49 protein-coding genes and 5 pseudogenes (2 of these 54 running past the window's edge) are annotated in these 57671 nt (G+C 39.6%); 46 read left to right on the forward strand and 8 right to left on the reverse strand.

The genetic code is table 11. The annotated features are described in order from the left end of the window. The 7 genes and pseudogenes from CYK18_RS01780 to deoD form a co-directional block, all read left to right on the forward strand. Positions 1 to 151, forward strand: partial view of a phosphopentomutase gene (locus tag CYK18_RS01780; protein ID WP_101784684.1) — the 3' end only. The gene continues 1061 nt to the left of window position 1, outside the view; only the last 151 of its 1212 coding nucleotides appear in the window; its start codon lies off the left edge, out of view; its stop codon occupies positions 149 to 151. A 1-nt stretch (position 152) separates the two neighbouring features. Beyond that, positions 153 to 714, forward strand: a pseudogene (locus tag CYK18_RS01785) (DUF1697 domain-containing protein). Continuing rightward, positions 711 to 1520, forward strand: a complete 810-nt coding sequence (locus tag CYK18_RS01790; RefSeq protein ID WP_101784687.1) for a purine-nucleoside phosphorylase — start codon at positions 711 to 713, stop codon at positions 1518 to 1520. Before CYK18_RS01785 ends, CYK18_RS01790 begins: the two are co-directional and overlap by 4 nt. A gap of 188 nt (positions 1521 to 1708) precedes the next feature. Further along, positions 1709 to 4441 carry a galactose-binding domain-containing protein gene (locus CYK18_RS11185; RefSeq protein ID WP_101784689.1) on the forward strand — a complete coding sequence of 911 codons (2733 nt, stop codon included), beginning with the start codon at positions 1709 to 1711 and terminating at the stop codon, positions 4439 to 4441. 290 nt (positions 4442 to 4731) lie between these two features. Next, positions 4732 to 4968, forward strand: a pseudogene (locus CYK18_RS01800) (phosphorylase family protein); the annotation flags it as partial. After that, positions 4962 to 6245 (forward strand): chloride channel protein, encoded by a 1284-nt coding sequence (locus CYK18_RS01805; RefSeq protein ID WP_101784691.1) that lies wholly within the window; start codon positions 4962 to 4964, stop codon positions 6243 to 6245. The pseudogene CYK18_RS01800 and the gene CYK18_RS01805, both read left to right, overlap by 7 nt. Before the next feature lie 660 nt (positions 6246 to 6905). Beyond that, a complete protein-coding gene (deoD, locus tag CYK18_RS01810; RefSeq protein ID WP_101784693.1) occupies positions 6906 to 7616 on the forward strand; it encodes a purine-nucleoside phosphorylase in 711 nt (236 codons plus the stop codon). Between the two features lie 25 nt (positions 7617 to 7641). Here the strand turns inward: deoD and CYK18_RS01815 are convergent, their stop codons facing one another. The 3 genes from CYK18_RS01815 to coaA all read right to left on the reverse strand — a co-directional run bounded on the left by CYK18_RS01815 (position 7642) and on the right by coaA (position 9443). Next, positions 7642 to 8166 carry a DNA topology modulation protein gene (locus CYK18_RS01815; RefSeq protein ID WP_101784695.1) on the reverse strand — a complete coding sequence of 175 codons (525 nt, stop codon included), beginning with the start codon at positions 8164 to 8166 and terminating at the stop codon, positions 7642 to 7644. A 52-nt stretch (positions 8167 to 8218) separates the two neighbouring features. Continuing rightward, the gene (rpsT, locus tag CYK18_RS01820; protein WP_001274000.1) at positions 8219 to 8455 is read right to left on the reverse strand and encodes a 30S ribosomal protein S20; all 237 of its coding nucleotides are present in this window, start codon (positions 8453 to 8455) and stop codon (positions 8219 to 8221) included. Positions 8456 to 8522: 67 nt separating this feature from the next. After that, positions 8523 to 9443: a type I pantothenate kinase gene (gene coaA / locus CYK18_RS01825; RefSeq protein WP_101784697.1), complete on the reverse strand. Its 921-nt coding sequence runs from the start codon at positions 9441 to 9443 to the stop codon at positions 8523 to 8525. Between the two features lie 210 nt (positions 9444 to 9653). Here coaA and CYK18_RS01830 point away from each other — a divergent pair, with 210 nt between their 5' ends. The 9 genes from CYK18_RS01830 to CYK18_RS01870 all read left to right on the forward strand — a co-directional run bounded on the left by CYK18_RS01830 (position 9654) and on the right by CYK18_RS01870 (position 18021). Beyond that, complete coding sequence (locus CYK18_RS01830; RefSeq protein WP_101784699.1) at positions 9654 to 10061, forward strand: hypothetical protein; 408 nt, start codon at positions 9654 to 9656, stop codon at positions 10059 to 10061. A gap of 207 nt (positions 10062 to 10268) precedes the next feature. Further along, the gene (locus tag CYK18_RS01835; RefSeq protein WP_101784701.1) at positions 10269 to 10859 is read left to right on the forward strand and encodes a class I SAM-dependent methyltransferase; all 591 of its coding nucleotides are present in this window, start codon (positions 10269 to 10271) and stop codon (positions 10857 to 10859) included. Further along, positions 10856 to 12133, forward strand: a complete 1278-nt coding sequence (locus CYK18_RS01840) for a pyrimidine-nucleoside phosphorylase (protein ID WP_101784703.1) — start codon at positions 10856 to 10858, stop codon at positions 12131 to 12133. Before CYK18_RS01835 ends, CYK18_RS01840 begins: the two co-directional genes overlap by 4 nt. 19 nt (positions 12134 to 12152) lie before the next feature. After that, positions 12153 to 12815, forward strand: coding sequence for a deoxyribose-phosphate aldolase (gene deoC / locus CYK18_RS01845; protein ID WP_101784705.1), 663 nt, complete (start codon positions 12153 to 12155; stop codon positions 12813 to 12815). Next, entirely contained in the window at positions 12802 to 13191 is a 390-nt protein-coding gene (locus tag CYK18_RS01850; protein WP_101784717.1) for a cytidine deaminase, read from the forward strand. The genes deoC and CYK18_RS01850 overlap by 14 nt, the downstream gene beginning before the upstream one ends. A gap of 89 nt (positions 13192 to 13280) precedes the next feature. After that, the gene (locus CYK18_RS01855; protein ID WP_101784719.1) at positions 13281 to 14333 is read left to right on the forward strand and encodes a BMP family lipoprotein; all 1053 of its coding nucleotides are present in this window, start codon (positions 13281 to 13283) and stop codon (positions 14331 to 14333) included. Positions 14334 to 14475: 142 nt separating this feature from the next. Next, positions 14476 to 16011, forward strand: coding sequence for an ABC transporter ATP-binding protein (locus tag CYK18_RS01860; protein ID WP_101784721.1), 1536 nt, complete (start codon positions 14476 to 14478; stop codon positions 16009 to 16011). Continuing rightward, a complete protein-coding gene (locus CYK18_RS01865; RefSeq protein WP_023942990.1) occupies positions 16004 to 17062 on the forward strand; it encodes an ABC transporter permease in 1059 nt (352 codons plus the stop codon). The genes CYK18_RS01860 and CYK18_RS01865 overlap by 8 nt, the downstream gene beginning before the upstream one ends. A 2-nt stretch (positions 17063 to 17064) precedes the next feature. Then, positions 17065 to 18021: an ABC transporter permease gene (locus CYK18_RS01870; RefSeq protein WP_101784723.1), complete on the forward strand. Its 957-nt coding sequence runs from the start codon at positions 17065 to 17067 to the stop codon at positions 18019 to 18021. Between the two features lie 37 nt (positions 18022 to 18058). On the opposite strand, the gene plsY is transcribed toward CYK18_RS01870, so the two are convergent. Further along, positions 18059 to 18700, reverse strand: a complete 642-nt coding sequence (gene plsY / locus CYK18_RS01875) for a glycerol-3-phosphate 1-O-acyltransferase PlsY (RefSeq protein WP_101784725.1) — start codon at positions 18698 to 18700, stop codon at positions 18059 to 18061. 135 nt (positions 18701 to 18835) lie between these two features. On the opposite strand from plsY, the gene parE reads away from it, so the two are divergent. The 8 genes from parE (at position 18836) to CYK18_RS01915 (ending at position 30414) form a co-directional block, all read left to right on the forward strand. Next, on the forward strand, positions 18836 to 20779 hold the full coding sequence (parE, locus tag CYK18_RS01880; RefSeq protein ID WP_101784726.1) for a DNA topoisomerase IV subunit B: 1944 nt from the start codon (positions 18836 to 18838) through the stop codon (positions 20777 to 20779). A gap of 27 nt (positions 20780 to 20806) precedes the next feature. Then, the gene (locus CYK18_RS01885) at positions 20807 to 21634 is read left to right on the forward strand and encodes an aminoglycoside 6-adenylyltransferase (RefSeq protein WP_101785297.1); all 828 of its coding nucleotides are present in this window, start codon (positions 20807 to 20809) and stop codon (positions 21632 to 21634) included. 29 nt (positions 21635 to 21663) lie between these two features. Next, positions 21664 to 22224 (forward strand): nucleotidyltransferase family protein, encoded by a 561-nt coding sequence (locus CYK18_RS01890; protein ID WP_050222938.1) that lies wholly within the window; start codon positions 21664 to 21666, stop codon positions 22222 to 22224. A gap of 479 nt (positions 22225 to 22703) precedes the next feature. After that, a complete protein-coding gene (gene parC, locus CYK18_RS01895) occupies positions 22704 to 25184 on the forward strand; it encodes a DNA topoisomerase IV subunit A (RefSeq protein WP_101784728.1) in 2481 nt (826 codons plus the stop codon). Between the two features lie 328 nt (positions 25185 to 25512). Next, positions 25513 to 27564, forward strand: a complete 2052-nt coding sequence (locus CYK18_RS01900; RefSeq protein WP_101784730.1) for a thiol-activated cytolysin family protein — start codon at positions 25513 to 25515, stop codon at positions 27562 to 27564. A 287-nt stretch (positions 27565 to 27851) separates the two neighbouring features. Then, the gene (locus CYK18_RS01905) at positions 27852 to 28577 is read left to right on the forward strand and encodes a CppA N-terminal domain-containing protein (protein ID WP_101784732.1); all 726 of its coding nucleotides are present in this window, start codon (positions 27852 to 27854) and stop codon (positions 28575 to 28577) included. Continuing rightward, complete coding sequence (locus tag CYK18_RS01910; RefSeq protein WP_101784734.1) at positions 28574 to 29509, forward strand: serine hydrolase domain-containing protein; 936 nt, start codon at positions 28574 to 28576, stop codon at positions 29507 to 29509. Before CYK18_RS01905 ends, CYK18_RS01910 begins: the two co-directional genes overlap by 4 nt. A gap of 8 nt (positions 29510 to 29517) precedes the next feature. Further along, positions 29518 to 30414, forward strand: a complete 897-nt coding sequence (locus tag CYK18_RS01915; RefSeq protein WP_101784736.1) for a DMT family transporter — start codon at positions 29518 to 29520, stop codon at positions 30412 to 30414. Positions 30415 to 30562: 148 nt separating this feature from the next. Here CYK18_RS01915 and CYK18_RS01920 read toward each other — a convergent pair whose 3' ends face one another. Continuing rightward, positions 30563 to 31261 carry a GntR family transcriptional regulator gene (locus tag CYK18_RS01920; RefSeq protein WP_101784738.1) on the reverse strand — a complete coding sequence of 233 codons (699 nt, stop codon included), beginning with the start codon at positions 31259 to 31261 and terminating at the stop codon, positions 30563 to 30565. A 141-nt stretch (positions 31262 to 31402) separates the two neighbouring features. Here CYK18_RS01920 and guaA point away from each other — a divergent pair, with 141 nt between their 5' ends. From guaA to CYK18_RS01975, 10 genes are all read left to right on the forward strand, one after another. After that, on the forward strand, positions 31403 to 32965 hold the full coding sequence (gene guaA, locus CYK18_RS01925) for a glutamine-hydrolyzing GMP synthase (protein WP_000065714.1): 1563 nt from the start codon (positions 31403 to 31405) through the stop codon (positions 32963 to 32965). Positions 32966 to 33206: 241 nt separating this feature from the next. Next, on the forward strand, positions 33207 to 34493 hold the full coding sequence (locus tag CYK18_RS01930) for a peptidase U32 family protein (protein ID WP_101784740.1): 1287 nt from the start codon (positions 33207 to 33209) through the stop codon (positions 34491 to 34493). A gap of 315 nt (positions 34494 to 34808) precedes the next feature. Next, positions 34809 to 35009, forward strand: a complete 201-nt coding sequence (locus CYK18_RS01935; protein WP_001054560.1) for a F0F1 ATP synthase subunit C — start codon at positions 34809 to 34811, stop codon at positions 35007 to 35009. A gap of 33 nt (positions 35010 to 35042) precedes the next feature. Continuing rightward, complete coding sequence (gene atpB / locus CYK18_RS01940) at positions 35043 to 35753, forward strand: F0F1 ATP synthase subunit A (protein WP_000392870.1); 711 nt, start codon at positions 35043 to 35045, stop codon at positions 35751 to 35753. A 13-nt stretch (positions 35754 to 35766) separates the two neighbouring features. Further along, complete coding sequence (atpF, locus tag CYK18_RS01945; protein WP_101784742.1) at positions 35767 to 36261, forward strand: F0F1 ATP synthase subunit B; 495 nt, start codon at positions 35767 to 35769, stop codon at positions 36259 to 36261. After that, positions 36261 to 36797: a F0F1 ATP synthase subunit delta gene (locus CYK18_RS01950; RefSeq protein ID WP_101784744.1), complete on the forward strand. Its 537-nt coding sequence runs from the start codon at positions 36261 to 36263 to the stop codon at positions 36795 to 36797. The genes atpF and CYK18_RS01950 overlap by 1 nt, the downstream gene beginning before the upstream one ends. Positions 36798 to 36811: 14 nt before the next feature. After that, positions 36812 to 38317, forward strand: coding sequence for a F0F1 ATP synthase subunit alpha (gene atpA, locus CYK18_RS01955; protein ID WP_000996629.1), 1506 nt, complete (start codon positions 36812 to 36814; stop codon positions 38315 to 38317). Between the two features lie 15 nt (positions 38318 to 38332). After that, entirely contained in the window at positions 38333 to 39211 is an 879-nt protein-coding gene (locus tag CYK18_RS01960) for a F0F1 ATP synthase subunit gamma (RefSeq protein ID WP_023942961.1), read from the forward strand. Between the two features lie 199 nt (positions 39212 to 39410). Further along, positions 39411 to 40817, forward strand: coding sequence for a F0F1 ATP synthase subunit beta (gene atpD / locus CYK18_RS01970; RefSeq protein ID WP_000094357.1), 1407 nt, complete (start codon positions 39411 to 39413; stop codon positions 40815 to 40817). Positions 40818 to 40827: 10 nt separating this feature from the next. Further along, positions 40828 to 41247: a F0F1 ATP synthase subunit epsilon gene (locus CYK18_RS01975; RefSeq protein ID WP_101784746.1), complete on the forward strand. Its 420-nt coding sequence runs from the start codon at positions 40828 to 40830 to the stop codon at positions 41245 to 41247. 42 nt (positions 41248 to 41289) lie between these two features. On the opposite strand, the gene CYK18_RS01980 is transcribed toward CYK18_RS01975, so the two are convergent. Continuing rightward, the gene (locus tag CYK18_RS01980) at positions 41290 to 42303 is read right to left on the reverse strand and encodes a lactonase family protein (protein ID WP_101784748.1); all 1014 of its coding nucleotides are present in this window, start codon (positions 42301 to 42303) and stop codon (positions 41290 to 41292) included. Between the two features lie 196 nt (positions 42304 to 42499). Between CYK18_RS01980 and CYK18_RS01985 the strand changes: the two genes are divergently transcribed. The 5 genes from CYK18_RS01985 (at position 42500) to gla (ending at position 48929) form a co-directional block, all read left to right on the forward strand. Continuing rightward, positions 42500 to 44482, forward strand: coding sequence for a peptide ABC transporter substrate-binding protein (locus CYK18_RS01985; RefSeq protein ID WP_101784750.1), 1983 nt, complete (start codon positions 42500 to 42502; stop codon positions 44480 to 44482). 117 nt (positions 44483 to 44599) lie between these two features. Beyond that, positions 44600 to 45766 carry an AI-2E family transporter gene (locus CYK18_RS01990; RefSeq protein WP_101784752.1) on the forward strand — a complete coding sequence of 389 codons (1167 nt, stop codon included), beginning with the start codon at positions 44600 to 44602 and terminating at the stop codon, positions 45764 to 45766. After that, on the forward strand, positions 45756 to 46985 hold the full coding sequence (locus CYK18_RS01995) for a tetratricopeptide repeat protein (protein ID WP_180947996.1): 1230 nt from the start codon (positions 45756 to 45758) through the stop codon (positions 46983 to 46985). The genes CYK18_RS01990 and CYK18_RS01995 overlap by 11 nt, the downstream gene beginning before the upstream one ends. Before the next feature lie 153 nt (positions 46986 to 47138). Then, entirely contained in the window at positions 47139 to 47765 is a 627-nt protein-coding gene (locus tag CYK18_RS02000; protein ID WP_101784754.1) for an MgtC/SapB family protein, read from the forward strand. 294 nt (positions 47766 to 48059) lie between these two features. Continuing rightward, entirely contained in the window at positions 48060 to 48929 is an 870-nt protein-coding gene (gene gla, locus CYK18_RS02005) for an aquaglyceroporin Gla (RefSeq protein ID WP_000348100.1), read from the forward strand. Between the two features lie 88 nt (positions 48930 to 49017). Here the strand turns inward: gla and CYK18_RS02010 are convergent. Continuing rightward, positions 49018 to 50379, reverse strand: a pseudogene (locus CYK18_RS02010) (IS3 family transposase). A gap of 55 nt (positions 50380 to 50434) precedes the next feature. Then, positions 50435 to 50674 (reverse strand): annotated as a pseudogene (locus CYK18_RS02015) (lipopolysaccharide biosynthesis protein); the annotation flags it as partial. A 334-nt stretch (positions 50675 to 51008) separates the two neighbouring features. On the opposite strand from CYK18_RS02015, the gene CYK18_RS02020 reads away from it, so the two are divergent. From CYK18_RS02020 to topA, 7 genes and pseudogenes are all read left to right on the forward strand, one after another. Then, positions 51009 to 51716: an IspD/TarI family cytidylyltransferase gene (locus CYK18_RS02020; protein ID WP_101784756.1), complete on the forward strand. Its 708-nt coding sequence runs from the start codon at positions 51009 to 51011 to the stop codon at positions 51714 to 51716. Between the two features lie 4 nt (positions 51717 to 51720). Next, positions 51721 to 52743 carry a ribitol-5-phosphate dehydrogenase gene (locus tag CYK18_RS02025; protein ID WP_000609896.1) on the forward strand — a complete coding sequence of 341 codons (1023 nt, stop codon included), beginning with the start codon at positions 51721 to 51723 and terminating at the stop codon, positions 52741 to 52743. Between the two features lie 16 nt (positions 52744 to 52759). After that, positions 52760 to 53628: pseudogene (locus CYK18_RS02030) on the forward strand (phosphotransferase). Further along, a complete protein-coding gene (locus CYK18_RS02035; protein WP_101784758.1) occupies positions 53618 to 54496 on the forward strand; it encodes a DMT family transporter in 879 nt (292 codons plus the stop codon). Before CYK18_RS02030 ends, CYK18_RS02035 begins: the two are co-directional and overlap by 11 nt. A gap of 11 nt (positions 54497 to 54507) precedes the next feature. Continuing rightward, positions 54508 to 55194 carry a sugar phosphate nucleotidyltransferase gene (locus tag CYK18_RS02040; RefSeq protein WP_101784760.1) on the forward strand — a complete coding sequence of 229 codons (687 nt, stop codon included), beginning with the start codon at positions 54508 to 54510 and terminating at the stop codon, positions 55192 to 55194. Between the two features lie 87 nt (positions 55195 to 55281). Beyond that, complete coding sequence (dprA, locus tag CYK18_RS02045; protein WP_101781791.1) at positions 55282 to 56130, forward strand: DNA-processing protein DprA; 849 nt, start codon at positions 55282 to 55284, stop codon at positions 56128 to 56130. Between the two features lie 117 nt (positions 56131 to 56247). Next, positions 56248 to 57671, forward strand: partial view of a type I DNA topoisomerase gene (gene topA, locus CYK18_RS02050; RefSeq protein ID WP_101784762.1) — the 5' portion only. It continues 664 nt past the right edge of the window; 1424 of the gene's 2088 nt are visible here — the first part of the coding sequence; the start codon lies at positions 56248 to 56250; its stop codon lies beyond the right edge, outside the window.

Raw genomic sequence — 57671 nt, forward strand, 5'->3', positions numbered from 1 at the left:
ATATATTCCATTGTTGGCCTACAGCCCTGCCTTTAAAGGAAATGGTGTCATTCCAGTAGGACATTTTGCAGATATCTCAGCGACTATTGCCGATAACTTTGGTGTTGAAACTGCCATGATTGGGGAAAGTTTCTTAGATAAATTGGTATAAGATGACGCGATATGCTTTACTTGTTCGGGGCATTAATGTCGGTGGGAAAAATAAGGTTGTCATGGCGGAGCTTCGTCAAGAACTGACAGAGTTGGGACTGGAAAAGGTTGAGACCTACATCAATAGTGGCAATATTTTCTTTACTTCGACAGCTCCCAAAGCCCAATTGGTTGAAAAGTTAGAGGCTTTCTTTGAAATCCATTATCCATTTATTCAGAGCTTTTCTTTGCTGAGTCAGGAAGACTATGAAGCAGAGCTGGAGAATCTGCCAGATTGGTGGACCAAAGACTTGGCTCGAAAAGATGTGCTCTTCTACACTGAGAGCTTGGATGTGAATCAAGTGATCGAGAAAGTGAACGGTTTGGAACTGGAAGATGAAGTCGTTCATTTTGGAAAACTTGGGATTTTCTGGGGGAAATTCTCAGAGGAATCCTACTATGCAACTGCCTATCATAAGTACTTGCTCAAGATGCCTTTCTACCGCCAAATCACCATTCGTAATGCTAAAACTTTTGACAAAATTGGTCAAATGCTAAAAAAATAATAAAGGAGACACACAATGACATTTTTAAACAAAATCCATGAAACTGCTACTTTCCTGAAAGAAAAGGGAATTGCAGCCCCTGAGTTCGGTCTAATTCTTGGGTCAGGACTTGGAGAATTGGCAGAAGAAATCGAAAATCCAGTTGTAGTAGACTATGCTGAGATTCCAAACTGGGGCCGCTCTACAGTAGTTGGTCACGCTGGTAAATTGGTATATGGGGAACTTGCAGGTCGCAAGGTTTTGGCTCTTCAAGGTCGTTTCCATTTCTACGAAGGAAATCCTCTGGAAGTCGTGACTTTCCCAGTACGTGTCATGAAAGTTCTTGGATGTGAAGGTGTTATTGTGACCAATGCTGCTGGTGGTATTGGATATGGGCCTGGTACTTTGATGGCTATCTCAGACCATATCAACATGACAGGTCAAAACCCATTGATGGGTGAAAACTTGGATGATTTTGGTCCACGTTTCCCAGATATGTCTAAGGCCTACACACCAGAATACCGTGCTACTGCCCATGAAGTGGCTAAAAAACTTGGTATCAAGCTTGACGAAGGTGTCTATATCGGTGTTACTGGTCCAACTTATGAAACACCAGCAGAAATTCGTGCCTATAAGACACTGGGAGCTGATGCAGTCGGTATGTCTACGGTTCCTGAAGTTATTGTGGCAGCCCACTCGGGTTTGAAAGTTCTAGGAATTTCATGTATTACTAACTTTGCGGCTGGTTTCCAAGAAGAACTTAACCACGAAGAAGTTGTGGAAGTAACAGAACGTGTCAAAGGTGATTTCAAAGGCTTGCTTAAAGCGATTCTTGCTGAATTGTAAAAAAATTGGTGATGGTATTAGACTAGAAAGGGGGAGTTCTCATCGTCTTCAGTAGAGAAGATTGGGTTTGTTGTGATTAAAAGATGAACAAAAATCCAATCAACTACTATATCTTTAGTAAAAATTTATCACATGCTTATTTATCAATTATTGGTAAATAGGGGAAAATAAAAGAAAGTTAGAAAAGAATGAAAATCGGTCAACGAATAATGCGTTTTGGCATAAAAAAATTAAGTATCGGAGTTGTATCTGTTGCAGTTGGCTTTGCTTTTTTAGCACCGACAGGAATTTCTGCCAATGAAGGAAGTCCAGTTGTGAAAAACGAAACTCCTCTAGTAGTAAATGCAACGGATAGTCCGACAAAACTAGAAAATACTGATAAAAAACAGGAAACGCCTCTCATAGAGGAAAGAGTGGCAGTTATCCAACCAGCTCCGGAAACAAAAGAAGTCCTTAAAAATCAGAAGGAAGGAGAAAAGCTGGAATCCCATAAAACAGAGCCTGCTCTAGTTCCTGAAGAAGTGAATAAAGAGGAAAATGTAAAGGATGAGTCTACAACTTCTCGTCCTGTGACAGCAGAAGATCTTTTGAAAATCTCAAAAGGAGAACTGCACTCAGAAAATGATTTGTTTGACAATTCTCTTTATGGTGAAAAAGTCCTTGATTTAGAAGGTGATGACGATCAGGATGGTATCAAAAATAAGGATGAACTTTATGTTTATCGTAAAGATGGTAAGGACTATTTAGGATATAACAGTCATCCATTACTGGCGGACAGTGATGGAGACGGATTAGCAGATGGGGAAGATGATAATAAGAAACAATGGTATGTTACAGATCGAGACGCTCTTCTCTTCATGGAGTTATCCTATCGTGATGATGACTATATCGAAAAAATTCTAGATCATAAAAATCCATTTCCGAGTCTCTACTTGAATCGTCAAGAATATAAGATGATGCACAATGAGTTAGCCCCGTTTTGGAAGATGAAAAAAGCTTACCATACAGCTAGTGGTTTGGATGCTTATCTATTTGAAACTAAGAGTGATCTTCCTTATCTAAAGGATCATACGGTTCAAATGTTATCTATTAGAGGGACCAGACTGAATGATGCCAAAGATTTGAGAACTGACTTGACCTTGCTAGGAGGAAATAAACCTGCACAAGCGGATGATATCCGTAATGTGGTAAAAGAATTGGCGCAGGATTCCACTATAACCAATCTCTATATGACAGGTCATTCACTAGGAGGCTATCTAGCTCAAATAGCAGCAGTTGAAGCCTATCAGAAATATCCTACTTTTTATAATAATGTTTTGAAAAAAGTGACAACATTTAATGCACCTAAGGTCATTACTTCAAGAACAATCTGGAATGCAAAAAATGGTTTCTGGGATGTAGGACTAGAAAGTCGGAAGCTTGCTGTAAATGGAAAAATTAAACATTATGTAGTGGATAACGACAATGTGGTTACATCTGTGCTACAAAATGATAGTGATGTGGTGACATCTACAGGAAGCGCCAATGTTAAACACCGTTCGCGTGGCTATTTTGAAAGTCGTATGAATGATATTCCAAACTTTAATATTGGAAAACGAACAACATTGGACAAGCAGGGTTACCGTGATCCAAAACTGGAAAAAATTTCTTTCTTTAAGAAACAACAAGTCCCTCTGTCATCTAGTCAACCAAGCGCTGAACCTCTTGAAAATATAGCTCTAGGGAAACGGGTTACCCAAAGTTCGACAGCTTTTGGAGGTGACGCTAGAAGGGCTGTGGATGGAAAAGTTGATGGGAATTATGCTCATCATTCTGTAACGCATACAGAGTTTCAATCTAAGCCTTGGTGGCAAGTTGATTTAGATAAGGAAGAAACGATTCGTCAAATCAATATCTATAATCGAACAGATACTGCTCAGGATAGGCTTACCAATTTTAATGTGATTCTTTTAGATAGTTCTGGGAAAGAAATTGACAGAAAGCGCATTGCATCTCTGAAAGATATCTCTGCACAAATTGCAATTGACTATAAAAAAGCTCGTTTTGTCCGTATTGAGTTAGATGGTTACAATGCTCTCAGTCTCGCAGAAGTTCAAGTCTTGCGTGCTGAGAATATCGCATGGAAAAAGCAAGCACGCCAAAGCTCTACTGAGTTTGGAGGAGATGCTAGTCGTGCTCTAGATGGAAATACCAATAGTAACTACAGCCAGCAATCAATTACTCATACAAAATTTGAAAATCAGCCTTGGTGGGAAGTTGATTTAGGTCGTACAGAACAGGTAGGACTTGTCCGCCTTTATAATCGTGGAGATGGCGAACTTTCCAAACGTTTGGCAGATTTTGATGTGATTTTATATGATGAAAAAGGAACAGAAGTTACTAGAAAATATGTTTCTCGTTTAGAAGGAAATCGTCTAGATCTTCAATTGGATGGCAAGTTGGGTCGCCGTGTCCGTATTCAATTGCGTCAGAAAAATCAAGCTCTCAGTCTAGCAGAAGTAGAAGTGTTTCGATTTATGGCTAAGAATGCTGTGACAACACCAACTTCTAAGCCAGTACAAGTGTTAAATTATACTCCTGTAAAAGATAAAACCCTAACTATTCAGCATAGTGGAGCTTACATTGCACGCTATTCTATAACTTGGGAAGAAGTTACAGTAGATAAAAATGGTCATTCAGTTGTTCGAAGTCATTCTTGGGAAGGAAATGGACGTAACCAGATTGCAGGTTTTGTACTCAACCTTCCAATTAAAGAAAATATGAGAAATCTTCGAATTAAGATCGAAAAGAGAACAGGTCTTATCTGGAATAGATGGCAAACAATCTATGACAACAGACCTCTTCTCGCCCAACCACATCGAAAAATTACTCACTGGGGAACAACATTGAATTCTAAGGTGAGTGATGATGATGTCTTGTAATCTGATGGTACAATGACAGTTAGTTTGTCTAGTTTATAAGAAAGTACTACCTGAGCTTGAATAGAACTCAGGTAGCTCTCTGTGAAAGAAGAAAATGAATACTCAATGAAAATCAAAGAGCAAACTAGGAAACTAGCCGCAGGCTGCTCAAAGCACTGCTTTGAGGTTGTAGATATAACTGACGAAGTCAATAACATATATACGGCAAGGCGACGTTGACGTGGTTTGAAGAGATTTGTGAAGAGTATAAACAGAAAGGTAGAGCGCGTGTTTGGATTTGAATACGAGTAGAAATTCGTACCTATAAGATGCTTGGAACAGATGTGGTCGGAATGTCAACTACTCCTGAAGTTGTTGTTGTAGCCTATTCAGGTTTGAAACTTCTAGGAATTTTATGAATTACTAACTATACTACTGGTTTCAAAGAAGAGATTAACCACGGAGAGGTTATAGAAGTGACTGAGTGTGTTAAAGGTGATTTTAAAGGCTTGCTTAAAGCCGTTTTTGCTGAATTATTACTATGTTAAAAGAATTGAGGAGTATTTTTCAGAAAATCCCTTATAATTTTAAATTATTCCTAGCAGTCATTTTGCAAGGAATAGTTTCAGGTTTATCTGGTATTTTTCTACATTATCTTTTAAAGATAATAGAGGGGATAGCTGTTGGTCAATCAGAGCATCAAACTGTATTCTTGACAGATGGAGTTTCCTCATCGCGGATAGGATTAAGTTTAATAATCGTGGGTGTCAGCTCATCCTTGGTCTGGTATTTCTTGCAAAAAGAATCACAGATTTTTTCCATTAAAGTACAGATGAAGGATGAGAGTTCACAATACAAACTTCATTTTTTAAAACAGCTATTTCATTCAATTTGGCAGATTATTGCAGTTGGAGGGGGAGCACCTGTTGGTAAAGAAGCTGCGCCACGAGAGATTGGAACTCTATTTGCAGGACCAATTGGAAAAATATGTTTTCTCTCTAAGAAGGATCAAATCTTTCTCCTTGCTTGTGGTGCTGGTGCTGGTTTAGCAGCTGTCTATCAGGTTCCATTAACAAGTGTCTTCTTTGTTTTTGAAACTCTAGGAATTGCTCTATCTATTAAACGATTTATCTTAGTCGGTTTGACTACCTATGTCTCAACCTATATAGCAGGCTGGGTTATTTCAGATCAGGCTCTCTACCATATTCCAGCCATTACATGGTCATTAAAGGAAATATGGATTATTCCCTTATTACTTCTTTTCTTAAGCCCACTAGCTTGGCTTTTTGGCCGCTTGAGTAAAGAAGTGTCTTCAAACAGGATAAAAGATAAACGAGTACTTCTCACATTGCCTACAGCTTTTCTTTTTCTTGCTGGGTTGGCAAGTTATTTTCCACATCTACTTGGAAATGGACGTATGATGGCTCAGGAAGTATTGAATGGTAGCAATGGCAAAACAGTGTTCCTCTTGTTTATCCTAAAAGCAATGGTCGTTCTTATTACTCTGTGGGCAGGGGCCTATGGTGGTACCCTTACGCCATCTTTTGCCTTGGGGATGGCTGGAGCTGCTCTCTTGGGCATGATTTTAGGTTTCGACAGCCAGCCAAGCATTTTGCTTTTGGGATCTGTTTGCTTTTTGTCTGTGACCTTGAGGGCTCCCTGGTCTGCAACCGGATTAGTAATAGGTTTCACTGGGCTAGGTTTAGATTCTCTTCCGTATCTCTTAGTAACAGCTGTTTTAGCCTATGAATTTGCAAAAATATTAGACCGTTTTTCTTGGGCTAACATACTGTGTCAGAAGTCAAAGAATAGAGTAATAAGATAGAGAATGACCGTTTCTTCTAATCAAAGATTTATCTTAAAAGATTAAAAACTATTGTCAATTTATCAATAACTGTTTGAAATAAAAAAGAAGTAGGCTTATCGGAGTCATGATTGAATCCGATTTTTCCTAGCTATGAAATATAAAAATAAAAAAAGAAAGGTAGAGCGTGTGTTTTGATTTGAACACGAGCGGAGAACTTTTCTAAAAACTCAGAAGAGAAGGGGAGTTCGGGTTTGAATTGAAGCCGGTCTAATCTTCTCAATATCATCAAAATTAAGAAAGAAAGGAATTGAACCCACCCTAAAAGCAGTGGGAAAAAGATAGTTGGTCTAGCGAGCATCGCTCACTGCACCCAACTCCCATTTTCCCTTTGCTTTTTGACGGGTTTGGTATCTTTCTCAATATAAAATAAAGAAAGGTAGAGCGTGTGTTCTGATTTGAACACGAGCGGAAAACTTTTCTAAAAACTCAGAAGAGAAGGGGAGTTCAGGTTTGAATTGAAGCCGGTCTAATCTTCTCAATATCATCAAAATTAAGAAAGAAAGGAATTGAACCCACCCTAAAAGCAGTGGGAAAAAGATAGTTGGTCTAGCGAGCATCGCTCACTGCACCCAACTCCTATTTTCCCTTTGCTTTTTGACGGGTTTGGTATCTTATATTATGTCTATCCATATTGCTGCTCAGCAGGGTGAAATTGCTGATAAAATTCTTCTTCCTGGGGATCCTCTTCGTGCTAAGTTTATTGCGGAGAATTTCCTTGAAGATGCTGTTTGTTTTAACGAAGTACGTAACATGTTTGGTTACACTGGTACTTACAAGGGCCACCGTGTATCAGTCATGGGAACTGGGATGGGGATGCCATCTATTTCGATTTATGCGCGTGAGTTGATTGTTGACTACGGTGTGAAAAAATTGATCCGTGTGGGAACAGCAGGTTCATTGAATGAAGATGTTCACGTTCGTGAATTAGTTTTGGCGCAGGCAGCGGCAACCAACTCAAACATCGTCCGTAATGACTGGCCACAGTACGATTTTCCACAAATCGCTAACTTTGATTTGCTGGACAAGGCCTACCATATCGCCAAAGAACTCGGTATGACAACCCACGTTGGGAACGTTTTATCATCTGATGTCTTTTACTCAAACTACTTTGAAAAGAACATCGAGCTTGGTAAATGGGGAGTTAAAGCTGTGGAAATGGAAGCAGCAGCTCTTTACTATCTGGCAGCCCAACACCATGTTGACGCGCTAGCTATCATGACTATCTCTGATAGCTTGGTCAATCCAGACGAAGACACAACTGCAGAAGAACGTCAAAATACCTTCACTGATATGATGAAGGTTGGTTTGGAAACCTTGATTGCAGACTAATTATAGCCAAAAAGGAAGCCCTTCTTTATGAATTGGAGGACTTCCTTTTCTTATCTAGAAATTGGTCTATCTCTTTTTGTGATCTGAGGATGACCACTTTATATGGATAGTTTTTTTGAATCCACTTGTAGCGTTCCTTAGCGGATTTGCTCCGTCCGTCCCAAAGAATCCATCTGATAAACTCCCAATTAAATTGTTCTTGACAACCAGCTGCCATACTTTCTCTGACCTTGCCTCGGTATGTGAGATAACGTTTAAAAGCCCGAAATAGACAAGTCCATGGGGAAAAGTTGAGAAAGATGATTTGGTCAGCTTCCTGCATTCTTTCTTGGTAATAGCACCAAGAATAATTTCCATCGATGACCCAAGCTTCATGCTTGGTAAGAAAGTTTTTCATCTCGGTCAACATCCATTCGCGGTCACTGTCTTGCCAACCAGGTTGAAATTGGAGTGTGTCCATGTGAAGTTTTGGGATGGAGTAGTAGTGAGACAACTTTTCAGCTAGAGTTGACTTACCAGCACCAGAATATCCGATAATTGCAATTTTCATTTTCTACCTTTTCCTATTTGAGGACAAAAAAACAGCCTCTATGGACTGTTTCTTATTTAGCAAGTTTAGCTGAAAGACGAGCTTTGTCGCGGCTTGCTTTGTTTTTGTGAATCAAACCTTTAGTTTCTGCTTTATCGATAGCTGAGCTAGCAGCACGGAAAAGTTCTTCAGATGGGTTTGCTTCGAAAGCTTTGATAGCAGTACGCATAGCTGATTTTTGAGCTGAGTTCTTTTCGTTTTGTTTAACGTTCAATTCAGCGCGTTTGATAGCTGATTTAATGTTTGCCAATGTTCTTACCTCCATATTTACTAACTATACCATTATATCTGAAAACTTACGTTTTGACAAGGGAAAATTACTTTTTTAAGTAAATTTCATCGATTTCATGGTTCTTTGTTTTATGCAGAATCACTTCCGCACGGTTTCTGGTTGGTTCAATATAATTTTGTAGATTTGTGAGATTGATACTGGTCCAGACTTGATGGGCAAAGGATTCCACTTCCCCGATCGGCATTTGAGTAAAACGATAATAGTAGCTATCAGGGTCGTTTTGGGCTAGACTTAGCATTTTCAAGAAACGGTCCAGATACCAACTCTCGATGTCATCGACTGCCGCATCAACATAGATGGAAAAGTCAAAGAAGTCAGTGATATAGAGACGCTCGTTTTGTGGATTTTGAAAGACATTGATTCCCTCAACAATCACAAAATCAGCAGCTTTAACGCTTTGCTTTTCCTCAGGTACGATGTCGTAGACTTCATGAGAATAGACAGGAATATCTACATCTTGTCCATTTTTGATGTGGTCCAAGAAGTTGAGTAGTGATTCCATATCATAGCTTTCAGGAAATCCCTTGCGATTTAAAATCCCTTGCTCAGTCAAGGTCTGGTTAGGATAGAGAAAGCCATCAGTTGTTACCAACTCAACCGTAGCATCTGTAAGGGTACGGGACAGTAGGATTTGAAGTAGGCGACTGGTTGTGGATTTTCCAACGGCAACACTCCCAGAAACCCCAATGATAAAAGGCTGGGATTTGCTTTCACGTTGAAGGAAAATTCCTTTTGAAAAGGCCAAATCATCCTTGGTACGCTTGTAAATCTGGATGAGATGGGCTAGGGGGAGATAGACATCGGTAACATCCTGCAAGCTAATCTGGTCATTAAAACTCTTGATGGATTCTAATTCCTCTTCTGTCAAAGGAGGTGTTGTCTTTCGATGTAACGATTGCCAAGTCTGGCGGCTGATTTTTTCAAAATGTAAAAATTCGTTGGTCATTTGTTTTCCCCTAGATATTTTGTCTATCATACCATAAAAAGCTAAAAAAATAAAGCGGTTTCTTGATGATAGTAAGCCAATATCGTATAATAGAGGTAGATAGAGGTAGATAGAGGTTGACCAATTTATAGATGAAGTAGGAGCTACTTTCTACTGATTTATAAGCTAATAAAGGGGGCTTTGAGGGTTAGAACTTATAGGAGGTGTACTATGAAAATCTTAAAACGTTATATATTGGAACTTTGTTTTATTTTAAGTTTTGCACTACCTTTTTTAAAAGGAGCCAATGCGGATAATGGTAGACGTTTTGTGGAAACCTATTACGGTTTTACTTTTTTGATGGAACATGCCATTGTAACAGCTATCTTTATCTGTTCGCTCTTGATTGCTTTCTTCCTAAAAAAACGGTGGATGAAATGGCTTGCTGCTGGTAGTTATTTCTTTTTAGTTCTATGGATTGCTACTGAAGGGTATCTTTTCCGTATGTCGCTAGAAGATTTGGTACGACTTTGGACAAGTTTGGAATTCCTGACAAAAACGTATCAGTTGGGCTTTTATCTAAACATTTTGTTGGGAATTTTGTTAATAATAAAGTATTGTAAGGTTAAGCGATCGTAATAAAAATGCGCTTGATTATAGACAATAAATTTGTTGTTTTATCTTGACTGTGATACCTTATAGCTCCCAATGGCTTGTCATTCGTTTATAAAAGTTGAAAGAGATTGAAGAAAATGTTTTACTTACTAGCTTTCTTCAGTCTTTTTCGTTTTATTATCAATTTGTAAACGATTTACAATTTAAGTCAAATTATGGTAAAATAGTTTCATGAGTAAAATGTATTATGCAGAAAATCCTGACGCTGCTCACGACATTCATGAGTTGAGAGTGAACTTGTTGGGAGAAAAAATGACCTTTTTGACGGATGCGGGTGTTTTTAGCAAGAAAATGATTGATTTTGGGAGTCAACTCTTGCTCAAGTGTCTTGAGGTCAACCAAGGAGAAACTGTCCTTGATGTAGGCTGTGGTTATGGGCCTCTGGGCTTGTCCTTGGTTAAGGCTTATGAAGTTCAGGCGACCATGGTCGATATCAATAATCGTGCCTTGGATTTGGCGCGACAAAATGCTGAACGAAATAAAGTAGAAGCGACGATTTTCCAGTCCAACATCTATGAACAAGTTAAAGGGAAATTTGACCATGTCATTTCTAATCCTCCTATTCGTGCGGGCAAGCAAGTGGTTCATGAAATCATTGAGAAAAGTAAAGATTTCTTGGAAACTGGTGGGGATTTGACAATCGTTATCCAGAAAAAACAAGGGGCTCCAAGTGCTAAGTCAAAGATGGAAGATGTGTTTGGGAATTGTGAAATCGTCAAAAAAAATAAGGGATATTATATCCTTAGAAGTGTGAAAGAATGAGAGCAGTTGATTTAATCCAAAAGAAACGAGATGGTCAAGAACTGACTTCGAGTGAAATTGAGTGGTTAGTTGAAGGCTATGTGTCAGGAACTGTCCCTGATTATCAGATGTCTGCCTTTGCTATGGCTGTTTATTTCAAAGGAATGACGACTCGAGAAATCTCTGACCTAACTATGAAAATGGTTCAGACAGGTCAAGAGTTTGATTTATCAGCTATTTATGGGGTTAAGGTTGACAAGCATTCTACGGGTGGTGTTGGTGATAAGGTGACCTTGATTTTGGCTCCCCTTGTTGCTAGCTTCGGTGTACCTGTGGCAAAAATGAGTGGTCGTGGTCTCGGCCATACGGGTGGAACGATTGATAAGTTAGAATCAATCAAGGGCTATCAAGTCGAGCGCAGTCAAGAAGATTTTATTCGTCAGGTTCAGGATATTGGTGTATCTGTCATTGGGCAATCAGACCAGCTGGTCAAAGCGGATAAGCTTCTCTACGCCCTACGTGATGTGACCGCAACTGTTGACACGATCCCTTTGATTGCGAGTTCGGTGATGAGCAAGAAAATTGCGGCAGGAGCGGATGCTATTTTGCTAGACGTGACTGTCGGTGAGGGGGCCTTCATGAAGACGGTTGATGAGGCGCGTGAATTGGCTCAAACCATGGTGGAACTTGGTAAGGCAGTTGGTAGAAAAACAGTAGCAGTGATTACGGATATGAGTCAGCCCTTGGGACGAGCGATTGGAAATCGTCTGGAGATCCTTGAAGCATTGGAGATTTTACAAGGGCAAGGCCGTCAGGATATTACCCATTTTATATGCGAATTGGCTCAAATTATGCTTGGCCTGGCAAATGTAAATAAAACAGTTGAAGAAGTTCGCAAACATCTTGAAAATGGTCAAGCACTGGCTAAGTTTGAGGAGATGGTCCAAGCCCAAGGTGGAGACTTGGAAGACCTCTATCGTCCTGTCAATGTAGCCCATGTGGTGGAAATCCCTGCTCAGGAAACGGGTGTCATTTCAGCTCTTCCAGCTATGGAATTTGGGCTTTATGCTATGAGACTGGGGGCAGGCCGTGCAGTCAAGTCTGATGCCTTGGACTATGAAACAGGAATTGTTTTTGAAAAGAAAGTTGGAGATTCCGTTCAAAAGGGAGAAATTGTTGCAAAAGTATACACAAATGGAAAAATTTCTCCTCAGCTAGTTACAGATTTTCAAAAATATGTTAGAATAAATGATAGGGTGCAAAGTTTACGAGAAATTATAGAAATTATCTCATAAACCGCAGGAGAATCCGAATATGAAATTAAACAAATATATCGATCATACGCTTTTAAAACAAGATGCAACAGAAAATCAAATTGATTGTTTGTTGTCTGAAGCTAGAGAGTATGATTTTGCCAGTGTTTGCGTTAATCCGACCTGGGTTGAACATGCTAAAAAAAGGCTTGAAGGCACAGATGTCAAGGTCTGCACAGTAGTAGGTTTCCCCTTGGGAGCAACAACTTCAACTGTGAAAGCACTTGAGACAAAAGAAGCTATCCAAAATGGTGCAGATGAGATTGATATGGTGATCAATGTTGGGGCTCTCAAATCAGGTGATTTAGCCTTGGTTGAGTCTGATATTCGTGCAGTAGTGGAAGCAAGTGGTGACAAGTTAGTAAAAGTCATTATTGAAGCATGTCTGCTGACCGACCAAGAAAAAGTTGTGGCTTGCCAATTAGCTCAAAAAGCTGGAGCTGATTTTGTTAAAACATCTACTGGCTTTTCAACTGGTGGTGCTACGATAGCAGATGTCAAATTGATGCGTGAAACAGTTGGATCTGAAATGGGTGTCAAGGCTGCTGGCGGAGCTCGTTCTTATGCAGATGCTCTTGCCTTTGTGGAAGCTGGGGCGACCCGTATCGGAACGTCAGCTGGGGTAGCAATTCTAAAAGGAGAATTGGCAGATGGCGACTACTGAGTTGATTGAACTGGCAATTGAAACCAGCAAACATGCCTATGTCCCCTATTCTAACTTTCCTATCGGAGCAGTTTTAGTGGCAAAAGACGGAAGTGTTTACACGGGAGTGAATATCGAAAATGCTAGCTATCCTTTGACCAATTGCGGTGAGAGAACAGCCGTTTTTAAGGCTGTATCTGAAGGACAAAGAGAATTTTCAGAATTGATTGTCTATGGTCAAACTGAAAAACCAATCTCACCATGTGGTGCTTGTCGCCAAGTAATGGTCGAATTTTTTGAACAAGATCTAAAAGTGACCTTAGTCGCAAAAGATAAATCGACGGTCGAGATGACGGTCGGGGAGTTACTTCCATACTCTTTTACAGACTTAAATTAGTCTGAGTCGCTCTTTGAGTGGCACGGTCCTTGTGGCCAACCAATCCATACTTGCAACATCGTTGCACATCTTATTTAGGAGGTTCAGTAATGAACAAGAAACAATGGCTAGGCCTTGGTCTAGTTGCAGTGGCAGCAGTTGGACTTGCTGCATGTGGTAACCGCTCTTCTCGTAAGGCAGATTCATCTTCTGATGTGAAGACAAAAGCAGCAATCGTCACTGATACTGGTGGTGTTGATGATAAATCATTCAACCAATCAGCTTGGGAAGGTTTGCAGGCTTGGGGTAAAGAACACAATCTTTCAAAAGATAAAGGTTTTACTTACTTCCAATCAACAAGTGAAGCTGACTATGCTAACAACTTGCAACAAGCGGCTGGAAGTTACAACCTAATCTTCGGTGTTGGTTTTGCCCTTCACAATGCAGTTAAAGATGCAGCAGAAGAGCACACTGATTTGAACTATGTTTTGATTGATGATGTGATTAAAGATAAAAAGAATGTTGCTAGTGTAACATTTGCTGATAATGAGTCAGGTTACCTCGCTGGTGTGGCTGCAGCCAAAACAACTAAAACAAAACAAGTTGGTTTTGTAGGTGGTATGGAATCAGAAGTTATCTCTCGTTTTGAAGCAGGATTCAAGGCTGGTGTTGCGTCAGTAGACCCATCTATCAAAGTACAAGTTGACTACGCTGGTTCATTTGGTGATGCTGCTAAAGGTAAAACAATTGCAGCCGCACAATACGCAGCTGGTGCAGATATTGTTTACCAAGTAGCTGGTGGTACAGGTGCAGGTGTCTTTGCAGAAGCAAAATCACTTAACGAAAGCCGTCCTGAAAATGAAAAAGTTTGGGTTATCGGTGTTGACCGTGACCAAGAAGCAGAAGGTAAATACACTTCTAAAGATGGTAAAGAATCAAACTTTGTTCTTGTATCTACTTTGAAACAAGTTGGTACAACTGTAAAAGATATTTCTAACAAGGCAGAAAAAGGTGAATTCCCTGGCGGTCAAGTGATCGTTTACTCATTGAAAGATAAAGGGGTTGACTTGGCAGTGACAAACCTTTCAGAAGAAGGTAAAAAAGCTGTCGAAGATGCTAAAGCTAAAATCCTTGATGGAAGCGTAAAAGTTCCTGAAAAATAATGGATGGAAGTTATTTCTTAGGAAGCGGCCATCGGCCGCTTTTTAAGAGTTGAGACAAAGTCATTTTGTCTCAGTAAAGCTTGCTACTAGACAAATTAGCAAGTTTTATTGAAATAAAATAAGACTCTGAAAGGAAGAGCACATGGCACACGAAAATGTCATTGAGATGCGTGATATTACCAAGGTGTTTGGTGAATTTGTTGCCAACGACAAAATCAACCTGCACCTACGAAAAGGTGAAATTCATGCACTTTTAGGAGAAAATGGGGCTGGTAAGTCCACGCTCATGAACATGTTAGCAGGGCTTCTTGAACCAACCAGTGGTGAAATCGCGGTCAACGGTCAAGTTGTCAACCTCGACTCCCCATCTAAAGCAGCTAGCTTGGGAATTGGAATGGTTCACCAGCACTTTATGTTGGTAGAAGCCTTCACAGTGGCTGAAAACATCATTTTAGGTAGTGAATTGACTAAAAATGGTGTGCTAGATATCGCTGGAGCTAGCAAAGAAATCAAGGCTCTTTCTGAACGTTACGGCTTAGCTGTTGATCCTTCTGCTAAGGTGGCAGATATCTCAGTTGGAGCCCAACAACGTGTAGAAATTTTAAAAACCCTTTATCGGGGGGCTGATATCCTTATTTTTGACGAACCAACGGCTGTCTTGACTCCATCAGAAATTGATGAGTTGATGGCTATTATGAAAAATCTTGTCAAAGAAGGAAAATCAATTATCTTGATCACCCACAAGTTAGACGAGATTCGCGCAGTTTCTGACCGCGTTACAGTTATACGTCGTGGGAAATCAATTGAAACTGTAGAAATCGCAGGGGCTACCAATGCTGATTTGGCAGAAATGATGGTAGGACGTTCTGTTTCCTTTAAAACAGAGAAACAAGCCTCTCAACCAAAAGAAGTGGTCATGTCTATCAAAGATTTGGTGGTCAATGAAAACCGTGGTGTTCCAGCTGTTAAAAATCTGTCCTTGGATGTTCGTGCTGGAGAGATTGTTGGGATTGCGGGGATTGATGGAAATGGTCAATCTGAATTGATTCAAGCCATCACAGGTCTTCGCAAGGTTGAATCTGGTAGCATTGAGCTAAAAGGAGATTCAATTGTAGGCTTGCATCCACGACAAATTACTGAACTAAGCGTGGGGCACGTTCCAGAAGACCGTCACCGTGATGGCTTGATTTTGGAAATGATGATTTCTGAAAATATTGCCCTTCAAACCTACTATAAAGAACCACATAGTAAAAATGGAATTTTGAACTATTCAAATATTACTTCTTATGCTAAAAAGCTAATGGAAGAATTTGATGTTCGTGCTGCTAGTGAGTTTGTTCCAGCAGCGGCTCTTTCAGGAGGAAATCAACAAAAAGCAATTATTGCTCGTGAAATTGATCGAGATCCTGATCTCCTTATCGTCAGCCAGCCAACTCGTGGTTTGGATGTCGGTGCCATTGAATATATCCACAAACGCTTGATTGAAGAGCGTGATAATGGGAAGGCTGTCCTTGTTGTCAGCTTTGAATTAGATGAGATTTTAAACGTCTCAGACCGTATTGCCGTTATCCACGATGGTAAGATTCAAGGTATTGTATCACCAGAAACAACCAATAAACAAGAACTTGGTGTCTTGATGGCTGGTGGAAACTTGGGAAAGGAGAAGAGTGATGTCTAAAAAATTACAACAAATTTCGGTTCCCTTGATTTCTGTCTTCCTTGGAATTTTACTTGGAGCCATTGTCATGTGGATCTTCGGCTATGATGCTATTTGGGGCTACGAAGAATTGTTCTATACAGCCTTTGGCAGTCTGCGTGGAATTGGAGAAATCTTCCGTGCTATGGGACCTTTGGTCTTGATTGGTCTTGGTTTTGCCGTTGCTAGTCGTGCAGGTTTCTTTAACGTCGGGCTTCCTGGTCAGGCCTTGGCTGGTTGGATTCTCAGTGGTTGGTTTGCCTTGTCGCATCCAGATATGCCACGTCCCTTGATGATTCTAGCAACCATCGTGATTGCCTTGATTGCTGGTGGGATTGTCGGAGCGATTCCAGGTATTCTTAGAGCCTATCTAGGGACGTCAGAGGTTATCGTAACCATTATGATGAACTACATTGTCTTGTATGTAGGGAATGCCTTTATCCATGCTTTCCCTAAAGACTTCATGCAAAGTACAGATTCGACCATTCGTGTTGGGGCTAATGCAACCTATCAGACACCTTGGTTGGCTGAGTTGACTGGTAACTCACGGATGAATATTGGTATTTTCTTTGCCATCATTGCCGTTGCAGTTATTTGGTTCATGCTCAAGAAAACAACTCTTGGTTTTGAAATCCGTGCGGTTGGTCTTAATCCACATGCTTCAGAATATGCTGGTATTTCTGCAAAAAGAACGATCATCCTCTCAATGATTATTTCAGGTGCTTTGGCAGGTCTTGGTGGAGCTGTTGAAGGACTTGGAACCTTCCAGAACGTCTATGTTCAAGGGGCGTCATTAGCTGTCGGATTTAACGGGATGGCGGTTAGTCTGCTTGCGGCCAACTCACCAATTGGTATTCTTTTTGCAGCCTTCCTATTTGGTGTTCTCCAAGTTGGAGCTCCTGGTATGAATGCGGCGCAGGTACCATCTGAGCTTGTCAGCATTGTAACAGCGTCTATTATCTTCTTTGTCAGTGTTCATTACCTTATCGAACGCTTTGTCAAACCGAAAAAACAAGTTAAAGGAGGTAAGTAAAGATGTCTATTACAACCTTGCTCACCCTCTTGGTGTCTTCTGTGCTGATTTACTCAGCTCCCCTCATCTTTACAAGTATCGGTGGTGTTTTCTCTGAACGTGGTGGTGTGGTAAACGTCGGCCTTGAAGGAATTATGGTTATGGGTGCCTTTTCTGGAGTTGTCTTTAACCTTGAATTTGCAGAACAATTTGGAGCAGCAACTCCATGGCTATCTTTGATAGTTGCAGGATTGGTTGGTGGCCTCTTCTCTATTATCCACGCAGCAGCAACGGTTCATTTCCGTGCAGACCATGTTGTCAGCGGTACGGTATTGAACTTGATGGCGCCAGCCTTGGCTGTTTTCTTGGTGAAAGTACTTTATAACAAAGGACAAACCGACAACCTAACTCAGACTTTTGGACGCTTTGATTTCCCAGTCTTGGCAAATATACCAGTTATCGGTGATATCTTCTTCAAGTCAACTAGTTTACTTGGTTATCTGGCCATTGCCTTCTCATTCCTTGCTTGGTTTATTCTCTTTAAGACTCGCTTTGGTCTTCGTCTTCGCTCTGTCGGTGAACACCCTCAAGCAGCGGATACCTTGGGAATCAATGTCTACAAAATGAGATATTTAGGGGTTATTATTTCAGGTTTCCTAGGTGGAATTGGCGGAGCGATTTATGCTCAATCCATCTCAGTTAACTTCTCAGTGACAACTATTGTTGGACCTGGATTTATCGCTCTTGCTGCGATGATCTTTGGGAAATGGAATCCAATCGGAGCTATGTTATCTAGTCTCTTCTTTGGACTTTCACAAAGTTTGGCTGTTATCGGATCTCAATTGCCGTTCCTACAAGGAGTGCCTACGGTTTATCTTCAAATCGCACCTTATGTCTTGACAATTCTTGTCTTGGCAGCCTTCTTTGGAAAAGCAGTCGCACCAAAAGCAGATGGTATCAACTATATCAAATCAAAATAAGCATACAAAAAACGTCAGTTCTGTTCAAACTGGCGTTTTATTTTTTAGGATGTTGATGAGTCAAGTTCAGTCCCCAAGGAACAAGATTTTCAGTTTTATTTTGGATGCGTGTGATATTATCTTTATGCCTAATGATAATCAAGCTAGCAAGTGCTAGGATAATAGCGATGAAGAGAGGGTCATAGTTACTCAGGATAAAACCAAAAAGCGGAAAGAGTAGAACTCCGATGACGGCTGCGATAGATGCAGTGACACTGGAAAGTGAAATCATACTCCCCAAATAGAGGGTTCCAAAGAAAACAACCGCAAGGTAGAGACAGAAGATAGGCGCAAATCCGAAAATCACTCCAGCACTGGTTGCGACAGCCTTACCACCTTTAAATCCTGCAAAGATAGGAAAGGTATGTCCAATAACAGCCAAAAGTCCAAAGATGAGAGGTGAAACACCTTGAAGATGAAACATAATCGGAAGTAGCGTTGCTAGAGTCCCTTTGAAAAAGTCAATCACAAAGGTTGCCATCCCTGCTTTCTTTCCTAAGATGCGGAAGGTATTGGTTGTCCCTGTGTTACCAGAACCATGCTCGCGCAGATTGATTTGAAAGAATACTTGTCCAATCCAGAGACCAGACGGAATTGAACCCAGCAGATAGGCTAGGATTAATAAAACTATTGTAATCATACTCCTATTATATCATGAAATGGAGAAGAAAGGCAGAGAATCTCTTCTGAAATTGTCACAGCGGAGAAAGAAAAATTTTGCAAAATCCTTAGAAAACCTGTAGAATAGTAAAGATGAACGAATAGGAGGTTCCTTGTGTCAAAAAAGGAAATCGATATTAACAATTATAATGATGATGCCATACAGGTGCTAGAAGGGTTGGATGCCGTCCGTAAACGTCCAGGGATGTATATCGGATCGACTGATGGGGCAGGTCTCCACCACCTAGTATGGGAAATTGTGGATAATGCCGTCGATGAGGCCTTGTCTGGATTTGGTGACCGTATTGATGTGACCATCAATAAAGACGGGAGTTTGACTGTGCAGGACCACGGACGTGGGATGCCAACTGGTATGCACGCGATGGGAATCCCAACGGTTGAAGTAATCTTTACCATTCTCCACGCTGGAGGGAAATTCGGTCAAGGAGGCTACAAGACATCAGGTGGTCTCCATGGGGTGGGTTCTTCCGTTGTTAACGCTCTTTCAAGTTGGCTGGAAGTTGAAATTACCCGTGATGGGGCAATCTATAAGCAACGTTTTGAAAATGGTGGAAAACCTGCCACGACTTTGAAGAAAATCGGTACAGCACCCAAGTCTAAGACAGGTACAAAGGTTACGTTTATGCCTGATGCGACGATCTTCTCTACGACAGACTTCAAGTACAATACTATTTCAGAACGTCTTAATGAATCAGCCTTTCTCTTGAAAAATGTGACCTTATCTCTGACAGATAAGCGAACAGATGAAGCGATTGAGTTCCACTATGAAAATGGGGTACAAGACTTTGTTTCTTATCTGAACGAAGACAAGGAGACCTTAACGCCAGTTCTTTACTTTGAAGGGGAAGACAATGGTTTCCAAGTGGAAGTAGCTCTCCAGTACAATGATGGATTTTCAGATAACATCTTGTCCTTTGTTAATAATGTTCGCACCAAGGACGGTGGAACGCATGAGACAGGACTCAAGTCTGCCATTACCAAGGTCATGAATGACTATGCGCGTAAGACGGGGCTTCTCAAGGAAAAAGATAAAAACCTTGAAGGGTCAGACTATCGTGAGGGGCTAGCGGCTGTCCTCTCTATTCTAGTCCCTGAAGAACATTTGCAGTTTGAAGGCCAGACCAAGGATAAGCTAGGAAGCCCTCTTGCCCGTCCAGTTGTGGATGGAATTGTGGCTGATAAGTTGACTTTCTTCCTCATGGAAAATGGGGAATTAGCTTCTAACCTCATCCGCAAGGCTATCAAGGCGCGTGATGCTCGTGAAGCGGCACGTAAGGCGCGTGATGAGAGCCGAAATGGTAAGAAAAATAAGAAAGACAAGGGCTTGTTATCTGGGAAATTAACCCCAGCCCAGTCTAAAAACCCAGCTAAGAACGAACTCTATCTTGTCGAGGGGGATTCTGCCGGTGGATCGGCTAAACAAGGTCGTGACCGTAAGTTCCAGGCTATCCTGCCACTTCGTGGTAAGGTTATCAATACAGCCAAGGCCAAGATGGCGGATATCCTTAAAAATGAAGAAATCAATACCATGATTTATACTATCGGTGCGGGTGTGGGAGCAGATTTCTCCATTGAAGATGCCAACTATGATAAGATCATTATCATGACCGATGCGGATACAGATGGTGCCCATATTCAGACCTTGCTCTTGACATTTTTCTATCGTTACATGCGTCCGCTAGTTGAGGCAGGCCATGTCTATATCGCCCTTCCGCCTCTTTACAAGATGTCTAAAGGCAAAGGCAAGAAAGAAGAAGTGGCCTATGCTTGGACAGACGGTGAACTAGAAGAACTCCGCAAGCAGTTCGGCAAAGGCGCAACACTCCAACGATATAAAGGTCTTGGTGAGATGAACGCGGACCAACTCTGGGAAACAACCATGAATCCAGAAACCCGCACCCTCATACGTGTGACCATCGAAGACCTAGCACGCGCTGAACGCCGCGTCAATGTCCTCATGGGAGACAAGGTTGAACCACGCCGTAAGTGGATTGAGGATAATGTCAAGTTTACGCTGGAAGAAGCGACAGTGTTTTAAGTCACTTTTTAATGAATGGGTATCAACATGAGAGCTGAAACAGAAATGCTAGATCTGATTTTACAGACTGCCAAAACTTTACAAGTCAAAGCTGTCGCCATGTCTGGTTCACGGACAAACCAAAATGCTCCAAAAGATGAATTTCAAGACTACGATGTGGTCTATGTCGTGGATGATTTTGATAATCTGATGAGTGACCTTTCTTGGTTGGACTATTTCGGAAAGCGAATTATAGAGCAAGAGGTTGTTCTTGACCATCGTCGTCTTTATCTCATGCTCTTTGAAGATGGCAACCGTATCGATTTGACTCTTTGCCCAAAAGAGCACATCAAAGAGTGGGTGGATAGTGAAGCGGAATTCATATTTTTAGAAGATAAGAAGGGCTTATTTGAGTACTATTCTCCCAGTCCTCAGCGTTTCTGGACAAATCCAGCTAGTGCGATAGATTTTGAAAATGCCTGCAATGAATTTTGGTGGGTGTCAGCCTACGTGGTTAAAGGGATTTGTCGCAATCAAATCATTTATGCTATTGATCATCTCTACGGCATTTGTCAACAAGAATTCTTGAAAATTTTGGCTTGGCAGGTTGCAAGTGCTAGGGGGAAAGTCGATATCGGCAAGAACTACAAGTACCTCTTTCAGTATTTGCCTGCTGAGAAAGAGAAAGAATTCTCAAATCTGCTTGATTTTTCAAGTATAGAGAAACTCAGCCAGTCTTTATTGGCTACGATGCAACTTTTCCATAGAGAAGCTCAAAGACTTGCTCAAAAGCTGGGCTTTGACTACGATAAAGAAGTGGCTGAGAAGATGATTGAGTATGCTGAGGAAAGAGTGAAGAAGTTTGGGAATAACTAGAAAAATGAAAAAGCGAGAGGAGAAGACTCATGATTGAAAAAGTGGAACGCCTCATTACAGAGATTAATCGTATTCATCGAGAATATTCTAAAGATTATTTTGAAACGGGTAAGGTGGAAAAAATCAATCTCAAGCATACCTTTTCAAAAGTTCCGACTAAAGCGATTTTGGCCTACCGTCTGAATTTACATGAGTCAATTAATGACTATCTGATGAAAGCGGATGTCCAAGATATTGCCTATGTTTATCGTGTTAAAACTTCTGAGTCTATTTTAGATAAAATTACACGTTTTTCAGAGCGTCAAGAGGGCTATCCTGTGAATTCCATTCTTAATGATATTTTTGGTGCTCGTATGATTTTAAGTTCCAAAGAGATAGCTCAAGTCATGGAGAAACTAGATGATTGGCAAGAGCTGTACGGACTAAAAAACTGGTATTTACGTGATAAAGATGGCTATGTCGGTATTCATATCTATTTTAAAAATAAAAGTAATTTTTATTATCCATGGGAACTCCAACTTTGGGATAAGAAAGATGTAGATAGTAATATCGCCAGCCATATCAAGTATAAACGAGGATTTGTGGAGTAGACATTTCAAGTGGAAATGACGATACAGGAATTGGATAAAATTCACTTACTCTATATTTTTTTTCATAGTATTTACTCTACATTTTTTTAAAGGAGTTGAACACGCCCTGAATGCTATGTGAAATTTCTTATTAACTGAAGCAACGCATTTTAAACACATTAAACTACAGAAAGGGTCGTTTGGTTATTTGTAGTAACTGAATACGGGACTAATTTTATTCGGAAAAAAGTCAAATCAAATCGTCTTGACTTCATCGAGCCCTACATCAATTTTCTATTTTTCTACAGACATTTTTGGCAAGCCAAATCGTCCCTTTATATATTAACTGAACACCTTTTCTGTAAAAAACTACTCTATATTCTTTGAAAGGAGTTGAACACGCCCTAAATGATGCGTGAAAAAGATAAATTCTCTGGTGAGCTTGCTTACTTCAAGAATTTTCTATTTTCACTTGATATTTTACGGGCTCTGTATCCTATATGAGTAACATTCAAAACATGTCCCTGGAGGACATCATGGGAGAGCGCTTTGGTCGTTACTCCAAGTACATCATTCAAGACCGGGCTTTGCCAGACATTCGTGATGGCTTGAAGCCGGTTCAGCGTCGCATTCTTTATTCTATGAATAAGGATGGCAATACCTTTGACAAGAGCTACCGTAAGTCGGCTAAGTCTGTCGGTAATATCATGGGGAATTTCCACCCACACGGTGACAGTTCTATCTATGATGCCATGGTTCGTATGTCACAGGACTGGAAAAATCGTGAGATTCTAGTTGAAATGCACGGTAATAACGGTTCTATGGATGGAGATCCGCCTGCAGCTATGCGTTATACCGAGGCGCGTTTGTCAGAGATTGCAGGCTACCTTCTTCAGGATATCGAGAAAAAGACAGTTCCTTTTGCTTGGAACTTTGACGATACCGAGAAAGAGCCGACAGTCTTGCCAGCAGCCTTTCCAAATCTCTTGGTAAATGGATCGACTGGTATTTCAGCTGGTTATGCCACAGATATTCCTCCCCATAATTTGGCTGAGGTTATTGATGCGGCGGTTTACATGATTGACCACCCAACTGCCAAGGTGGACAAACTCATGGAATTCTTGCCTGGACCAGACTTCTCGACTGGAGGGATTATCCAGGGTCGTGATGAAATCAAGAAGGCCTATGAAACTGGGAAAGGGCGCGTGGTTGTTCGTTCCAAGACTGAGATTGAAAAGCTAAAAGGTGGTAAGGAACAAATCGTTATCACTGAGATTCCTTATGAAATCAACAAGGCCAATCTGGTCAAGAAAATCGATGATGTTCGTGTCAATAACAAGGTGGCAGGTATTGCTGAGGTTCGTGATGAGTCTGACCGTGATGGTCTTCGCATTGCTATCGAACTCAAGAAAGATGCTAACACCGAGCTCGTTCTTAACTATCTCTTCAAATACACTGACCTGCAAATTAACTACAATTTTAACATGGTGGCGATTGACAATTTCACACCTCGTCAGGTTGGGATTGTCCCAATCTTATCTAGCTACATCGCCCACCGTCGTGAAGTGATTTTGGCCCGTTCCCGCTTTGACAAGGAAAAGGCTGAGAAGCGTCTTCATATCGTCGAAGGTTTGATTCGCGTGATTTCGATTTTGGACGAAGTTATTGCCCTTATCCGCGCTTCTGAGAATAAAGCTGACGCCAAGGAAAATCTCAAGATTAGCTATGATTTTACAGAAGAGCAGGCTGAGGCCATCGTTACCTTGCAGCTTTACCGTTTGACCAATACAGACGTGGTTGTCTTGCAGGAGGAAGAAGCAGAACTTCGTGAGAAGATTGCCATGCTTGCGGCGATTATCGGTGATGAACGAACTATGTACAATCTTATGAAGAAAGAGCTTCGTGAGGTCAAGAAGAAATTTGCGACACCACGTTTGAGTTCTTTAGAAGACACTGCGAAAGCAATTGAGATTGATACAGCCAGTCTTATCGTCGAGGAAGATACCTACGTCAGCGTGACCAAGGCAGGTTACATCAAGCGTACCAGTCCACGTTCCTTTGCGGCTTCAACGCTGGAAGAAATTGGCAAACGTGATGACGATCGTTTGATTTTTGTTCAAGCTGCCAAGACAACCCAGCACCTCTTGATGTTCACAAGTCTTGGAAATGTCATTTATCGACCAATCCATGAATTAGCCGATATTCGTTGGAAGGACATCGGAGAGCATCTGAGCCAAACCATCATAAACTTTGAAACGAATGAAGAAATCCTTTATGTGGAAGTCGTGGAGCAGTTCGATGATGGGACAACTTATTTTGCAGCAACACGACTTGGACAAATCAAACGCGTAGAACGTAAAGAATTCTCTCCATGGAGAACCTATCGTTCTAAATCTGTCAAGTACGCTAAGTTGAAAGACGATATTGACCAGATTGTAGCAGTAGCTCCGATTAAACTGGATGATGTTCTCTTGATTAGTCGAAACGGATATGCCCTTCGTTTCAATATCGAAGAGGTTCCAGTTGTTGGTGCCAAGGCTGCAGGTGTCAAGGCTATGAACTTGAAAGAAGATGATGTCCTCCAATCTGCCTTTATCTGTAACACCTCATCTTTCTACCTCTTGACTCAGCGTGGAAGTTTGAAACGTGTTTCCATCGAGGAAATTCCAGCAACCAGCCGTGCCAAACGAGGATTACAAGTTTTACGTGAGTTAAAAAACAAACCACATAGAGTTTTCTTGGCAGGTGCAGTTGTAGAGCAAGGATTCGTTGGTGACCTCTTCAGTACAGAAGTGGATGGGAATGACCAAACTCTGCTTGTCCAATCTAACAAAGGAACAATCTATGAAAGCCGATTACAAGACTTGAATTTGTCAGAACGAACTAGCAACGGTAGCTTCATCTCTGACACGATTTCTGATGAAGAAGTTTTTGATGCCTATCTTCAGGAAGCTTATACAGAATTTGAATCTAAGAAATGATAAAAAATAATGAAAAGCTTTTCATTGAGGAATTTGTTAAACTATAGATTTAAGAGTTGAATTTGATTATATATACAAAAACGAATAGTGCTGATTCCCAACTAATAGGGACTTAGCCTGCTCGTTTTCTTGTTTTTAGTGGTATAGACCACCTGATGTTTAAATGTGAAATTGTTAACATATGTTCAGTTATTCAATCTAGGTTAATAAAAAAATAATATTTTTTTAAGAAAACGATTGCATCTATAATATTTTTATGTTATACTCTTATTGTTTCAAGAAAGCGCGTTCAAGAAATAATTCGTACAAACATATATAGGAGTTTTTTATGTCTCAAAATAAACAAGATAAAGGATTTCGTTATTCTATTCGTAAACGTAGCGTTGGAGTATGTGGTGTTGCCATTGCAACATTTTTGCTAGGTTCTGGCCTTGTATTTCAAACAAATGTAGTAAAAGCAACAGAACCAAGCGTTGCTGAAGTTGCTGGTGAAAATATTGCTGCTCATAAGTCTGCAAGTCAGAGTTCGACTTATTATGATGCAGATGCTTCTAGAGCGGTTGACGGTAATCTAGATAATGTTTACAGACATCACTCAGTTACTCATACAAATTTTGAAGATCATGCTTGGTGGAAAGTTGATCTAGCAAAAGAAGAAGGTGTGGGAACTGTTCGTATTTACAATCGTGGAGACAGTAATGTAGGAGATCGTTTATCTAATTTTGATGTTATTTTGTTAGATAAAGATGGTAAGGAAGTAACTCGTCAACATGTTGATACCCTAAATAATCAACCAAAAGTTGATGTTCAATTCTCAGGAGTTAATGCACGATATGTAAAAATTGAATTAAATAAATCTAAAACTCCTCTTAGTTTGGCAGAAGTTGAAGTATATCGTGCTGTAAAAGAAGAAAAAGTAGTAGCAGATAAGAAAACAGAAAACAAAGTTAAAACAGAAAATAAAGATAAAAAAGATTATACTGCAGAACTAAATAACTATTTATTTGGTTTAAATTACGATAAAACAAATATTTTAACTAGACGAGGCGAGGCAATAGAAAATTACACGAATACAAGCACAAAACAACAAGGAAATGAATTTGTGGTTGTAGAAAAAGTGAAGAAAAACCTTTCTAATGGTTCTGCAGATGTTGCCATTAATGGTAACGGAGATATCTTCTTAGGTGCTTTATTTAAAGCAAATCAAGATCTCCTAGAAAATAAACCACAACAAATTAGCTTAGATCGTAGCAAAGGTAGAATTAGTGTTGATTTACCAGGAATGGTAGGCGGAGATAGCTATGTAGATGCTACTCCAACTGCAAGTGGTATGCAGGAAGGTGTGAATACCTTGTTAAATCGTTGGCATGAAAAATATGCTGCGAAAAATCCTGCTCCAGCACGTATGCAGTACGAATCAACTTCTGCTTACAGCATGAATCAATTGAAAGCAAAATTCGGAAGTGATTTTGAAAAAGTCGGTGTTAATTTGAAAATTGACTTTGAGGCTGTAAACAAGGGTGAAAAACAAGTTGAAGTTGTTGATTTTAAACAAATTTACTATACTGCTAACTTTGATGCTTCAAAAAATCCATCCGATGTATTTGCACCAGGAGTAACGGTTGATCAATTGAAAACACGTGGAATTGATGAAAAAACACCTCCGGTATACGTGTCAAGCGTTTCATACGGACGTCAAATGTATGTCAAATTTGAAACAACAAGCAAGAGTACAGAGTTGAAAGCAGCGATTAATGCTGTCATCAAAGGGGTGCCTATTAAACCAGAATCTGAATGGGCGCGTGTCTTGAAGGATACAACTGTAACAGTTTCAATCGTAGGTGGAAATGCTGATGGCGCTGCACGTGTTGTGACAGGTACAGTAGAAGATTTGAAGAAATTGATTCAAGAAGGAGCTACTTTCAGTACACAAAACCCTGCTGTTCCAATTTCTTATAAAACTGCATTTTTGAAAGATAATCAAGTAGCTACAATTCAAAGTAATACAGACTACATTGAAACAAAAGTGACTTCATACAAAAATGGTTACCTCAATTTACAACATAAGGGAGCTTATATTGCTCGTTACTATGTTTACTGGGATGAAGTGACTTACGATAAGGATGGTATTGAAAGTATTCGTTCACGTCAGTGGGAGCATAACGGTCAGAGCAGAACTGCTGGCTTCCAAACTGAACTTCAATTTAGAGGAAATGTGCGCAATATTCGCGTGAAGATTCAAGAAAAAACAGGTCTTGTTTGGGAACCATGGCGTACAGTTTATAACCGCACAGACCTTCCTCTTGTTCAAAAACGTACCATTGTTAACTCAGGTACAACACTAAGACCAAAATACGATGAAAAAGTTGAAAATAACTAATTTTTCACTTGTAAAAGGAATCAGTTCGAAGAGCTGGTTCTTTTTATTTCTAAATACTCCTCCGTAATCAAAAATCAACAAAGATAGTCAATTATTTCTTATCAATCCATTGATTAGTATTCCAGTTTATCCTATCTACTTTTTGACTTTTTTATTTTTCCTAAAAATGGAGTTTTGGGCCAGCCTTTTGAAAAAAATTTTTAATGGGGTGAAAATTGGTAAATTTGAGCATAATATCTTGTAAAAAATTCTAAAATCCTATAAAATAAAAAGTAACGGAGGAATTTATGAATGTAAATCAGATTGTACGGATTATTCCTACTTTAAAAGTTAATAATAGAAAATTAAATGAAACATTTTATATAGAAACCCTTGGCATGAAGGCCTTGTTAGAAGAATCAGCCTTTCTGTCACTAGGTGATCAAACAGGTCTAGAAAAGCTGATTTTAGAAGAAGCTCCAAGTATGCGCACTCGTAAGGTAGAGGGAAGTAAGAAACTAGCTAGATTGATTATCAAGGTGGAAAATCCCTTGGAAATCGAAGAACTCTTATCTAAAACAGATTCAATTCATCAATTATATAAAGGTCAAAACGGCTATGCTTTTGAAATTTACTCTCCAGAAGATGATTTGGTTTTGATTCATGCGGAAGATGATAGAGAAAGTCTAGTAGAAGTAGAAGAAAATCCTGAATTTCAAACAGATCTGGAGTCAATTTCTTTAAGTAAATTTGAAATTTCTATGGAATTACACCTCCCAACGGATGTAGATAGTTTCTTGGAACTATCTGAAATTGGGGCGTCACTTGATTTTATCCCAGCACAGGGGCAGGATTTGACTGTGGACAATACGGTTACTTGGGACTTATCTATGCTCAAGTTCTTGGTCAATGAATTAGACATAGCAAGTCTTCGTAAGAAGTTTGAGTCTACAGAATATTTTATTCCTAAGTCTGAAAAATTCTTCCTTGGTAAAGATAGAAATAATGTTGAATTGTGGTTTGAAGAAGTATGAAGTGGACCAAGATTATTAAAAAAATAGAAGAACAAATCGAGGCAGGGATTTATCCCGGAGCCTCTTTTGCGTATTTTAAGGACCATAAATGGACGGAGTTCTATATTGGCCAGAGTGACCCAGAGCATGGCTTGCAGACTGAGGCAGGACTAGTTTATGACCTAGCTAGTGTCAGCAAGGTTGTTGGGGTTGGTACTGTTTTTACTTTTTTGTGGGAAAAAGGTCAATTGGATATTGACAGACCGGTAACAGATTTTTTAGCTGAGAGTGATTATCCAGACATCACTATTCGCCAGCTCTTGACTCACGCAACAGATCTTGATCCGTTTATTCCCAATCGTGATCTTTTAACAGCACCTGAATTAAAGGAAGCGATGTTTCATCTTAACAGACGAAGTCAGCCAGCCTTTCTTTATTCGGATGTCCATTTTTTACTTTTGGGCTTTATTTTGGAAAGAATCTTTGATAAGGATTTGGATGAGATTTTACAGGAACAAGTTTGGAATCCTTGGAGAATGACGGAAACCCAATTTGGTCCTATTGAGCTTGCTGTTCCAACAGTTAGAGGTGTAGAGGCTGGCATGGTACATGATCCCAAGGCTCGACTCCTGGGCAGACATGCAGGTAGTGCTGGTTTATTTTCGACTGTAAAGGATTTACAAATCTTTTTAGAACACTATTTAGCAGATGATTTTGCAAGAAATTTGAGTCAAAATTTTTCTCCTTTGGATGACAAGGAACGTTCTTTGGCATGGAATTTGGAAGGAGATTGGCTAGACCATACGGGCTATACAGGTACCTTTATCATGTGGAATCGTCAGAAGCAAGAAGTGGCTATTTTCCTATCGAATCGTACCTATGAAAAGGATGAGCGTGCTCAATGGATTTTAGACCGCAACCAAGTGATGGACTTGATTCGTAAAGAAGAGTAAGGAGAGACATGTCAAATAGTTTAAAAGGAACTCTATTAACAGTTGTGGCTGGTATTGCTTGGGGCTTGTCCGGAACGAGTGGCCAATACCTGATGGCACACGGAATTTCGGCTCTGGTTTTGACCAACTTGCGTCTTTTAATCGCTGGTGGAATTCTCATGCTCTTGGCTTATGCCACTGCAAAGGATAAAATGCTGGCCTTTTTAAAGGATAGAAAGAGTTTACTGTCTCTTCTTATTTTTGCTCTGATTGGACTTTTTCTCAACCAATTCGCTTATCTTACTGCTATTCAGGAAACCAATGCAGGTACCGCGACTGTACTTCAGTATGTTTGTCCTGTCGGGATTTTGATTTATAGCTGTATCAAAGATAAGGTGGCACCGACACTGGGAGAGATTATTTCCATCATATTAGCCATTGGAGGGACCTTCCTGATTGCAACTCATGGGCAGTTGGACCAGTTATCCATGACACCTGCAGGCCTGTTCTGGGGGCTCTTTTCTGCTCTGACTTATGCTCTGTATATTATTTTGCCCATATCCTTGATTAAGAAGTGGGGGAGCAGTTTGGTCATTGGTGTGGGAATGGTCATAGCTGGTTTGGTCGCCCTTCCTTTTACAGGGGTTCTACAGGCCACTATCCCGACTAGTCTTGATTTTCTCCTTGCTTTTGCAGGCATTATCCTTATCGGGACTGTCTTTGCCTATACAGCCTTTCTAAAAGGAGCCAGTCTGATTGGGCCGGTCAAGTCAAGTTTGTTGGCTTCAATTGAGCCAATTTCGGCTGTTTTCTTTGCTTTCCTAATTATGAATGAACAATTTTATCCCATTGATTTTCTTGGTATGGCAATGATATTGTTTGCTGTAACTTTGATTTCGTTGAAAGATTTACTCTTAGAAAAATAAAAAGACTCTTTGTCCGTGACAGAGAGTTTTTTGCATAGTATTTTATACTCAATGAAAATCAAAGAGCAAACTAGGAAACTAGCCGCAGGCTGTACTTGAGTACGGCAAGGCGACGTTGACGCGGTTTGAATTTGATTTTCGAAGAGTATTAATTGTTTTCAAGATAAAATTCAAAGCGTTCGCCTACATACTGACTTTTTACGTATTCAAAAGCAGTACCATCTTCTAGGTAGGAAACCTGAGTTAAACCAAGAATAGCATGTCCTTTTTCAACTTCCAAATAGAGGGCAATCTTTTCTTTAGCAAGACGAGCATAGATGGTCTGCTGTGATTTGCCAATACGGTAGCCGTGTTTTTGTAGAGTCTGGAAGAAATGACTAGTGATTTCTTCTTTTTTAAAATCCTTAATGAATTTTTCAGGAATAGAAGCAACTTCATAAACCAGAGGAACTTGATCCGCATAGCGAACCCGCTCCATTCGGATAATATTGTCCGTTGGAGAAATTCCTAGCTTGGCAACTTCCTGTTCATTAGGAATAGTTTTTCTGTAGGAAATGAGCTGGCTAGAGGGAACTTTACCTTGGGATTTAACAATTTCAGTAAAACTGGTTGTCCCTCTCATCTTTTCTTGTACACGTGTACTGGATACAAAGGTGCCACTTCCTACACGTCGCTCTAAAACTCCTTCTTCGACCAAGAGGGAAATAGCTTGTCGGAGGGTCATGCGACTGACCGCAAACTGCTCTGCTAAGTCTCGTTCACTGGGAAGCCTCTCCCCAATAGCCCAACGATGTTCGTCAATATCCTTTTTAATCTGATCATGGATTTTCATATAAGCAGGTAGCATATTTTTCACTTCATTTCTATCTTTTCTCTATTGTACCTCAATAAACTAGAAAAAGTCAATCTTCGCCTTGTTTAGTTGGTAATTCGCCCTTATTTGTGATAGAATATTGGAAAAAGATATTTCTTTTGAGAAAGGAAAAAGATGAGCAACATTTCAACTGATTTGCAAGATGTAGAAAAAATCATCGTATTGGACTATGGTAGCCAGTACAACCAGCTGATTTCACGCCGTATCCGTGAGATTGGTGTTTTTTCAGAACTAAAAAGCCATAAAATTTCAGCTGCTGAAGTTCGTGAAATCAATCCTGTAGGAATCATCCTTTCAGGTGGTCCAAACTCTGTATATGAAGATGGTTCATTCGATATTGACCCAGAAATCTTCGAACTTGGAATTCCTATTTTGGGAATTTGTTACGGTATGCAGTTATTGACCCATAAACTTGGAGGAAAAGTTGTTCCTGCAGGTGATGCTGGAAATCGTGAATACGGTCAATCAACCCTAACACATACACCATCAGCTCTCTTTGAATCAACACCTGATGAACAAACTGTATTGATGAGCCATGGTGATGCGGTTACTGAGATTCCTGCTGACTTTGTTCGTACTGGAACATCAGCTGACTGCCCATACGCAGCCATCGAAAATCCAGATAAACACATTTACGGTATCCAATTCCACCCAGAAGTTCGTCATTCTGTATACGGGAATGATATCCTTCGTAACTTTGCCCTTAACATCTGTAAGGCTAAAGGCGACTGGACAATGGATAACTTCATCGACATGCAGATCCAAAAAATCCGTGAGACTGTCGGTGATAAACGTGTCCTTCTTGGCCTTTCAGGTGGGGTTGACTCATCTGTCGTTGGGGTTCTTCTCCAAAAAGCGATTGGCGATCAATTGATCTGTATCTTCGTAGACCACGGTCTTCTTCGCAAAGGAGAAGCGGACCAAGTTATGGACATGCTTGGTGGTAAGTTTGGTTTGAATATCGTCAAAGCAGATGCTGCTAAACGTTTCCTTGACAAACTTGCTGGCGTTTCTGACCCTGAACAAAAACGTAAAATCATCGGTAACGAGTTTGTGTATGTATTTGATGACGAAGCAAGCAAGCTCAAAGATGTTAAATTCCTTGCTCAAGGTACGCTTTACACAGACGTGATTGAGTCTGGTACAGATACAGCTCAAACTATCAAGTCACACCACAACGTGGGTGGTCTTCCAGAAGACATGCAGTTTGAATTGATTGAACCACTCAACACTCTTTACAAGGATGAAGTTCGTGCCCTTGGTACAGAGCTTGGTATGCCAGACCATATCGTATGGCGCCAACCATTCCCAGGACCAGGACTTGCGATCCGTGTCATGGGTGAAATAACTGAAGAAAAACTTGAAACAGTTCGCGAATCAGACGCTATCCTTCGTGAAGAAATCGCTAAAGCTGGTCTTGACCGCGATATCTGGCAATACTTCACAGTGAACACAGGCGTTCGTTCAGTTGGTGTTATGGGTGATGGTCGTACTTATGACTACACGATTGCAATCCGTGCTATCACCTCTATCGATGGTATGACAGCTGACTTTGCAAAGATTCCTTGGGAAGTCCTTCAAAAGATTTCTGTACGTATCGTAAACGAAGTGGACCACGTTAACCGCATCGTCTATGATATTACGAGTAAACCACCTGCAACAGTTGAATGGGAATAGTCATCTAAGAACTAATTTATGTAGTTTAATGAGCCAGTATCATTGGATACTGGTTTTTACTTTTCTAGACTTTTTGGCTACTTGTTAAAATTGGTTTATATTCGATAGTTTAACAATTACTATACAAAGCTTAAAATATTAGAATTGTCAAAACAATCTGTCTAGGCTTGATTTTATTATTTATTTACTATAAAATGAGAAGGAAAAACGTCAAACTTTTATATTGCAAATAGGAGAAATCATGACAAAAACATTAAAACGTCCTGAGGTTTTATCACCTGCAGGGACTTTAGAGAAGCTAAAAGTAGCTGTTCAGTATGGGGCAGATGCTGTCTTTATCGGTGGTCAGGCCTATGGTCTTCGTAGCCGTGCAGGTAACTTTACCTTTGAACAGATGGAAGAAGGCGTCCAGTTTGCTGCCAAGTACGGTGCCAAAGTCTATGTAGCTGCCAATATGGTTATGCACGAAGGAAATGAAGCTGGTGCTGGTGAGTGGTTCCGTAAACTGCGTGATATCGGGATTGCAGCAGTTATCGTATCTGACCCAGCTTTGATTATGATTGCAGCGACTGAAGCACCAGGTCTTGAAATCCACCTTTCCACTCAAGCAAGTGCCACTAACTATGAAACCCTTGAGTTCTGGAAAGAACTGGGCTTGACTCGTGTCGTTTTGGCGCGTGAGGTTTCAATGGAAGAATTAGCTGAAATCCGCAAACGTACAGATGTTGAGATTGAAGCCTTTGTCCACGGAGCCATGTGTATTTCTTACTCTGGTCGTTGTACTCTTTCAAACCACATGAGTATGCGTGATGCTAACCGTGGTGGATGCTCTCAGTCATGCCGTTGGAAATATGACCTCTACGATATGCCATTTGGGAAAGAACGTAAGAGCTTGAAAGGGGAAATCCCAGAAGGATTTTCAATGTCAGCTGTTGACATGTCCATGATTGACCATATCCCAGATATGATTGAAAATGGTGTGGACAGTCTGAAGATCGAAGGACGTATGAAGTCTATTCACTACGTATCAACAGTAACCAACTGCTACAAGGCAGCTGTTGATGCTTATCTAGAAAGTCCAGAGAAGTTTGAAGCTATCAAGCAAGACTTGATTGATGAGATGTGGAAGGTTGCCCAACGTGAATTAGCAACAGGTTTCTACTACGGTACACCATCTGAAAATGAACAGTTATTTGGTGCTCGCCGTAAAATTCCTGAGTACAAGTTTGTAGCTGAAGTGGTTTCTTATGATGATGCGACACAAACAGCAACCATTCGTCAACGGAATGTGATTAATGAAGGAGACCAAGTTGAGTTTTACGGCCCAGGTTTCCGTCATTTTGAAACGTATATCGAAGATTTACATGATGCCAAAGGCAATAAAATTGACCGCGCTCCAAATCCGATGGAACTCTTGACAATCAAGGTTCCACAACCTGTTCAAGCAGGAGACATGGTTCGCGCTCTCAAAGAGGGTCTCATCAATCTTTATAAGGAAGATGGAACCAGCGTCACAGTTCGTGCTTAATAAACATGTAGGAGATGAAAGCTTTCTAGTTGCTTTCCCTTTAATTCTTCTTACTAAAAGAGCATTAGGTTAAAGAAAATATATTAATTTTCATCCGAGATTTCATCTCGGATTTTTTCAATATTTTTCAGAAAGGTCTAGATAATGGTCGGATTTATTACAAGTTTTTTACAAAGTTTTCTATATAATAGGCTTAAAAATAGTAAAATTGTAAATAATTTTCATTAAACGCTTTCAATGTTAGTAAAAAGTTGACAAATCCAATTTTTAGGACTAAACTAAGTAAGTAAATTTTAATTAAAAGGAGAATTCGTCATGAATTTAACATTTTTCGGTCTATGTCTTGCCTGTATGGGTGTATCTCTTGGTGAAGGTATGTTGATGAACGGTTTGTTGAAATCAGTTGCTCGCCAACCAGATATCATCTCAGAACTACGTAGTTTGATGATCCTAGGGGTTGCCTTTATTGAAGGTACTTTCTTCGTTACTCTTGTCTTTTCATTTATCATCAAATAAAAGAAGTATAAATTGAAAAAGGGAGGATTTTAGATGGAAGAAAGTATTAATCCAACCATCAATATTGGTCCTGTTACCTTTAATTTAACCATAGTAGTTTTGACTTTGTTGACTGTAGCACTTATTTTTGGCTTTATTTATTGGGCAACTCGAAATATGACTTTGAGACCCACAGGAAAACAAAATGTATTAGAGTATTTATTTGATTTTGTTGTTGGATTTACAAAATCAAACCTTGGTCCAATGATAAAGGATTATTCTCTCTTTTATTTCTGTTTATTCCTATTTATGGCCATTGCAAATAATATTGGCTTAATGGCTAGAATTCAGACTACAGATGGTGTAAATCTTTGGACCTCACCAACAGCAAATTTGTCATTTGACTTGGTCTTGTCTTTTACAATTATCTTAATGACTCACGTAGAAGGAATTCGTCGTCGTGGAATCAAAAAGTATTTAAAAGCATTTGTAACACCAGGTTTTATGACACCAATGAATCTCTTGGAAGAAGTTACCAATCTCCTTTCACTTGCATTGCGGGTCTTTGGTAATATCTTTGCAGGGGAAGTGATGGCAAGTATGTTAGTCCTACTTTCTCATCAGGCCTTCTATTGGTATCCTATTGCTTTTGGAACAAATCTAATCTGGACTGCATTTTCTGTTTTTATTTCTTGTGTACAAGCATATGTATTTACATTGTTATCTTCAATGTACCTAGGAAATAAAATTAATGATGAAGAATAGAAAGGAGTAGTTTATGAATGTAACAGTAGGTGAATTACTTGGTGATTTTATACTAATCGCTGGTTCCTTTATTCTCTTGCTAGTCTTGGTTAAGAAATATGCTTGGTCAAATTTGGCTAGCATTTTCGAACAAAGAGCAGAAAAAATTGCAGCAGATATTGACAGAGCTGAAGAAGCACGTCAAAAAGCAGAAGTATTGGCTCAAAAACGCGAAGATGAATTGGCTGGTAGCCGTAAAGAAGCTAAGACAATCATTGAGAATGCGAAAGAAACAGCTGAGAAAAGCAAAGCTAGTATTTTAGCAGATGCTAAGCTAGAAGCAGGACGCTTGAAAGAAAAAGCAAACCAAGAAATTGCTCAAAATAAAGCTGAAGCTTTACAAAGCGTTAAGGGTGAGGTAGCAGATTTGACAATCAGCTTGGCTGGTAAAATCATCTCACAAAACCTTGACGGTCATGCCCATAAAGAACTCATTGATCAGTATATCGATCAGTTAGGAGAAGCTTAATGGACAAGAAAACAGTAAAGGTAATTGAAAAATACAGCATGCCTTTTGTCCAATTGGTTTTAGAAAAAGGAGAAGAAGACCGTATCTTTTCAGACTTAGCTCAAATCAAGCAAGTTGCTGAAGAAACAGGCTTACCTTCTTTTTTAAAAAAAGTGGCAGTAGACGAGTCTGACAAGGAAAAAACGATTACGTTCTTCCAAGATTCAGTGTCATCTTTATTGCAAAACTTTATCCAGGTTCTTATCTACAATCACAGAGCAAATCTTTTTTATGATATTCTTGTAGATTGCTTGAACCGACTTGAAAAAGAAACAAATCGATTTGAAGTGACGATTACGTCATCTCATCCTTTAACAGATGAACAGAAGAGTCGCTTGCTCCCTTTGATTGAGAAAAAAATGTCTCTCAAAGTAAGGAGTGTAAAAGAACAAATCGATGAAAGTCTTATTGGTGGTTTTGTCATTTTTGCCAATCACAAGACAATTGATGTGAGTATTAAACAACAACTTAAAGTTGTTAAAGAAAATTTGAAATAGAAAGTGGTGTTCTTTTGGCAATTAACGCACAAGAAATCAGCGCTTTAATTAAGCAACAAATTGAAAATTTCAAACCCAATTTTGATGTGACTGAAACAGGTGTTGTAACCTATATCGGGGACGGTATCGCGCGTGCTCATGGCCTTGAAAATGCCATGAGTGGAGAGTTGTTGATTTTTGAAAACGGCTCTTATGGTATGGCTCAAAACTTGGAGTCAACAGATGTTGGTATTATCATCCTAGGTGACTTTACAGATATCCGTGAAGGCGATACAATCCGCCGTACAGGGAAAATCATGGAAGTCCCAGTAGGTGAAAGTCTGATTGGACGTGTTGTGGATCCGCTTGGTCGTCCAGTTGATGGTCTTGGAGAAATCCACACTGATAAAACTCGTCCAGTAGAAGCGCCAGCTCCTGGTGTTATGCAACGTAAGTCTGTATCAGAACCATTGCAAACTGGTTTGAAAGCTATCGACGCCCTTGTACCGATTGGTCGTGGTCAACGTGAGTTGATTATCGGTGACCGTCAGACAGGGAAAACAACCATTGCAATTGATACAATCTTGAACCAAAAAGGTCAAGATATGATCTGTATCTATGTTGCGATTGGACAAAAAGAATCAACAGTTCGTACGCAAGTAGAAACACTACGTCAGTACGGTGCCTTGGACTACACAATCGTTGTGACTGCCTCTGCTTCACAACCATCTCCATTGCTTTTCCTAGCTCCTTATGCTGGGGTTGCCATGGCGGAAGAATTTATGTACCAAGGGAAACATGTTTTGATCGTTTATGATGATTTATCAAAACAAGCGGTAGCTTATCGTGAACTCTCTCTCTTGCTTCGTCGTCCTCCAGGTCGTGAAGCTTTCCCAGGGGATGTTTTCTACCTTCACAGCCGTTTGCTTGAGCGCTCAGCTAAAGTTTCTGATGAACTTGGTGGTGGATCTATTACAGCCCTACCGTTTATCGAGACACAAGCAGGAGATATCTCTGCCTATATCGCAACCAACGTGATTTCAATCACTGATGGACAAATCTTCCTTGGTGATGGTCTCTTCAATGCGGGTATTCGTCCAGCCATTGACGCGGGTTCATCTGTATCTCGTGTAGGTGGTTCTGCACAAATTAAAGCCATGAAAAAGGTTGCTGGTACACTTCGTATCGACCTTGCTTCATACCGTGAGTTGGAAGCCTTCACTAAGTTTGGTTCTGACTTGGATGCGGCAACGCAGGCTAAGTTGAACCGTGGACGTCGTACAGTTGAAGTCTTGAAACAACCTGTTCACAAACCATTACCTGTTGAGAAACAAGTAACCATTCTCTATGCTTTGACACATGGTTTCTTGGATACTGTTCCAGTAGATGATATTGTTCGTTTCGAGGAAGAGTTCCATGCCTTCTTTGATGCTCAACATCCAGAGATTTTGGAAACCATTCGTGATACAAAAGACTTGCCAGAAGAAGCAGTCTTGGATGCTGCGATTACAGAGTTTCTCAATCAAACCAGCTTCCAGTAAGAATAGAGGTGTCAGATGGCAGTATCTCTAAATGATATTAAAACAAAAATCGCCTCAACAAAAAATACGAGTCAAATCACTAATGCCATGCAGATGGTATCAGCTGCTAAGCTAGGTCGTTCTGAAGAAGCTGCTCGTAACTTCCAAGTTTATGCTCAGAAAGTGCGTAAACTTTTGACAGATATCCTTCATGGTAATGGAGCTGGTGGTTCAACCAATCCTATGTTGATTAGCCGTCCCGTGAAGAAGACAGGCTATATCGTCATTACTTCAGACCGTGGTTTGGTTGGAGGGTATAATTCTTCTATTCTGAAAGCCGTTATGGAGTTGAAGGAAGAATACCATCCAGATGGTCAAGGTTTTGAAATGATCTGTATCGGTGGAATGGGAGCTGATTTCTTTAAGGCTCGTGGTATTCAACCACTTTATGAATTACGTGGCTTGGCAGACCAACCTAGCTTTGATGAAGTTCGTAAGATTATTTCAAAAACTGTTGAAATGTACCAAAATGAACTCTTTGATGAGCTCTATGTCTGCTACAACCACCATGTCAATACGCTAACCAGTCAAATGCGTGTGGAGCAAATGCTTCCGATTGTTGACTTGGATCCAAATGAAGCGGATGAAGACTACAGCTTGACTTTTGAATTGGAGACAGGCCGAGAAGAAATTTTGGAGCAGTTGTTGCCTCAGTTTGCAGAAAGTATGATTTACGGGGCTATTATCGATGCTAAGACAGCTGAAAATGCTGCCGGTATGACAGCCATGCAAACAGCGACTGATAATGCTAAGAAAGTCATCAATGATTTGACAATTCAGTATAACCGTGCCAGACAGGCGGCGATTACACAAGAAATTACAGAAATCGTAGCAGGAGCTAGTGCCTTAGAATAGGCTCTAGTCCAGCTCGTATGAAAATGAACTTATACTCAATGAAAATCAAAGAGCAAACTAGGAAGCTAGCCGCAGGCTGCTCAAAACACTGTTTTGAGGTTGCAGATAAAGCTGACGTGGTTTGAAGAGATTTTCGAAGAGTATTAGGACCTAGTTGAGCTAGGAACCGACAGTATCTTATATAGAATAGGAGAAGGAGATGAGTTCAGGTAAAATTGCTCAGGTTATCGGTCCCGTTGTAGACGTCTTGTTTGCAGCAGGGGAAAAACTTCCTGAGATTAACAATGCACTTGTCGTCTACAAAAATGACGAAAGAAAAACAAAAATCGTCCTTGAAGTAGCCTTGGAGTTGGGAGATGGTATGGTCCGTACTATCGCCATGGAATCAACAGATGGGTTGACTCGTGGAATGGAAGTATTGGACACAGGTCGTCCAATCTCTGTACCAGTAGGTAAAGAAACTTTGGGACGTGTCTTCAACGTTTTGGGAGATACCATTGACTTGGAAGCTCCTTTTACAGAAGACGCAGAGCGTCAGCCAATTCATAAAAAAGCTCCAACTTTTGATGAGTTGTCTACCTCTTCTGAAATCCTTGAAACAGGGATTAAGGTTATCGACCTTCTTGCCCCTTACCTTAAAGGTGGTAAAGTTGGACTTTTCGGTGGTGCCGGAGTTGGTAAAACTGTCTTGATTCAAGAATTGATTCACAACATTGCCCAAGAACACGGTGGTATTTCAGTATTTACTGGTGTTGGGGAACGTACTCGTGAGGGGAACGACCTTTACTGGGAAATGAAAGAATCAGGTGTTATCGAGAAAACAGCCATGGTATTTGGTCAGATGAATGAGCCACCAGGAGCACGTATGCGTGTTGCCCTTACTGGTTTGACAATCGCTGAATACTTCCGTGATGTAGAAGGCCAAGACGTGCTTCTCTTTATCGATAATATCTTCCGTTTCACTCAGGCTGGTTCAGAAGTATCTGCCCTTTTGGGTCGTATGCCATCAGCCGTTGGTTATCAACCAACCCTTGCTACGGAAATGGGTCAATTGCAAGAACGTATTACATCAACCAAGAAGGGTTCTGTAACCTCTATCCAGGCTATCTATGTGCCAGCGGATGACTATACTGACCCAGCGCCAGCAACAGCCTTCGCTCACTTGGATTCTACTACAAACTTGGAACGTAAGTTGGTACAATTGGGTATTTATCCAGCCGTTGACCCACTTGCTTCAAGCTCACGTGCCTTGGCACCTGAAATCGTTGGAGAAGAGCACTATGCAGTTGCTGCAGAAGTAAAACGTGTCCTTCAACGTTACCATGAATTGCAAGATATCATTGCTATTCTTGGTATGGATGAGCTTTCTGATGAAGAAAAAACCTTGGTTGCACGTGCCCGTCGTATCCAGTTCTTCTTGTCACAAAACTTCAACGTTGCAGAACAATTTACTGGTCAACCAGGATCTTATGTTCCAGTTGCTGAAACTGTTCGTGGCTTTAAGGAAATCCTTGATGGTAAACATGACCACTTGCCAGAAGATGCCTTCCGTGGTGTAGGTTCTATCGAAGATGTGATTGCCAAAGCTGAAAAAATGGGATTTTAAGAGGTGATCTATGGCTCAGTTAACTGTCCAGATCGTGACACCAGATGGTCTCGTCTATGATCACCATGCCAGCTATGTATCGGTTCGAACTCTGGATGGTGAGATGGGGATCTTGCCACGACATGAAAATATGATTGCGGTTTTAGCAGTTGATGAAGTAAAGGTAAAACGTATTGATGATGAAGATCACGTGAACTGGATTGCAGTAAACGGAGGCGTTATTGAAATTGCCAATAATACCATCACAATCGTTGCGGATTCTGCAGAACGTGCTCGTGATATCGATATCAGTCGTGCAGAACGTGCCAAGCTTCGTGCAGAGCAAGAAATTGAAGAAGCACAAGACAAAAACTTGATTGATCAAGAACGTCGTGCGAAGATTGCACTGCAACGTGCCATTAACCGTATTAATGTCGGAAAAAGACTATAAAAAAAATGAACTTGAATTATCAAGTTCATTTTTTATGTATTCTTAAGGGGCAAAACTGATGCAGACCGCTTCTGGAACATGGAAGTCGTTGGAAAGTTCTGCTAGACGACCAGTTTCAGGATTGCGTTTAAAGACGGTTGCATTATCAGAGTCTTGATGGACAGCAATAAGGAATTCTTGATCTGGTGTCAAATCAAAATCACGTGGAGTCTGACCATGTGTTGGAACGATTTCTAACAACTCTAAGCTACCGTCCGCTAGGATTGTATATACTGCGATAGAATCATGACCACGGTTAGAAGCGTAGAGGTATTTACCGTCTTTAGAGAGACGAATAGCAGCAGTTCCATTAAAGCCTTTATAACCGTCTGGTAGAGTTGAAACAACTTGCATGCGTTCAAATTCGCCAACACCATCGTAGATTAGAACTTCAATAGTGCTATTGAGTTCACAAATGAGATAAGCGATTTTATAGTGGTTATGGAAAACGATATGACGAGAACCAGCTCCAGGAATACTATTGTAGGTATAGAGCTTAGATAATTTCCCTTCTTGATCAAGGTCATAAGTGATGACTTGGTCAGTACCCAAGTCGCAGGTCACTAGATAGTGGTCAGGTGTTAAATCTGTATAGTGAACATGTGGAGAAGCTTGATTTTCATGTGGACCTTTGCCACTGTGTTGATCCACATCACTAAGTAGAAGACTACCATCTTCCTGACGTTTATAAACAAGAACCTGTCCTTTATGGTAGTTGGCTGCATAGACCAAATCACGCTTTTCATCAACGGCAACATAACAGTGGGGAGCTCCTTCTTCAACGACATGATTTAATAAAATCCCGTCAATTTGATAGGCTGCAATTCCTCCCTTATCGTCTTGACTACCAACAGTGTATAAATGTTGGTGCTGGTCAAAGGCAAGGTAGGTTGGGCTTGGCTCAGGAGCAAAAAGTTCTAGATTTGAAAGCTGACCAGTTTCTGTATCAAAGTCTGCCTTGTAAATCCCTTGAGAAGTCCGACGTGTATAAGTTCCAAAATAAACAGTTTCTTTCATAACTTTACCTCTATATAAAGATAAGACTATTATATCACAAAAACAAGCCAATTAAAGACATCCAATTAGATGTAAGCACTTTAAAAAAATAATTGATTGGTTTTTTAAAAAATATAATAATATTGAGATTGTTTTCCTTACTTTTCTTCTTAAAAGTGCTATAATAAATCTATCAAATTATCAAAGGAGTTTGACTATGAAAAAACGAGTTTTTTTAGCGACTGGAATTGCAGTTTTGTCTACTGCTGTCCTAGCAGCGTGTTCATCTGGTAATGCTAATAAAGAAGCAAATAAACCAGTTACTTATGCCTATGTATTTTCATCAGATCCTTCGACTCTGGATTATACAGTTTCTGGAAATGTCAGCACTAAACAGGTCACAGGTAACGTTATTGACGGTTTGCTTGAAAATGACCAATATGGGAATCTTGTTCCATCAGTTGCAGAAGATTGGACTGTTTCCAAAGATGGTTTGACCTATACCTATAAAATCCGTCAGGGTATCAAATGGTATACCAATGAGGGGGAAGAGTATGGTGATGTCAAGGCTCAAGACTTTGTGACTGGTCTGAAACACGCAGCAGATAAGAAATCACAGGCTCTTTATCTCGTACAGGATTCTATCAAAGGATTGGATGACTATGTAAATGGGAAAACAACAGATTTTTCTAGTGTTGGGGTAAAAGCAACTGACGATTATACTGTAGTCTATACTTTGAATCATCCAGAATCTTTCTGGAATTCAAAAACAACAATGGGAGTCCTTGCACCAGTTAATGAAGACTTTTTAGCTTCTAAAGGAGATGACTTTGGTAAACCAACGGATGTAACGAGCATTCTATACAATGGGCCTTATCTCCTCAAAGGTCTTACATCTAAGTCTTCTATCGAAATGACCAAAAATCAAAACTACTGGGATAAACAAAATGTCTTTATTGATGATATCAAGTTATCCTTCTTTGATGGTCAAGATGCAGACTCTCTAGGACGCGGTTTTGATGAGGGACACTATCCAGCTGCACCACTCTTTAAAAACTCTGCCAACTATGAACGTCTAAAAGAAAAATACAAGGATAATATTGTGTATGGTCAACAGCGTGGAGGAGTTTTTTATATCTCAACCAATATCGACCGTGTAAATTACAATCACACTGCTAAAACAAGTGATACAGAAAAAACTTCTACTAAGAAAGCCTTGTTAAACAAAGATTTCCGTCAAGCCTTGGCTTTTGCGGTAGATCGTAAAGCAGGGATCTCTCAAGTATTTGGTGATGAAGTAGGACCTCGTAAGTTACGGACAAGTTTCACTCCTCCAACATTTGTTCAAGTAGGAGATCAAACATTTGGTCAAGTTACTAAGACAGAATTGGATAAATTGGATAATGTCTGGAAAGATGTCAGTTTTGATGATGCCCAAGATTCACTTCATAATGTAGACAAGGCTAAGGCTAAGTTTGAAGCTGCTAAGAAAACCCTTCAAGCTGATGGAGTACAGTTCCCAATTCATTTAGATTTGCCAATTTCTTCATCAAATCCAGATTTTATTCGTCAGGTTCAGTCTTATAAACAATCCATTGAGGAAGCATTAGGCTCTGACAATGTAGTTGTTGATATTCAACAAGTTTCTGATGACGAATTGGGCAGTATGACTGTTCTAGCTACTTCCAATGCCAATACCGATTGGGATATTAATGCAGTCAGTGGTTGGAGTCCAGACTTTGCTGATCCATCGACTTATCTAGATGTATTTGATCCAACTTCAGGTCCAAGTCTCCTAAGTGCTCTTGGTGTAGCACCAGGAACAGACAATCCAGTCATTAAAACAGTTGGATTGGATAAATACAAAGAATTGATTGATGATGCAAACAGTGAGAAAACGGACCTTCAAAAACGTTATTCTAAATATGCTAAGGCTCAAGCTTGGTTGTCAGATAGTTCACTTGTTATTCCAGTATACTCTGATGGTGCTCAAATGCTAGTGACGAAAAATGTTCCTGGCAGTGGTGCAGGTGGCTGGGTAGGTGATAAGACCAGTGAAAATAGCTACAAATATCTGAAAATTCAAGATAAGATAGTCACTACTAAAGAAATGGATGAGTTCCGCAAGAAATTTGCTGATGAAAAAGCCAAATCCAATGCTGATTATCAGAAGAACTTAGACCGTCATATTCAAGACTAATCAAATCTCCTCTTTTGAGGGGATTTTTTATGTCGTTGTCTCCATGTAAGCACTTTAAAAAAGAGTTATTTTGATCTAAAAATGGTATAATGAAAGAATGACAGAAAGGAATTATTTATGGAACAAAAAGAGAAACATTTTAGCCTATCTTGGTTTTTCAAGTGGTTTTTGGACAACAAGGCAATTACGGTATTTTTGGTAACCTTATTATTGGGACTGAATCTTTTTATTTTAAGTAAGATTAGTTTTCTATTTTCACCTGTTTTAGACTTTTTGGCAGTTGTGATGTTACCAGTCATTCTATCTGGCCTGCTATATTATTTGTTGAATCCTATTGTTGATTGGATAGAGAAGCATAGGATTAATCGGGTCATAGCCATCAGTATTGTCTTTGTGATTATCGCTCTCTTTATCATTTGGGGCTTGGCAGTAGCTATTCCAAATCTGCAACGTCAAGTTTTATCATTTGCAAGGAATGTTCCAGTCTACCTTGAAGATGCTGACAGGGTTATTGACGATTTGGTAACCAAGCGTTTACCAGATGATTTCAGACCTCAGTTAGAACAAGTTTTGACAAACTTTTCAAGTCAGGCTACAGTTTGGGCAAGTAAAGTTTCTTCTCAGGCAGTCAACTGGGTGAGCGCCTTTATTAGCGGGGCTTCTCAAGTGATTGTTGCCTTGATTATCGTTCCTTTCATGCTCTTTTATCTCTTACGTGATGGAAAAGGACTACGTCACTATTTGACCCAATTCATGCCAACGAAATTGAAAGAACCTGTTGGACAAGTTTTATCAGATGTGAATCAACAGTTGTCCAACTATGTTCGAGGGCAAGTAACAGTAGCTATTATTGTTGCGGTAATGTTTATGATTTTCTTCAAGATCATTGGTCTACGCTATGCAGTTACGTTGGGTGTTACTGCTGGTATTTTAAATCTGGTTCCTTATTTGGGTAGCTTCTTAGCCATGCTTCCTGCCCTAGTATTGGGCTTGATTGCTGGGCCAGTCATGCTTTTAAAAGTAGTGATTGTCTTTATTGTAGAACAAACTATTGAAGGCCGTTTTGTCTCTCCATTGATTTTGGGAAGTCAATTAAACATCCATCCCATTAATATTCTCTTTGTTTTGTTAACTTCAGGATCCATGTTTGGTATCTGGGGAGTCTTGCTCGGTATTCCAGTTTATGCCTCTGCTAAAGTTGTCATTTCAGCCATTTTTGAATGGTATAAGGTAGTCAGTGGCCTATATGAACTAGAAGGGGAGGAAGTCAAGAGTGAACAATAGTCAACAGATGTTACAGGCTTTGGAAGAACAAGATTTAGTTAAGGCAGAACATTATTTCGTCAAAGCTTTAGAAAATGATCCAAGTGAGCTTCTTTATGAATTAGCGACTTATCTAGAAGGAATTGGTTTCTATCCTCAGGCCAAGGAAATTTACCTGAAAATCGTAGAGGATTTCCCAGAGGTTAATCTTAATCTAGCAGCTATTGCTAGCGAAGATGGTCAAATCGAAGAAGCCTTTGCCTATCTAGAGGAAATCCAAGCTGACAGTGACTGGTATGTGTCGGCTTTGGCACTTAAAGCGGACCTTTACCAGATGGAAGGTTTGACAGATGTGGCACGTGAGAAATTGTTAGAAGCATTGACTTACTCAGAGGATCCTCTCTTGATATTGGGCTTGGCAGAATTAGATAGTGAGTTGGAAAATTACCAAGAGGCCATTCAAGGCTATGCCCAGTTAGATAATCGTACTATTTATGAGCAAACAGGCATTTCTACCTATCAACGGATTGGCTTTGCCTATGCACAGTTGGGGAAATTTGAAACGGCTACAGAGTTTTTAGAAAAAGCCCTGGAGTTAGAATACGATGACCTAACAGCTTTTGAGTTGGCCAGTCTTTACTTTGATCAAGAAGAATATCAAAAAGCTGTTCTATACTTTAAGCAACTTGATACCATTTCACCTGATTTTGAAGGCTATGAGTATGGTTACAGTCAGGCCTTACATAAGGAACATCAAGTTCAAGAAGCCCTGCGTATCGCTAAGCAAGGCTTAGAGAAAAATCCCTTTGAAACAAGACTCTTGTTAGTAGCTTCACAATTTTCCTATGAATTGCATGATGCTAGTGGAGCAGAGAACTACCTCCTTACTGCTAAAGAAGATGCTGAGGATACGGAAGAAATCTTACTCCGTCTAGCAACTATTTATCTGGAGCAGGAACGTTATGAAGACATTCTAGACTTGCAAAGTGAGGAGCCAGAAAATCTCTTGACCAAGTGGATGATTGCTCGTTCCTATCAAGAAATGGACGATTTGGATACTGCCTATGAGCTTTATCAAGAGTTGGCAGGAGATTTAAAGGACAATCCAGAGTTTCTGGAACACTATATCTATCTCTTGCGTGAATTGGGCTACTTTGAGGAAGCAAAAGTTAATGCACAAACTTACTTAAAACTAGTTCCAGATGATGTTCAAATGCAAGAATTGTTTGAGACATTGTAAAAATCTATACATTACAGAAAACTGCAAGTTATTACTAGAGGGTAACTGCGGTTTTCTGTTTTAAAAAGAACAATTTTCAACTAATATATTCTCTTGAAAAAAGTTTCAACTAGGATTATAATATAAAATTATGAGTAATAGAGGAGGGAAATAATGCTTGATACGATAGCTCTACCGATTGAAGTCCGATATATTATTCTCATTTTATTGTCTTGTTTTTCTGATTTTATCATTGGCTATGAAAGAAAGTCTAAGCACAAGCAGGCTGGGAGAAAGACTCATATCTTAGTTGCCTTAACTGCAACTTTAATGATGATTTTATCAAAAGAAGCTTTCTTGGATACGCCTAATTATGATACTTCTAGGGTTGCGGCCCAAATTGTCAGTGGTATTATTTTCATGAGGGATAAAAAAATCAGTGGTATCACCACAGCAGTTGGTATTTGGGTAACTGCAGGTATTGGGATGGCGATTGGAGCAGGTTTTGCTTTTCTAGGCTTATTTTGCAGTTTAATTGTTGTCTCTGTTCAGAAAAGTAGCTCTAAATTTTTGAAAAGCGATACTCATTATCATATCAGAATGACTGGATTTGTAACCAATAAACCTTCAATAGATACCTTGAATATTCTCATTGAACAGAAGGGATTTTACAATCTAAATATTGACATGGATAGGAATGAAAGTGGCTATAATCTCACAATTAGAGCTGATCACGATAAATCCATTTCTTACAAAATATGGCTGAGATTTTATGGCAATGTGACGAGAATTTTTATGTAAATCAGGTTAAGATTGTTTCATTAGAAGGATAGAGTTTTGTTTTCATAGCAAAACTCTTATTGGTGAATGGGGAAAGATACTTCTTATTCCCTATACTATGTATCAGTAGGAATTGACATAAAAGCATCAGATTAGCTCAGATAACATAATGAACTGGGAATATCTTGGAAAAAAGATTAGTTTATAAGATTTGGAACCGTTTTCTGTCACAATCTTTCGGGAAAGTAGTTGCTAAAAGATGTAAAAATTGATAGAATAAGGATTGTCTAAAAAATTTTAAGGAGAATCTATCAAATGGATTTCACATGGGCAATTAAATATGCCACTGAATTTTTGGGAACTGCTATTTTGATCATTCTTGGAAATGGTGCAGTTGCCAACGTTGAACTTAAAGGTACGAAAGGTCACCAAAGTGGCTGGATCGTTATCGCTGTTGGTTATGGTATGGGGGTTATGATCCCAGCCTTGATGTTTGGTAACGTATCTGGTAACCACATCAACCCAGCCTTCACTCTTGGACTTGCAATCAGCGGTCTTTTCCCTTGGGCTCAAGTTGCGCCTTATATCATCGCACAAGTTTTGGGTGCTATCTTTGGTCAAGCCTTGGTTGTGGCAACACACCGCCCATACTACTTGAAAACTGAAAATCCAAACAACATTTTGGGTACTTTCTCAACAATTTCAAGTTTGGATAATGGTACAAAAGAATCACATTTTGCAGCAACTGTTAATGGTTTTGTAAATGAGTTTGTTGGATCATTTGTTCTTTTCTTTGCAGCCCTTGGAATGACTAAAAACTTCTTTGGTTCTGAAGTGCTTCAATACATGAAACAAATGGCTAGTCAAGCAGGTCAAAATGTTGATTTTTCTGATTTAGCAATCAAAGCCCAAGTAGCACCACATACTGCTTCAGGACTTTCAGTAGCTCACTTGGCACTTGGATTCCTTGTTATGGCCTTGGTAACATCACTTGGTGGACCTACAGGACCTGCCTTGAACCCTGCTCGTGACTTGGGACCACGTCTCCTTCATGCTTTCCTTCCAAAATCAGTTCTTGGTGAGCACAAAGACGATTCAAAATGGTGGTATTCTTGGGTACCAGTAGTAGCACCGATCGCAGCAGCAATTGCGGCAGTAGCTATTTTCAAATTCCTTTACCTATAAGAAATTGAGTTCTCTATCTATTGTAATAGATTGAAGAAAAATTAAAAACGCATAATATTGTACTGACCCCAAAAAGTTAGACAATTATTTAAGCAAAGGATTTAGTTCTGTATTGTACGGGGCTAAGTCCTTTTAGTTTTACCTTAATTCGTTTGTTGTTGTAGTAATCAATTGTAGTAATCAATATAGTCTACAATAGCTTGTTCCAAGTGTTCAAGTGACTGAAACGTATTCTCATAACCATAAAACATTTCAGACTTAAGAATGCCAAAGAAAGATTCCATCATACCGTTATCTGGGCTATTTCCCTTACGTGACATAGATGGCTGGATTCCCTTATTCTTTAAAAAATGATGATAGAAATCGTGTTGGTATTGCCCTCCTTGGTCACTATGGAGAATTGTATTTTCGTAATGGTTCTCTGTAAAGGCTTGTTCTAGCATAGCTTTCATTTGTACTAAGTTCGGCGAAGTAGAAAGATTGTAGGAGATAATTTCGCTGTTAAAGCCATCTAAAACTGGTGATAAATAAAGCTTTAGTCTACTTGCTGGAATGGCAAATTTTGTCACATCTGTGTAGCATTTTTGCATTAGTTTGGTTGCTTCAAATTGACGTTGAATAAGATTATCTGCTTTCTTGCCAACATCTCCTTGGTATGAAGAATACTTCCGTTTACGGCGAATTCGAGCCGTTAAACCAAGTACTTTCATCAGACGCTGCGCCTTCTTATGGTTCACTACAAAGCCACGATTTCGTAATTCTAGAGTCATGCGACGATAGCCGTAATTTCCTTTATGCTCAGTATAAATTGACTGAATTTCAGCTTTAATATCATAATCTTTATCGCTTTGATCCAGCTGTTTTAAGTGGCAATAATAGGTTGAACGGGCAAGCTTAATAATCTTTAGAAGAATATCTAAAGAAAACTCTGTTACCAGTCCTTGAACAATTTCCGTTTTTCTTCTTGCTCCTTTTCGTCCCTCAATCGGAGTTCTCTCAACTTTTTTAGAATGGCATTCTCCGCTCTCAAGTATTCATTTTCTGCTTGAAGACATTCTAATTCTGTCATATCTTCAAATCTCTTCTTTGGCTTACGTCCCATTTTAGGTGGTCTCCCTCTTGTTCCCTCAACAATAGTATATCCGTTTTTCTTATATTGTGCCAGCCAATTAGAATGTAATCCACTACTTGGAAGAGCATAATCCAGAGACGCCCTAATTTGTGAATGCCCCTCAAGAAGAACTTTATCAATAATCTCTTGTTTTAGTTCAGGAGAATAGTAACAATTCTTTCCTTTTTTGACGAACTCTATTCCATAACGATCAATCAATTTAATCATGTACCTAATATTAGAATTGTTTATCCCAAATTTATTTGAAAGCTTCTCTAAGCTATATCCTTGTTTTCTAAGTTCATAGATCTGAACTTTATCATCATAAGTTAATTTCATAATAAAAGCACCTCAAAAGTTAGATTTTTATGTCTAACTTTTGGGGTGCAGTTCAGGTTCTATTCAGATCTTTTTTGTTATCCTTGACATTACTGATGGCCCGTAAACCGTAGTTATAGACCCCATAAGTCGCAAAGGGCAAGAAAAATGACAAAATAATGTTGACTGAGTTGAATTAACCATAGTCAGTTCGGTCCAAGATACGCGCTACATAGGTTCCAGTTAGGATGGGAAAAATAATATTCAAGACACGAATTCCCATGTAAGATAGAGCATTTAATTTTATACTTTTCATTCAATTTACCTCGTTTTTCGTTCTATCATAAAGCTAGCTAATAAGAAATGAAAGGCAGTAAGTCAAGCAATCACTTTGAAATCTCAAAGTTTTATTTTAAGTTTTTTTTAAGGAAACTATATTATTCTGAAGAACTCTAAAATTTCACAGCCATTTATTGGTAATGACTACAGAATTCCTAGTCATTACTAGAAATGGACTAGTTTCTTTGAATAATAGAACTCCTTAAACCTTCTATTCTAGAACGGGAGGGTCGGTATTTCTTTCATGATAGGACTAGATTGTGGTATAATAGAGAGAATAAGTTTTTTTAGTAAGACAAAGGAGAAAACAGATGATTTATGCAGGAATTCTTGCTGGTGGAACTGGCACACGCATGGGAATCAGTAACTTGCCAAAACAATTTTTAGAGCTAGGTGATCGACCTATTTTGATTCATACAATTGAAAAATTTGTTTTGGAACCAAGTATTGAAAAAATTGTAGTTGGGGTTCATGGAGACTGGGTTTCTCATGCAGAAGATCTTGTAGATAAATATCTTCCTCTTCATAAGGAACGTATCATCATTACAAAAGGTGGTGCTGACCGCAATACAAGTATTGAGAAAATCATTGAAGCCATTGATGCTTATCGTCCGCTTACTCCAGAGGATATCGTTGTTACCCACGATTCTGTTCGTCCATTTATTACACTTCGCATGATTCAGGACAATATCAAACTTGCTCAAAATCATGACGCAGTGGATACAGTGGTAGAAGCGGTTGATACTATCGTTGAAAGTACCAATGGTCAATTCATTACAGATATTCCAAATCGTGCTCATCTTTATCAAGGACAAACACCTCAAACATTCCGTTGCAAGGACTTCATGGACCTTTATGGCTCTCTTTCTGCTGAAGATAAAGAAATCTTGACAGATGCATGTAAAATCTTTGTGATCAAAGGAAAAGATGTGGCCTTGGCCAAGGGTGAATATTCAAATCTTAAAATCACAACCGTAACAGATTTGAAGATTGCAAAAAGTATGATTGAGAAAGACTAGTAAAATGATTAATCAAATTTATCAACTAACTAAGCCTAAGTTTATCAATGTCAAATATCAGGAAGAGGCTATTGACCAAGAGAATCATATCCTTATCCGTCCTAATTATATGGCGGTCTGTCATGCGGATCAGCGTTACTACCAAGGGAAACGTGATCCCAAGGTTTTGAATAAAAAACTTCCAATGGCAATGATTCACGAGTCATGTGGAACCGTTATTTCTGACCCTACGGGAACCTATGAGGTTGGGCAAAAAGTTGTTATGATTCCTAATCAGCCTCCTATGCAGAGTGATGAAGAATTCTATGAGAACTACATGACAGGGACCCATTTCTTGTCTAGTGGATTTGATGGCTTTATGAGAGAGTTTGTTTCTCTCCCTAAAGACCGTGTGGTGGCTTATGATGCTATCGAAGATACGGTTGCAGCCATTACAGAGTTTGTCAGTGTTGGCATGCACGCTATGAATCGTCTATTGACCCTTGCTCATAGCAAGCGTGACCGAATCGCCGTTATTGGAGATGGAAGTTTAGCTTTTGTGGTTGCCAATATTATCAACTATACTTTGCCAGAAGCAGAGATTGTAGTTATTGGTCGTCATTGGGAGAAATTGGAACTCTTCTCTTTTGCCAAAGAATGCTATATTACTGATAATATTCCTGAAGATTTGGCCTTTGACCATGCTTTTGAGTGTTGTGGTGGTGATGGTACTGGACCAGCCATTAATGACTTGATTCGCTATATTCGTCCTCAAGGAACGATTCTCATGATGGGTGTTAGCGAGTATAAAGTCAATCTCAATACACGCGATGCCTTAGAAAAGGGCTTGCTCTTGGTTGGTTCCTCTCGTTCTGGTCGCATTGATTTTGAAAATGCAATCCAAATGATGGAAGTCAAGAAATTTGCCAATCGTCTCAAAAATATTCTTTATCTAGAAGAACCTGTAAGAGAAATTAAAGATATTCACCGTGTCTTTGCAACCGATTTAAACACAGCCTTTAAAACCGTGTTTAAGTGGGAAGTATAAGAACTGGAGGTTAATTGTGGAGAAAATCATTAAAGAAAAAATTTCTTCCCTACTTAGTCAAGAAGAGGAAGTCCTCAGTGTTGAACAACTGGGGGAATGACCAATCAAAACTATTTGGCCAAAACAACAAATAAGCAATACATTGTTAAATTCTTTGGTAAAGGGACAGAAAAGCTGATCAATCGTCAAGATGAAAATTACAATCTTGAACTACTAAAGGATTTAGACTTAGATGTAAAAAATTATCTTTTTGATATTGAAGCTGGTATCAAAGTAAATGAGTATATCGAATCTGCAATCACGCTTGATTCAACGTCAATCAAGACCAAATTTGATAAAATTGCTCCAATTTTACAAACCATTCATGCTTCTGGCAAGGAATTAAGAGGAGAATTTGCTCCTTTTGAAGAAATTTAAAAATACGAATCTTTGATTGAGAAAAAAATCCCTTATGCCAACTATGAAGCAGTTAGAGAAGAAGTCTTCTCCTTAGAGAAAAGACTGGCTGACTTAGGTGTTGACAGAAAATCTTGTCATATTGATTTGATGCCTGAAAACTTTATCGAGTCACCACAAGGACGACTTTATCTGATTGACTGGGAATATTCATTAATGAACGATCCAATGTGGGATTTGGCTGCTCTCTTTTTAGAGTCTGAATTCACTCGTCAAGAGGAAGAAGCCTTCTTATCTCACTATGAGAGTGAGCAAACACCTGTCTCTCGTGAAAAGATTGCCATTTATAAAATTTTACAAGATGCTATTTGGAGTCTATGGACAGTCTACAAAGAAGAGCAAGGTGCAGATTTTGGTGACTATGGTGTGAGTCGTTACCAAAGAGCTGTTAAAGGTTTGTCATATTATGGAGGTTTAGATGAAAAATAAAAATGGAGTTTCTTTTGGTCTACTCTCAGGTATTTTCTGGGGGTTAGGTCTAACGATTAGTGCTTATATCTTTTCGATTTTTACAGATTTGTCGCCCTTTGTGGTGGCCGCTGCTCACGATTTCTTGAGTATCTTTATCCTACTAGCTTTTCTTTTAATAAAAGAAGGAAAAGTTTGTCTCTCAATTTTCTTAAATATTCGCAATGTTAGTGTGATCATTGGAGCCTTGCTAGCTGGTCCTATCGGTATGCAGGCCAATCTTTATGCGGTTAAGTATATCGGGAGTTCCTTAGCTTCATCTGTATCGGCTATCTACCCTGCAGTTTCAGTTTTATTGGCTTTCTTCTTTTTAAAGCACAAGATTTCAAAAAATACTGTGTTTGGGATTGTCTTGATTATTGGAGGGATAATTGCTCAGACCTATAAGGTTGAACAGGTCAATTCCTTCTACATTGGGATTCTCTGTGCTTTGGTTTGTGCTATTGCATGGGGGAGTGAGAGTGTCCTTAGCTCTTTTGCCATGGAAAGTGAATTGAGTGAAATCGAAGCCCTCTTAATCCGTCAAGTAACTTCATTCTTGTCCTATCTTGTGATTGTGCTCTTCTCTCATCAGTCATTTGCAGAAGTGGCCAATGGACAATTGTTAGGTCTCATGATTGTCTTTGCAGCCTTTGATCTGATTTCCTACTTGGCTTATTATATCGCTATCAATCGCTTGCAACCAGCCAAGGCTACAGGTCTTAACGTGAGTTATGTAGTTTGGACTGTCTTGTTTGCAGTTGTTTTCTTGGGTGCACCGCTAGATATGCTGACAATTATTACGTCACTTGTCGTCATTGCTGGAGTTTATATTATTATTAAAGAATAAAGGAAATTCGTGTGAAAGCCATTATTTTAGCAGCGGGATTGGGAACTCGCTTGCGTCCTATGACTGAAAATACCCCTAAAGCCTTGGTTCAAGTTAATCAAAAACCTTTGATTGAATACCAAATTGAGTTTCTCAAAGAAAAAGGAATCAATGACATCATCATCGTTGGTTACCTTAAAGAACAATTCGATTACTTAAAAGAAAAATATGGTGTTCGCCTCGTTTTCAATGATAAATACGCTGACTACAATAACTTTTACTCTCTCTATCTTGTAAAAGAAGAATTGGCAAACAGCTATGTTATTGATGCTGACAATTATCTCTTTAAAAATATGTTCCGCAATGATTTGACACGTTCGACTTATTTTAGTGTTTATCGTGAAGATTGTACCAACGAATGGTTCTTGGTCTATGGAGATGACTACAAGGTTCAAGACATTACTGTTGATAGTAAGGCAGGTCGCATCCTTAGTGGTGTATCCTTCTGGGATGCTCCAACTGCAGAAAAGATTGTCAGCTTTATCGATAAGGCCTATGCAAGTGGTGAATTTGTTGATCTCTATTGGGACAATATGGTTAAGGACAATATCAAAGAGCTAGATGTCTATGTTGAAGAACTAGAAGGCAATAGCATCTATGAGATCGATAGTGTCCAAGACTATCATAAATTAGAAAAAATTCTTAAAAACGAAAATTAAAAATTCCAACATCTGGCTGAAATAGTCGGATGTTTTTTTGATTTTTTACGAATAAATAGATGAGTAGAAAAAGAAATGGAGTTATTTATGAAAATTACAAACTATGAAATCTATAAGTTAAAAAAATCAGGTTTGACCAATCAACAGGTTTTGAAAGTTCTAGAATACGGTGAAAATGTCGATCAAGAACTGTTGTTAGGAGATATTGCAGATATATCAGGTTGCAGAAATCCAGCTGTTTTTATGGAACGTTATTTTCAGATAGACGATGCGCATCTGGATAAGGAGTTTCAAAAATTTCCATCTTTCTCTATTTTAGATGACTGTTATCCTTGGGATTTGAGTGAAATATATGATGCACCTGTGCTTTTATTTTACAAGGGAAATCTGGATCTCTTGAAATTTCCTAAGGTAGCGGTCGTGGGTAGTCGTGCTTGTAGCAAACAGGGAGCTAAGTCAGTTGAAAAAGTCATTCAGGACTTGGAAAATGAACTGGTTATCGTCAGTGGACTAGCCAAGGGAATTGACACAGCAGCTCATATGGCAGCTCTTCAGAATGGCGGAAAAACCATTGCAGTGATTGGAACAGGACTGGATGTGTTTTATCCTAAAGCCAATAAACGCTTGCAAGACTACATCGGCAATGATCATCTGGTTCTCAGTGAATATGGACCTGGCGAACAACCTCTGAAATTTCATTTTCCTGCCCGTAATCGCATCATTGCTGGACTTTGTCGTGGCGTGATTGTAGCAGAGGCTAAGATGCGTTCAGGTAGTCTCATTACCTGTGAGAGAGCAATGGAAGAAGGACGCGATGTCTTTGCTATACCTGGTAGCATTTTAGATGGACTATCAGACGGTTGCCATCATTTGATTCAAGAAGGTGCAAAATTGGTCACCAGTGGGCAGGATGTGCTTGCAGAATTTGAATTTTAAGATAAAATTTCCCTTTCTAAACCAACTTTTCTTCTATATATAGGAGCTAAGTCTTGACAGTTATGGCAAAATGGTTTACACTTTATAAAGTTTATTACTTTGAAAAGGTGTGATACTGTGGCTACGGCAACAAAAAAGAAAAAATCAACAGTTAAAAAAAATCTAGTAATCGTGGAGTCGCCAGCTAAGGCTAAGACGATTGAAAAATACCTCGGCAGGAACTACAAGGTTTTAGCCAGTGTCGGGCATATCCGTGATTTGAAGAAATCCAGTATGTCAGTCGATATTGAAAATAATTATGAACCGCAATATATCAATATCCGAGGAAAAGGACCTCTTATCAATGACTTGAAAAAAGAAGCCAAAAAAGCTAATAAAGTCTTTCTGGCGAGTGACCCGGACCGTGAAGGAGAAGCGATTTCTTGGCATTTGGCTCACATTCTCAACTTGGATGAAAATGATGCTAACCGTGTGGTCTTCAATGAAATCACCAAGGATGCGGTCAAAAATGCTTTCAAAGAGCCACGCAAGATTGATATGGACTTGGTCGATGCCCAACAGGCTCGTCGTGTCTTGGACCGCTTGGTAGGCTATTCGATTTCGCCTATTTTGTGGAAGAAGGTCAAGAAGGGCTTGTCAGCAGGTCGCGTTCAGTCCATTGCCCTTAAACTTATCATTGACCGTGAGAATGAAATTAATGCCTTTCAGCCTGAAGAATACTGGACAATTGATGCTGTCTTTAAAAAGGGAACCAAGCAATTTCAGGCTTCCTTCTATGGAGTAGACGGCAAAAAGTTGAAACTGACTAGCAATGATGAGGTCAAGGAAGTCTTGTCTCGTCTGACTAGCAAAGATTTTTCAGTGGATCAGGTGGATAAGAAAGAGCGCAAACGCAATGCTCCTTTACCCTATACCACTTCATCTATGCAGATGGATGCTGCCAATAAAATTAACTTCCGTACTCGAAAGACCATGATGGTTGCCCAACAGCTCTATGAAGGAATTAATATCGGTTCTGGTGTTCAAGGTTTGATTACCTATATGCGTACCGATTCGACTCGTATCAGTCCTGTAGCGCAAAATGAGGCAGCAAGCTTCATTACGGACCGTTTTGGTAGCAAGTATTCTAAGCATGGTAGCAAGGTCAAAAATGCTTCAGGAGCTCAGGATGCCCACGAGGCTATTCGCCCGTCTAGCGTTTCTAATACACCTGAAAGCATCGCTAAGTATCTGGATAAGGATCAGCTCAAGCTTTATACCCTTATCTGGAATCGTTTTGTAGCGAGTCAGATGACAGCTGCTGTCTTTGATACCATGGCTGTTAAATTGTCTCAAAATGGGGTCCAATTTACCGCTAATGGTAGTCAGGTTAAGTTTGATGGTTATCTTGCCATTTATAATGATTCTGACAAGAATAAAATGTTACCAGATATGGCTGTTGGAGATGTGGTCAAACAGGTCAATAGCAAACCAGAGCAACATTTCACCCAACCGCCTGCTCGTTATTCTGAAGCGACACTGATCAAGACCTTGGAGGAAAA

Source organism: Streptococcus mitis (genome assembly GCF_002860865.1).
In the GTDB taxonomy this organism is placed as follows: Bacteria; Bacillota; Bacilli; order Lactobacillales; family Streptococcaceae; genus Streptococcus; species Streptococcus mitis_AT.

What these genes read in the sequence shown, in the direction of transcription:
- CYK18_RS02000 (WP_101784754.1), top strand. Translation starts at nt 47,139, where the DNA reads ATGCTTGATACGATAGCTCTACCGATTGAAGTCCGATATATTATTCTC.
- atpD (WP_000094357.1), top strand. Translation starts at nt 39,411, where the DNA reads ATGAGTTCAGGTAAAATTGCTCAGGTTATCGGTCCCGTTGTAGACGTC.
- CYK18_RS01915 (WP_101784736.1), top strand. Translation starts at nt 29,518, where the DNA reads ATGTCAAATAGTTTAAAAGGAACTCTATTAACAGTTGTGGCTGGTATT.
- deoC (WP_101784705.1), top strand. Translation starts at nt 12,153, where the DNA reads ATGAAATTAAACAAATATATCGATCATACGCTTTTAAAACAAGATGCA.
- CYK18_RS02020 (WP_101784756.1), top strand. Translation starts at nt 51,009, where the DNA reads ATGATTTATGCAGGAATTCTTGCTGGTGGAACTGGCACACGCATGGGA.
- CYK18_RS01950 (WP_101784744.1), top strand. Translation starts at nt 36,261, where the DNA reads ATGGACAAGAAAACAGTAAAGGTAATTGAAAAATACAGCATGCCTTTT.
- CYK18_RS02025 (WP_000609896.1), top strand. Translation starts at nt 51,721, where the DNA reads ATGATTAATCAAATTTATCAACTAACTAAGCCTAAGTTTATCAATGTC.
- CYK18_RS01910 (WP_101784734.1), top strand. Translation starts at nt 28,574, where the DNA reads ATGAAGTGGACCAAGATTATTAAAAAAATAGAAGAACAAATCGAGGCA.
- guaA (WP_000065714.1), top strand. Translation starts at nt 31,403, where the DNA reads ATGAGCAACATTTCAACTGATTTGCAAGATGTAGAAAAAATCATCGTA.
- CYK18_RS11185 (WP_101784689.1), top strand. Translation starts at nt 1,709, where the DNA reads ATGAAAATCGGTCAACGAATAATGCGTTTTGGCATAAAAAAATTAAGT.
- gla (WP_000348100.1), top strand. Translation starts at nt 48,060, where the DNA reads ATGGATTTCACATGGGCAATTAAATATGCCACTGAATTTTTGGGAACT.
- parC (WP_101784728.1), top strand. Translation starts at nt 22,704, where the DNA reads ATGAGTAACATTCAAAACATGTCCCTGGAGGACATCATGGGAGAGCGC.
- CYK18_RS01900 (WP_101784730.1), top strand. Translation starts at nt 25,513, where the DNA reads ATGTCTCAAAATAAACAAGATAAAGGATTTCGTTATTCTATTCGTAAA.
- atpF (WP_101784742.1), top strand. Translation starts at nt 35,767, where the DNA reads ATGAATGTAACAGTAGGTGAATTACTTGGTGATTTTATACTAATCGCT.
- CYK18_RS01985 (WP_101784750.1), top strand. Translation starts at nt 42,500, where the DNA reads ATGAAAAAACGAGTTTTTTTAGCGACTGGAATTGCAGTTTTGTCTACT.
- CYK18_RS01935 (WP_001054560.1), top strand. Translation starts at nt 34,809, where the DNA reads ATGAATTTAACATTTTTCGGTCTATGTCTTGCCTGTATGGGTGTATCT.
- CYK18_RS01830 (WP_101784699.1), top strand. Translation starts at nt 9,654, where the DNA reads ATGAAAATCTTAAAACGTTATATATTGGAACTTTGTTTTATTTTAAGT.
- CYK18_RS01975 (WP_101784746.1), top strand. Translation starts at nt 40,828, where the DNA reads ATGGCTCAGTTAACTGTCCAGATCGTGACACCAGATGGTCTCGTCTAT.
- CYK18_RS01905 (WP_101784732.1), top strand. Translation starts at nt 27,852, where the DNA reads ATGAATGTAAATCAGATTGTACGGATTATTCCTACTTTAAAAGTTAAT.
- CYK18_RS01990 (WP_101784752.1), top strand. Translation starts at nt 44,600, where the DNA reads ATGGAACAAAAAGAGAAACATTTTAGCCTATCTTGGTTTTTCAAGTGG.
- CYK18_RS01835 (WP_101784701.1), top strand. Translation starts at nt 10,269, where the DNA reads ATGAGTAAAATGTATTATGCAGAAAATCCTGACGCTGCTCACGACATT.
- CYK18_RS01855 (WP_101784719.1), top strand. Translation starts at nt 13,281, where the DNA reads ATGAACAAGAAACAATGGCTAGGCCTTGGTCTAGTTGCAGTGGCAGCA.
- CYK18_RS01840 (WP_101784703.1), top strand. Translation starts at nt 10,856, where the DNA reads ATGAGAGCAGTTGATTTAATCCAAAAGAAACGAGATGGTCAAGAACTG.
- atpB (WP_000392870.1), top strand. Translation starts at nt 35,043, where the DNA reads ATGGAAGAAAGTATTAATCCAACCATCAATATTGGTCCTGTTACCTTT.
- deoD (WP_101784693.1), top strand. Translation starts at nt 6,906, where the DNA reads ATGTCTATCCATATTGCTGCTCAGCAGGGTGAAATTGCTGATAAAATT.
- CYK18_RS01860 (WP_101784721.1), top strand. Translation starts at nt 14,476, where the DNA reads ATGGCACACGAAAATGTCATTGAGATGCGTGATATTACCAAGGTGTTT.
- plsY (WP_101784725.1), bottom strand. Translation starts at nt 18,700, where the DNA reads ATGATTACAATAGTTTTATTAATCCTAGCCTATCTGCTGGGTTCAATT.
- CYK18_RS01920 (WP_101784738.1), bottom strand. Translation starts at nt 31,261, where the DNA reads ATGCTACCTGCTTATATGAAAATCCATGATCAGATTAAAAAGGATATT.
- CYK18_RS02035 (WP_101784758.1), top strand. Translation starts at nt 53,618, where the DNA reads ATGAAAAATAAAAATGGAGTTTCTTTTGGTCTACTCTCAGGTATTTTC.
- CYK18_RS01865 (WP_023942990.1), top strand. Translation starts at nt 16,004, where the DNA reads ATGTCTAAAAAATTACAACAAATTTCGGTTCCCTTGATTTCTGTCTTC.
- CYK18_RS01930 (WP_101784740.1), top strand. Translation starts at nt 33,207, where the DNA reads ATGACAAAAACATTAAAACGTCCTGAGGTTTTATCACCTGCAGGGACT.
- CYK18_RS01790 (WP_101784687.1), top strand. Translation starts at nt 711, where the DNA reads ATGACATTTTTAAACAAAATCCATGAAACTGCTACTTTCCTGAAAGAA.
- dprA (WP_101781791.1), top strand. Translation starts at nt 55,282, where the DNA reads ATGAAAATTACAAACTATGAAATCTATAAGTTAAAAAAATCAGGTTTG.
- CYK18_RS01980 (WP_101784748.1), bottom strand. Translation starts at nt 42,303, where the DNA reads ATGAAAGAAACTGTTTATTTTGGAACTTATACACGTCGGACTTCTCAA.
- coaA (WP_101784697.1), bottom strand. Translation starts at nt 9,443, where the DNA reads ATGACCAACGAATTTTTACATTTTGAAAAAATCAGCCGCCAGACTTGG.
- CYK18_RS01805 (WP_101784691.1), top strand. Translation starts at nt 4,962, where the DNA reads ATGTTAAAAGAATTGAGGAGTATTTTTCAGAAAATCCCTTATAATTTT.
- CYK18_RS01890 (WP_050222938.1), top strand. Translation starts at nt 21,664, where the DNA reads ATGATTGAAAAAGTGGAACGCCTCATTACAGAGATTAATCGTATTCAT.
- CYK18_RS01850 (WP_101784717.1), top strand. Translation starts at nt 12,802, where the DNA reads ATGGCGACTACTGAGTTGATTGAACTGGCAATTGAAACCAGCAAACAT.
- CYK18_RS01885 (WP_101785297.1), top strand. Translation starts at nt 20,807, where the DNA reads ATGAGAGCTGAAACAGAAATGCTAGATCTGATTTTACAGACTGCCAAA.
- CYK18_RS01960 (WP_023942961.1), top strand. Translation starts at nt 38,333, where the DNA reads ATGGCAGTATCTCTAAATGATATTAAAACAAAAATCGCCTCAACAAAA.
- CYK18_RS01870 (WP_101784723.1), top strand. Translation starts at nt 17,065, where the DNA reads ATGTCTATTACAACCTTGCTCACCCTCTTGGTGTCTTCTGTGCTGATT.
- CYK18_RS01815 (WP_101784695.1), bottom strand. Translation starts at nt 8,166, where the DNA reads ATGAAAATTGCAATTATCGGATATTCTGGTGCTGGTAAGTCAACTCTA.